68 protein-coding genes are annotated in these 47,345 nt (G+C 63.2%); 44 read left to right on the forward strand and 24 right to left on the reverse strand.

What is annotated here, in order from left to right; genetic code table 11:
* Window positions 1-306: 306 nt before the first annotated feature.
* Complete coding sequence (locus AC1DKD_RS08070; RefSeq protein WP_477111029.1) at window positions 307-939, forward strand: hypothetical protein; 633 nt, start codon at window positions 307-309, stop codon at window positions 937-939.
* 18 nt (window positions 940-957) lie between these two features.
* Here the strand turns inward: AC1DKD_RS08070 and AC1DKD_RS08075 are convergent, their stop codons facing one another.
* The 3 genes from AC1DKD_RS08075 to AC1DKD_RS08085 all read right to left on the reverse strand — a co-directional run bounded on the left by AC1DKD_RS08075 (window position 958) and on the right by AC1DKD_RS08085 (window position 2,963).
* Window positions 958-2,073: a tyrosine-type recombinase/integrase gene (locus tag AC1DKD_RS08075; protein WP_477111028.1), complete on the reverse strand. Its 1,116-nt coding sequence runs from the start codon at window positions 2,071-2,073 to the stop codon at window positions 958-960.
* On the reverse strand, window positions 2,070-2,315 hold the full coding sequence (locus AC1DKD_RS08080; RefSeq protein WP_477111027.1) for a DUF4224 domain-containing protein: 246 nt from the start codon (window positions 2,313-2,315) through the stop codon (window positions 2,070-2,072). Before AC1DKD_RS08080 ends, AC1DKD_RS08075 begins: the two co-directional genes overlap by 4 nt.
* Before the next feature lie 123 nt (window positions 2,316-2,438).
* Window positions 2,439-2,963, reverse strand: a complete 525-nt coding sequence (locus tag AC1DKD_RS08085; protein WP_477111026.1) for a DUF1643 domain-containing protein — start codon at window positions 2,961-2,963, stop codon at window positions 2,439-2,441.
* A 30-nt stretch (window positions 2,964-2,993) separates the two neighbouring features.
* Between AC1DKD_RS08085 and AC1DKD_RS08090 the strand changes: the two genes are divergently transcribed.
* Window positions 2,994-3,197 carry a hypothetical protein gene (locus AC1DKD_RS08090; RefSeq protein ID WP_477111025.1) on the forward strand — a complete coding sequence of 68 codons (204 nt, stop codon included), beginning with the start codon at window positions 2,994-2,996 and terminating at the stop codon, window positions 3,195-3,197.
* Between the two features lie 115 nt (window positions 3,198-3,312).
* Window positions 3,313-3,528: a hypothetical protein gene (locus AC1DKD_RS08095; RefSeq protein WP_477111024.1), complete on the forward strand. Its 216-nt coding sequence runs from the start codon at window positions 3,313-3,315 to the stop codon at window positions 3,526-3,528.
* 17 nt (window positions 3,529-3,545) lie between these two features.
* Here the strand turns inward: AC1DKD_RS08095 and AC1DKD_RS08100 are convergent, their stop codons facing one another.
* On the reverse strand, window positions 3,546-4,568 hold the full coding sequence (locus AC1DKD_RS08100; RefSeq protein ID WP_477111023.1) for a phage Gp37/Gp68 family protein: 1,023 nt from the start codon (window positions 4,566-4,568) through the stop codon (window positions 3,546-3,548).
* Between the two features lie 41 nt (window positions 4,569-4,609).
* Between AC1DKD_RS08100 and AC1DKD_RS08105 the strand changes: the two genes are divergently transcribed.
* Window positions 4,610-4,813, forward strand: a complete 204-nt coding sequence (locus AC1DKD_RS08105) for a hypothetical protein (protein WP_477111022.1) — start codon at window positions 4,610-4,612, stop codon at window positions 4,811-4,813.
* 14 nt (window positions 4,814-4,827) lie between these two features.
* Here AC1DKD_RS08105 and AC1DKD_RS08110 read toward each other — a convergent pair whose 3' ends face one another.
* The 13 genes from AC1DKD_RS08110 to AC1DKD_RS08170 form a co-directional block, all read right to left on the reverse strand.
* Window positions 4,828-6,621 carry a DNA cytosine methyltransferase gene (locus tag AC1DKD_RS08110; RefSeq protein ID WP_477111021.1) on the reverse strand — a complete coding sequence of 598 codons (1,794 nt, stop codon included), beginning with the start codon at window positions 6,619-6,621 and terminating at the stop codon, window positions 4,828-4,830.
* A gap of 351 nt (window positions 6,622-6,972) precedes the next feature.
* Window positions 6,973-7,290, reverse strand: coding sequence for a hypothetical protein (locus AC1DKD_RS08115; protein WP_477111020.1), 318 nt, complete (start codon window positions 7,288-7,290; stop codon window positions 6,973-6,975).
* Complete coding sequence (locus AC1DKD_RS08120) at window positions 7,287-7,727, reverse strand: hypothetical protein (protein WP_477111019.1); 441 nt, start codon at window positions 7,725-7,727, stop codon at window positions 7,287-7,289. Before AC1DKD_RS08120 ends, AC1DKD_RS08115 begins: the two co-directional genes overlap by 4 nt.
* Window positions 7,728-7,926: 199 nt before the next feature.
* Window positions 7,927-8,430: a hypothetical protein gene (locus AC1DKD_RS08125; protein ID WP_477111018.1), complete on the reverse strand. Its 504-nt coding sequence runs from the start codon at window positions 8,428-8,430 to the stop codon at window positions 7,927-7,929.
* 34 nt (window positions 8,431-8,464) lie between these two features.
* Window positions 8,465-9,286 (reverse strand): hypothetical protein, encoded by an 822-nt coding sequence (locus AC1DKD_RS08130; protein ID WP_477111017.1) that lies wholly within the window; start codon window positions 9,284-9,286, stop codon window positions 8,465-8,467.
* A 23-nt stretch (window positions 9,287-9,309) separates the two neighbouring features.
* Window positions 9,310-9,894, reverse strand: coding sequence for a PD-(D/E)XK nuclease family protein (locus AC1DKD_RS08135; RefSeq protein WP_477111016.1), 585 nt, complete (start codon window positions 9,892-9,894; stop codon window positions 9,310-9,312).
* The gene (bet, locus tag AC1DKD_RS08140; protein ID WP_477111015.1) at window positions 9,894-10,835 is read right to left on the reverse strand and encodes a phage recombination protein Bet; all 942 of its coding nucleotides are present in this window, start codon (window positions 10,833-10,835) and stop codon (window positions 9,894-9,896) included. Before bet ends, AC1DKD_RS08135 begins: the two co-directional genes overlap by 1 nt.
* A gap of 34 nt (window positions 10,836-10,869) precedes the next feature.
* Window positions 10,870-11,172, reverse strand: a complete 303-nt coding sequence (locus AC1DKD_RS08145; RefSeq protein WP_477111014.1) for a KTSC domain-containing protein — start codon at window positions 11,170-11,172, stop codon at window positions 10,870-10,872.
* Between the two features lie 26 nt (window positions 11,173-11,198).
* Window positions 11,199-11,339, reverse strand: coding sequence for a hypothetical protein (locus AC1DKD_RS08150; RefSeq protein ID WP_477111013.1), 141 nt, complete (start codon window positions 11,337-11,339; stop codon window positions 11,199-11,201).
* 100 nt (window positions 11,340-11,439) lie between these two features.
* Complete coding sequence (locus tag AC1DKD_RS08155) at window positions 11,440-11,643, reverse strand: hypothetical protein (protein WP_477111012.1); 204 nt, start codon at window positions 11,641-11,643, stop codon at window positions 11,440-11,442.
* On the reverse strand, window positions 11,640-11,867 hold the full coding sequence (locus AC1DKD_RS08160; protein WP_477111011.1) for a hypothetical protein: 228 nt from the start codon (window positions 11,865-11,867) through the stop codon (window positions 11,640-11,642). The genes AC1DKD_RS08155 and AC1DKD_RS08160 overlap by 4 nt, the downstream gene beginning before the upstream one ends.
* A complete protein-coding gene (locus tag AC1DKD_RS08165) occupies window positions 11,864-12,139 on the reverse strand; it encodes a hypothetical protein (protein ID WP_477111010.1) in 276 nt (91 codons plus the stop codon). The genes AC1DKD_RS08160 and AC1DKD_RS08165 overlap by 4 nt, the downstream gene beginning before the upstream one ends.
* A 9-nt stretch (window positions 12,140-12,148) precedes the next feature.
* A complete protein-coding gene (locus AC1DKD_RS08170; protein ID WP_477111009.1) occupies window positions 12,149-12,364 on the reverse strand; it encodes a hypothetical protein in 216 nt (71 codons plus the stop codon).
* A 136-nt stretch (window positions 12,365-12,500) separates the two neighbouring features.
* Between AC1DKD_RS08170 and AC1DKD_RS08175 the strand changes: the two genes are divergently transcribed.
* A complete protein-coding gene (locus AC1DKD_RS08175) occupies window positions 12,501-12,701 on the forward strand; it encodes a hypothetical protein (RefSeq protein WP_477111008.1) in 201 nt (66 codons plus the stop codon).
* Between the two features lie 52 nt (window positions 12,702-12,753).
* Here the strand turns inward: AC1DKD_RS08175 and AC1DKD_RS08180 are convergent, their stop codons facing one another.
* From AC1DKD_RS08180 to AC1DKD_RS08190, 3 genes are read right to left on the reverse strand one after another with little or no spacing between them, the layout of a single operon-like run.
* Window positions 12,754-13,107, reverse strand: coding sequence for a hypothetical protein (locus AC1DKD_RS08180; RefSeq protein WP_477111007.1), 354 nt, complete (start codon window positions 13,105-13,107; stop codon window positions 12,754-12,756).
* A gap of 8 nt (window positions 13,108-13,115) precedes the next feature.
* Window positions 13,116-13,385: a hypothetical protein gene (locus tag AC1DKD_RS08185; RefSeq protein ID WP_477111006.1), complete on the reverse strand. Its 270-nt coding sequence runs from the start codon at window positions 13,383-13,385 to the stop codon at window positions 13,116-13,118.
* A 13-nt stretch (window positions 13,386-13,398) separates the two neighbouring features.
* Window positions 13,399-14,175: a LexA family transcriptional regulator gene (locus AC1DKD_RS08190; protein WP_477111005.1), complete on the reverse strand. Its 777-nt coding sequence runs from the start codon at window positions 14,173-14,175 to the stop codon at window positions 13,399-13,401.
* On the opposite strand from AC1DKD_RS08190, the gene AC1DKD_RS08195 reads away from it, so the two are divergent.
* Entirely contained in the window at window positions 14,174-14,554 is a 381-nt protein-coding gene (locus AC1DKD_RS08195; protein WP_477111004.1) for a hypothetical protein, read from the forward strand. The two genes, AC1DKD_RS08190 and AC1DKD_RS08195, sit on opposite strands and share 2 nt — an antisense overlap.
* A gap of 293 nt (window positions 14,555-14,847) precedes the next feature.
* On the opposite strand, the gene AC1DKD_RS08200 is transcribed toward AC1DKD_RS08195, so the two are convergent.
* The gene (locus AC1DKD_RS08200) at window positions 14,848-15,165 is read right to left on the reverse strand and encodes a hypothetical protein (protein ID WP_477111003.1); all 318 of its coding nucleotides are present in this window, start codon (window positions 15,163-15,165) and stop codon (window positions 14,848-14,850) included.
* Window positions 15,166-15,354: 189 nt separating this feature from the next.
* On the opposite strand from AC1DKD_RS08200, the gene AC1DKD_RS08205 reads away from it, so the two are divergent.
* From AC1DKD_RS08205 to AC1DKD_RS08260, 12 genes are all read left to right on the forward strand, one after another.
* On the forward strand, window positions 15,355-15,699 hold the full coding sequence (locus AC1DKD_RS08205; protein ID WP_477111002.1) for an XRE family transcriptional regulator: 345 nt from the start codon (window positions 15,355-15,357) through the stop codon (window positions 15,697-15,699).
* Window positions 15,696-15,842: a hypothetical protein gene (locus AC1DKD_RS08210; protein WP_428179446.1), complete on the forward strand. Its 147-nt coding sequence runs from the start codon at window positions 15,696-15,698 to the stop codon at window positions 15,840-15,842. The genes AC1DKD_RS08205 and AC1DKD_RS08210 overlap by 4 nt, the downstream gene beginning before the upstream one ends.
* Window positions 15,843-15,859: 17 nt before the next feature.
* Window positions 15,860-16,753: a hypothetical protein gene (locus tag AC1DKD_RS08215; protein ID WP_477111001.1), complete on the forward strand. Its 894-nt coding sequence runs from the start codon at window positions 15,860-15,862 to the stop codon at window positions 16,751-16,753.
* Window positions 16,750-18,144, forward strand: coding sequence for a replicative DNA helicase (gene dnaB / locus AC1DKD_RS08220; RefSeq protein WP_477111000.1), 1,395 nt, complete (start codon window positions 16,750-16,752; stop codon window positions 18,142-18,144). The genes AC1DKD_RS08215 and dnaB overlap by 4 nt, the downstream gene beginning before the upstream one ends.
* A 7-nt stretch (window positions 18,145-18,151) precedes the next feature.
* On the forward strand, window positions 18,152-18,619 hold the full coding sequence (locus tag AC1DKD_RS08225; RefSeq protein WP_477110999.1) for a RusA family crossover junction endodeoxyribonuclease: 468 nt from the start codon (window positions 18,152-18,154) through the stop codon (window positions 18,617-18,619).
* On the forward strand, window positions 18,619-19,020 hold the full coding sequence (locus AC1DKD_RS08230; RefSeq protein WP_477110998.1) for a hypothetical protein: 402 nt from the start codon (window positions 18,619-18,621) through the stop codon (window positions 19,018-19,020). The genes AC1DKD_RS08225 and AC1DKD_RS08230 overlap by 1 nt, the downstream gene beginning before the upstream one ends.
* Window positions 19,021-19,099: 79 nt before the next feature.
* The gene (locus tag AC1DKD_RS08235) at window positions 19,100-19,339 is read left to right on the forward strand and encodes a hypothetical protein (RefSeq protein ID WP_477110997.1); all 240 of its coding nucleotides are present in this window, start codon (window positions 19,100-19,102) and stop codon (window positions 19,337-19,339) included.
* A 79-nt stretch (window positions 19,340-19,418) separates the two neighbouring features.
* On the forward strand, window positions 19,419-19,613 hold the full coding sequence (locus AC1DKD_RS08240; protein ID WP_477110996.1) for a hypothetical protein: 195 nt from the start codon (window positions 19,419-19,421) through the stop codon (window positions 19,611-19,613).
* Window positions 19,613-20,035, forward strand: a complete 423-nt coding sequence (locus tag AC1DKD_RS08245) for a recombination protein NinB (RefSeq protein WP_477110995.1) — start codon at window positions 19,613-19,615, stop codon at window positions 20,033-20,035. The genes AC1DKD_RS08240 and AC1DKD_RS08245 overlap by 1 nt, the downstream gene beginning before the upstream one ends.
* Window positions 20,032-20,163, forward strand: coding sequence for a hypothetical protein (locus AC1DKD_RS08250; RefSeq protein ID WP_477110994.1), 132 nt, complete (start codon window positions 20,032-20,034; stop codon window positions 20,161-20,163). Before AC1DKD_RS08245 ends, AC1DKD_RS08250 begins: the two co-directional genes overlap by 4 nt.
* A gap of 190 nt (window positions 20,164-20,353) precedes the next feature.
* Window positions 20,354-20,815 carry a hypothetical protein gene (locus AC1DKD_RS08255; protein WP_477110993.1) on the forward strand — a complete coding sequence of 154 codons (462 nt, stop codon included), beginning with the start codon at window positions 20,354-20,356 and terminating at the stop codon, window positions 20,813-20,815.
* Between the two features lie 11 nt (window positions 20,816-20,826).
* The gene (locus tag AC1DKD_RS08260; RefSeq protein WP_477143170.1) at window positions 20,827-21,438 is read left to right on the forward strand and encodes a hypothetical protein; all 612 of its coding nucleotides are present in this window, start codon (window positions 20,827-20,829) and stop codon (window positions 21,436-21,438) included.
* 231 nt (window positions 21,439-21,669) lie between these two features.
* Here AC1DKD_RS08260 and AC1DKD_RS08265 read toward each other — a convergent pair whose 3' ends face one another.
* Together AC1DKD_RS08265 and AC1DKD_RS08270 are read right to left on the reverse strand one after the other, a co-directional pair.
* Window positions 21,670-22,464, reverse strand: a complete 795-nt coding sequence (locus AC1DKD_RS08265; protein WP_477110991.1) for a hypothetical protein — start codon at window positions 22,462-22,464, stop codon at window positions 21,670-21,672.
* 648 nt (window positions 22,465-23,112) lie between these two features.
* Window positions 23,113-23,487, reverse strand: a complete 375-nt coding sequence (locus AC1DKD_RS08270; RefSeq protein WP_477110990.1) for a DUF4124 domain-containing protein — start codon at window positions 23,485-23,487, stop codon at window positions 23,113-23,115.
* Window positions 23,488-23,582: 95 nt separating this feature from the next.
* Between AC1DKD_RS08270 and AC1DKD_RS08275 the strand changes: the two genes are divergently transcribed.
* The 26 genes from AC1DKD_RS08275 to AC1DKD_RS08400 all read left to right on the forward strand — a co-directional run bounded on the left by AC1DKD_RS08275 (window position 23,583) and on the right by AC1DKD_RS08400 (window position 47,008).
* Window positions 23,583-24,038, forward strand: coding sequence for a terminase (locus AC1DKD_RS08275; RefSeq protein ID WP_477110989.1), 456 nt, complete (start codon window positions 23,583-23,585; stop codon window positions 24,036-24,038).
* Window positions 24,038-25,312 (forward strand): terminase large subunit domain-containing protein, encoded by a 1,275-nt coding sequence (locus tag AC1DKD_RS08280; RefSeq protein WP_477110988.1) that lies wholly within the window; start codon window positions 24,038-24,040, stop codon window positions 25,310-25,312. The genes AC1DKD_RS08275 and AC1DKD_RS08280 overlap by 1 nt, the downstream gene beginning before the upstream one ends.
* A 56-nt stretch (window positions 25,313-25,368) precedes the next feature.
* Window positions 25,369-26,697, forward strand: coding sequence for a DUF4055 domain-containing protein (locus AC1DKD_RS08285; protein ID WP_477143171.1), 1,329 nt, complete (start codon window positions 25,369-25,371; stop codon window positions 26,695-26,697).
* Between the two features lie 3 nt (window positions 26,698-26,700).
* Window positions 26,701-27,765, forward strand: coding sequence for a hypothetical protein (locus AC1DKD_RS08290; RefSeq protein ID WP_477110986.1), 1,065 nt, complete (start codon window positions 26,701-26,703; stop codon window positions 27,763-27,765).
* Window positions 27,766-27,796: 31 nt separating this feature from the next.
* Window positions 27,797-28,702, forward strand: coding sequence for a DUF4238 domain-containing protein (locus AC1DKD_RS08295; protein ID WP_477110985.1), 906 nt, complete (start codon window positions 27,797-27,799; stop codon window positions 28,700-28,702).
* Between the two features lie 137 nt (window positions 28,703-28,839).
* Complete coding sequence (locus tag AC1DKD_RS08300; protein WP_477110984.1) at window positions 28,840-29,622, forward strand: DUF6651 domain-containing protein; 783 nt, start codon at window positions 28,840-28,842, stop codon at window positions 29,620-29,622.
* Between the two features lie 59 nt (window positions 29,623-29,681).
* Window positions 29,682-31,004, forward strand: a complete 1,323-nt coding sequence (locus AC1DKD_RS08305) for a major capsid protein (RefSeq protein WP_477110983.1) — start codon at window positions 29,682-29,684, stop codon at window positions 31,002-31,004.
* A gap of 48 nt (window positions 31,005-31,052) precedes the next feature.
* On the forward strand, window positions 31,053-31,481 hold the full coding sequence (locus tag AC1DKD_RS08310) for a hypothetical protein (protein WP_477110982.1): 429 nt from the start codon (window positions 31,053-31,055) through the stop codon (window positions 31,479-31,481).
* Window positions 31,478-31,726, forward strand: coding sequence for a spike base protein, RCAP_Rcc01079 family (locus AC1DKD_RS08315; protein WP_477110981.1), 249 nt, complete (start codon window positions 31,478-31,480; stop codon window positions 31,724-31,726). The genes AC1DKD_RS08310 and AC1DKD_RS08315 overlap by 4 nt, the downstream gene beginning before the upstream one ends.
* A 30-nt stretch (window positions 31,727-31,756) precedes the next feature.
* Window positions 31,757-32,251: a DnaT-like ssDNA-binding protein gene (locus AC1DKD_RS08320; RefSeq protein WP_477110980.1), complete on the forward strand. Its 495-nt coding sequence runs from the start codon at window positions 31,757-31,759 to the stop codon at window positions 32,249-32,251.
* A gap of 1 nt (window position 32,252) precedes the next feature.
* A complete protein-coding gene (locus AC1DKD_RS08325) occupies window positions 32,253-32,627 on the forward strand; it encodes a hypothetical protein (RefSeq protein WP_477110979.1) in 375 nt (124 codons plus the stop codon).
* Between the two features lie 49 nt (window positions 32,628-32,676).
* On the forward strand, window positions 32,677-33,363 hold the full coding sequence (locus tag AC1DKD_RS08330) for a hypothetical protein (protein WP_477110978.1): 687 nt from the start codon (window positions 32,677-32,679) through the stop codon (window positions 33,361-33,363).
* A 24-nt stretch (window positions 33,364-33,387) separates the two neighbouring features.
* On the forward strand, window positions 33,388-33,795 hold the full coding sequence (locus AC1DKD_RS08335) for an HK97 gp10 family phage protein (protein WP_477110977.1): 408 nt from the start codon (window positions 33,388-33,390) through the stop codon (window positions 33,793-33,795).
* Complete coding sequence (locus AC1DKD_RS08340; RefSeq protein ID WP_477110976.1) at window positions 33,792-34,253, forward strand: phage tail terminator-like protein; 462 nt, start codon at window positions 33,792-33,794, stop codon at window positions 34,251-34,253. Before AC1DKD_RS08335 ends, AC1DKD_RS08340 begins: the two co-directional genes overlap by 4 nt.
* A 60-nt stretch (window positions 34,254-34,313) precedes the next feature.
* On the forward strand, window positions 34,314-35,540 hold the full coding sequence (locus AC1DKD_RS08345) for a phage tail tube protein (RefSeq protein WP_477110975.1): 1,227 nt from the start codon (window positions 34,314-34,316) through the stop codon (window positions 35,538-35,540).
* A gap of 88 nt (window positions 35,541-35,628) precedes the next feature.
* Window positions 35,629-36,045, forward strand: coding sequence for a hypothetical protein (locus tag AC1DKD_RS08350; RefSeq protein ID WP_477110974.1), 417 nt, complete (start codon window positions 35,629-35,631; stop codon window positions 36,043-36,045).
* Between the two features lie 50 nt (window positions 36,046-36,095).
* Window positions 36,096-36,392, forward strand: coding sequence for a phage tail assembly chaperone (locus AC1DKD_RS08355; RefSeq protein ID WP_477110973.1), 297 nt, complete (start codon window positions 36,096-36,098; stop codon window positions 36,390-36,392).
* A gap of 3 nt (window positions 36,393-36,395) precedes the next feature.
* Window positions 36,396-39,302 carry a phage tail tape measure protein gene (locus AC1DKD_RS08360; RefSeq protein ID WP_477110972.1) on the forward strand — a complete coding sequence of 969 codons (2,907 nt, stop codon included), beginning with the start codon at window positions 36,396-36,398 and terminating at the stop codon, window positions 39,300-39,302.
* Window positions 39,303-39,304: 2 nt separating this feature from the next.
* Complete coding sequence (locus tag AC1DKD_RS08365; protein WP_477110971.1) at window positions 39,305-39,961, forward strand: hypothetical protein; 657 nt, start codon at window positions 39,305-39,307, stop codon at window positions 39,959-39,961.
* Window positions 39,958-40,509: a hypothetical protein gene (locus tag AC1DKD_RS08370; protein ID WP_477143172.1), complete on the forward strand. Its 552-nt coding sequence runs from the start codon at window positions 39,958-39,960 to the stop codon at window positions 40,507-40,509. Before AC1DKD_RS08365 ends, AC1DKD_RS08370 begins: the two co-directional genes overlap by 4 nt.
* Window positions 40,509-40,910 carry a DUF6950 family protein gene (locus AC1DKD_RS08375; protein WP_477110969.1) on the forward strand — a complete coding sequence of 134 codons (402 nt, stop codon included), beginning with the start codon at window positions 40,509-40,511 and terminating at the stop codon, window positions 40,908-40,910. The genes AC1DKD_RS08370 and AC1DKD_RS08375 overlap by 1 nt, the downstream gene beginning before the upstream one ends.
* 1 nt (window position 40,911) lies before the next feature.
* Window positions 40,912-44,070 (forward strand): phage tail protein, encoded by a 3,159-nt coding sequence (locus AC1DKD_RS08380; protein WP_477110968.1) that lies wholly within the window; start codon window positions 40,912-40,914, stop codon window positions 44,068-44,070.
* A 15-nt stretch (window positions 44,071-44,085) separates the two neighbouring features.
* A complete protein-coding gene (locus AC1DKD_RS08385) occupies window positions 44,086-44,724 on the forward strand; it encodes a phage tail protein (protein ID WP_477110967.1) in 639 nt (212 codons plus the stop codon).
* Between the two features lie 8 nt (window positions 44,725-44,732).
* Window positions 44,733-45,341, forward strand: coding sequence for a tail fiber assembly protein (locus tag AC1DKD_RS08390; protein WP_477110966.1), 609 nt, complete (start codon window positions 44,733-44,735; stop codon window positions 45,339-45,341).
* A 208-nt stretch (window positions 45,342-45,549) separates the two neighbouring features.
* Complete coding sequence (locus AC1DKD_RS08395; protein WP_477110965.1) at window positions 45,550-46,677, forward strand: phage head spike fiber domain-containing protein; 1,128 nt, start codon at window positions 45,550-45,552, stop codon at window positions 46,675-46,677.
* 1 nt (window position 46,678) lies between these two features.
* A complete protein-coding gene (locus tag AC1DKD_RS08400) occupies window positions 46,679-47,008 on the forward strand; it encodes a hypothetical protein (protein ID WP_477110964.1) in 330 nt (109 codons plus the stop codon).
* Between the two features lie 16 nt (window positions 47,009-47,024).
* On the opposite strand, the gene AC1DKD_RS08405 is transcribed toward AC1DKD_RS08400, so the two are convergent.
* On the reverse strand, window positions 47,025-47,345 hold a 321-nt coding region (locus tag AC1DKD_RS08405; protein ID WP_477143173.1), incomplete at its 5' end, for a lecithin retinol acyltransferase family protein.

Raw genomic sequence — 47,345 nt, forward strand, 5'->3', positions numbered from 1 at the left:
TTCATCGTGCGACGATTCTCGGACTTCGCCTCATTCCATCTCACGCTACGCCGGAGTTGCTCTGCGCCTCCGGCAACCCGCGACGATTGCCGACGTCTCACCTCGAATAGCTCGCGACGCCGCTCCTCAAATAGCCCGGGACGTAACAGGTATATCTCAGCGTGAACGCGCGGGTGCTCCGAGGCCAGATCACAACAGCAAAAATCCTCTCCGCGACGCAACAGCCGCTGCTGAAGTAGCACACTAGCTTTCTGAAGTCTCTATTGCGTTTTGCAATGTCCTGTCGTTCGATGCGAGTGAGATGCTATGAGCGAACTTGTGGCTCTGAAGAGTGCTTATCAGCTTTTACAGGACTACTGGCTGCTGACGGTCTTTGTTCTGGCATGGTTCCTCCGCCATGCGGTACAGAAATGGGTCGAAGCAAAGCTTAATGTTGCCGTGACAAAGGAAGCGGAGGCGATCAAGCACCAGTTTCTGGCCGAGATGGAGGCGTTAAAGCTCACCTATTCCTCGCAGCTTGAGGAAACGAAGCTCAAGATTGAAATCCGAAAGGCGGCCGCCATTGAGGTTGCGAAGCAGCGGATTGAGGCATATCAGAAGATTGAGCGGTTGTTGGGTGCCGCAGGACGAAGCGCTCATATTTTTCTCACCCTTGAGCCTCAACGACGCGCCGATCTTATGCCTCGCACCGAGGTAATAACAAATCTGCATGCTGCATCTGAGGCGGTCAGTGAGAAGCAACTACTCGTACCGGATGAGGATGTAAAGGCATTTCACGCGCTTATCTCGGACATGAATGACCTCTGTGCAGCGCACGAGCAAGCGAACACGACGTTGACCGAGACGGATGCAGCCATAGACGACATGGCGAAACGAGTCCGTGCTTTCAAACAGCGTCTCAGAGAATTGCTAGCTTCTGTGGCAGCTGAGATTCAATAGACCATGCAAGCCCGCTAGCTACATTGGCAGGCTCAGGCGAACGACCGATATAGGTACTTCACGCTGCTTGATGTACCCCTCGGTCGTCGCCCGGTCTGTATGCGCGCCTGCCACCTGCAGGGCGTCGATGTCATAGCCTGCCTTCTTCGCATCCGTGAGCGCCTTGGCCCGGATGTCCTTCACCGTGTAGTCCACATCGCCGATCTCGGCGCGCGCGATCGCATCGCGCCAGGCATCCCGGCACGCTGCCGCGGTCTTCGCCTTTCCCTTCTTGTTGATCACCACGAAGTCGTCAGTCAGTGCCTGCACCTTCACGTCTTGCCGGAGCGCTTTGGCGCGGCGCAGCACTTCGCGAATCTCCGGGGTGATGGGCCAGTCGACAGCCTCGCCACTACTGTCCTCGGTCTTGGACGGGACGAAGTGGATCAGCCCTGCTTCGCGGTCCACCTGGCTCCAGCGCAGCTGCCGTATATCGGTTGAACGCTGGCATGTCAGGTAGCACAGGTCGACGAAGACCTGCATTTCCGGGCCGGTCGGCACCTTTGCCACAATAGTTTGCTCCTTGCCGCCGATCTTCTTCTTGTACTTGTACTCGGCCAGCGCCGCGCGGATGGCCAGGAAGTGGCCATGCGGGATGTACGTCGTCCGGACCTTCGGCTTCTTCAGTTCGATCTCGCGGCAGGGATTCAGCGGCACATGCCGGCGGCGCACGGCCCAGCTAAAGAACTTGGACAGCCAGCCCTTCATGGCGGTCTGGGTCGGCAGCTTGTCTGGCCAGTTCTGCAGCAGGAAATCCTCCACCGCGCCCGGGTCAACCTCTTCGATGTTGTGCCGCTTGAAAGCCTTACGGACATCCTCCCCGCGCCGGCGCCACTCGGCCCGGAACGAATCGGCATACTCCTTTTCCGTCTTCTCCATGTAGACGGCCACGAGCCGGGACATGCTCCCTTCGTCGCCGTCGACCTCCGTCTTCCGCTTCTCCTCGGCCAGCCGCTCATACATCCGGGTCTGGCCCTCGTCGAAGCGGCACAGCTTGATCCACTTCTGGTCGGTGTTCCTGACCCAGTGATAGCTGCCAAAGCGGACATAGACCCGGCTGGGCAGCCCGTCTGCCTTCTTCCTGCGCCCGGTCATGCCGCCTTCCTGAGGGGGATCAGGGCGGGGCGGTTAGCTGCCGGGGTGCCCGCGCCAGGCAGGACCCCCGCGCGCTTCGCCTGCAGCGCCTCGAATGCTGCCCAGGTCAGGATGATCCTGCCGTCGGCGCGCTGCACTGGCGTCAACCCAAAGTGCAGCTTGAACCATGCTGCTTGCGCGCTGTGTCGCTTCTTGCCGGTGACGTCCCGCAGGTCCTGCTCGCTCATCAATCTTGTGTCCATCTGGCTCTCCCAGTCCTGCCGTCCTGCCGGGTTGTTTCAATCATACGTTTTGCTGCTGCTTTCACTTCTACTCACTACGTTGGTAAATGCCGAATACGCACCATATGGGTATCCGCAAGGTGCTCAAGGTGCGAAGAGCTTCGGCCGTACCTTGGCCGCGATGTACAGGGGATGCTTCGGGCTGCCGTCCTGGTTCAGGCCCAAGTGATGCAGCAGGGCGCCACGGCCGCACATCCTCACGATGCGCAACACCTCCGCCGCACGCGCCGGTGCCGCCTTGTGTGCGCCCCATGCGCAGATCACCAGCGAGCAGCGATCCAGCGCGTCCATGATTGAGCAGTTGGCCGTGTCCTCGCGACCCAGCGGCGCCGGGTGCGCCAGCAGGCCGTCTGGATCGGTGGAGCGCAGGGGGAACAGGTTCACCACCTCCAGGCGGCCATAGCGGCGGCCGGCCAGCGCGCGCTGCAGGCATCGGGTGATCGTCGGGTCGTTGACCTGGTGGTCGGCGGTCGACGGGTTGAGCATGATGAAGCCCAGGGCCGGCAGGCTGCGGTCCCACTGGCGCCAGAGGCGATAGCGGTACTGTTCGCAGTCGGAGAGGATGGCGCCGGCCTCTCCGTCAAGTGTCTGGGAGGTCATGTGCTTCATGCTACGATTCTCCAAAACAGGGGGGCTACCATGGGCATTGAGAGCTACAAGGACTACACAGTTCGTGGCTTTGCGAAGCAACTGTCGGATGGTTCGTTCGAAGCATTTGGCACCGTGCAGCAGGACCATCTCGTTCTGGAGGCGTCTGAGCCTCTGGGCTACTACGCAACGTTCGACTTTGCCGTCGCGGCAGGCATCGAATGGGCGAAAGCATGGGTAGATGATCAACGCTGATCCCTCCGAAATTCCACCGCACAGATCCTGAAGAGGGTGGGGCGTTCTTTGAACATGCTACGGTCCATGAACCTGCAAGCAAGGTGCGAGCAGTTTGCCGACAGAGGGAGCTACGATGACTAAGGAAAAATTCTTCGACAAAGAGCTTGCTGACAAGGTTGGCGAAGGCAAGGCGCTCCATGCCGCTGTGTTGACTCAGGAGACACGCGAAAGCCTTGAGAGGATCAATGTCGAACGCGCATTGGTGGGCCTGGGCGCTGTTCAGGACCCGATGGACGCCCTCTTGGACTTCGATAAGATCCTGGGTCTTCCTGGCGACCCGACCAAGTAATTTAGTGGTATGGCGCGTCATGCCGCGATCTCCGGGAATCCATCGTGCTGCACGCTGTCGAGCAGGCGGCCGGCGGCCTTCTTACCGACGCGGTCCATTGCCGCAATGGGGTAGGGCTGGGTCGCGCTGTAGTGGACGAAGGTGTAGCCGCGCTCGGCCGCCTCGACCTCTGCCATCGTGCGGTTGTTCGGCGCGTGCTCGCCCCATTGCTTGAACAGAAACGGCACGCCAGCCGCCGCGCACTGGTCGCGCAGGCTGGTGACCCAGTCCGGATGCATAGGTCGCGCGACCGCGCCGCTCTCGCCGCCAACGATCACCCAGTCGATTCCATCGTCGTAGCCCGTCCAGCTTGCGGATTCCCCGCAGGCCGGGCATAGCGGCACACACTCGCCGTTGGCCGTGTAGGTTTCGACCTCATCGTCTTTGACGTACCGTGTATCGGCGCAAACATCCATGCAGTGGACGCCAGTTGGATCAAGCCAGCGCGACACGTCCACCGGCCCCAGAAGCGGCTCCATGCTCAGGAACCGCACGCGCGCCGGCTCGTCCAGCAGCTTCGGGATGTCGCGGTCGGCCTCGGCCTGGTTGCAGATCGTCGCGCCGAGCCAGACGTTCGATGGCAACCGGCCCGGCATTCCTGGCCCGACGAGCATGCCCTGCACATTGCCGATCCGCTTTGTCAGCAGCAACCAGTCGAGGTTCGGCGTGGCCATGATCAGGTCGAACAGATCGGTACGCCAGGCCGGATCCACCGCGTTATCGAACACGTCGGCCAGGCTGGCGCAGAAGACGCGCTGCCGGCGGCCATGCTCGGCGAAAAAGGCATCATGGTTGGCGTTCCAGGCCAACGGCTTGCGCCAGTTCGCGGGGCTCGTGAGCCGGCGCGGCGCGCCCGGGCCCCAATTGACCGCCTGCCCGCCAGCGAAGCGCGCATTGCGAGTCTCTGCGTAGCAGTGGTCGCAGCGGGGCCCGACCTTCTGGCAGCCTTCCCAGGGATTGAAGGTGTGATCTGTCCACTCGATTTTGCTGTTCTCGCTCATAGGGGCCTCAAGGTTTGCTTCCCAGCGCCGATAAGTCGGGCATGGACGATTATGAAAAATTCCTCAAAGAGACGGCCGAGCTGCACGGCGACGAAGTTGCCAAACTCCACGCTGAATTGGGCCGCGCTGTCTATGAGCAACGGGTGCGTGATCGCGAGCGGTACAGGGAGATGGTCGAAGAGACTTTCGCGTTTGAGCACCACGCCCGTCTGAACGGCTACCTCGGTTTTCCCCCGCTTCCCTAGAGCCATTGGTTGGGTCATGCTGCCTCCGGCTGAGCCACCGACAGCGCCACGGCCACCGGCCGCACCCAGACCGGCATGGCCGACAGCATGAAGGTCTCGCCAGTCTCGGCCAGCAGCAGGGTGGTGCCCATTACCTCCGCGATCGCGCGCGCGGCGTCCGGCGGCACTGCGTTGCCGATGCGCTCGCGCCAGGCCTGATCGCTGAGCCCGTCCAACTCCAGGTATTCCTCGGGCTCGATCAGCGACTGAAGCGCGGCCAGTTCCAACGTGGTGAAAGGGCGGTGCCACGTACCGTCCAGCGCGCGGATGATCGCGACCAGCTTGTCGTTCGCCGCGGGCAGGCGCGGATCAGCGACCGACCAGCGGCCGTTGTCGTGGCCAGCAGCTGCCGACACGGCGCCACTCGACTGATCCCAGCCCACCACACCATAGTGGCCGCCGGTCAGGTAGTGGTCGCCGCGCTCGCGCCGCATACCGGGGCGCGGGTCCGCAACGGCATACGCCCCCTGGCCGGTGTCGCTGCGTGCGATGACAGTGCCGGCCGGCTCGTCGAAGCCGGTGATCCGATACTTGCCAGCACCCTCGAATCCGGTCGACGCGCGCGGATCCTGGACGCACTGTCCTGTGCCATGGGCGCTGGTGACCGCGCCGGCGGCCTGGTCCCACGGCACGATCCGGAACTCGTTGTTGTGCTTGGCCGGGCCGGCGTGGCGCGGATCGGCGACGGTGTAGTAGCCCTGGCCGGGCATCTGCTGCGCGGCGATGGTGTTTGCATGCTGGTCCCACGGCAGCACGCCGTAAGCATGGCCATCATTCCATTTCGCGCTTTTGGCGAAGCGCGGGTCGGCGATCGAGAAAGTGCCATTGGTCGGCAGCGACTCGCCGGCCACGGTGCCCGCTGGATCCTTCCAGTCGATGACGCCAAGGTGCCCGGACCTGCGTTCCGGCAGGATCAGGTAATCCCGCAGGTGCCCGTTCTCCACCGCCAGCTTGTTCAGGCTGCGCCAGTCGCTGCCGGCTTCGACGAACGCCAGGCGCACCCAGGTCTTCCACTGCAGCGAGGGAACACGGTGCATCGGACCGCCGGTCAGCTCGCCGGGCAGCGGCATGCGACCTAGCACCGTTCCGACACCCTGCAGGCGTCGCAGCTCGGGCTCGTACAGGAAGGCCGGGACCTTCTCCATGTGCCGCGCCACCAGCAGGAAGCGCTTGCGGCTCTGGGCCAGCCCGCCGAGCTCTCCGCAGTCGTGCGTGGTCTCGTTCACCGCATAGCCGTAGTGACGCAGGATCTGGTTGATCTGATCCAGCAGGTGCCGGCCGCGCGTGGCCAGCCGCGGCACGTTCTCGAAGACGATCAGCTCGACGGGGTCGTCCTTCCAGGCCTCGCACATCAGCCAGACGCAGCGCAGCGTCAGCTCGTTGAGCGCCTGGTACTTCGGCGTGCGGCTCAGGGCCTCGGACAGCAGGCCGGATGCGCCCTTGCACGGCGACGAGATGAACACGCAGTGCGGGTGCTCGTTGTTGGCGGCGCGCCGGATGTCAGCGGCCGTGGCCTCGCGCCAGCCCGCCGGCGGCTCTTTGCCGTGGAAGGCGGTGTACATGGCCCGCGTGAACAGGTCCATGACGGTGCAGGGCACGCCCACGAGCTGCTCGAAGTCGCGCGCGGCGGCCGGGTCGACGTCGATGCCGCCCAAGCAGCGCCAGGTCGCGATCATGTTGCCCACCTGGGAGGCTGCTTTCTTGAAGCCCTTGGCGCCGCCGCCCAGGCCGGAGCACATGCCGAATGTGGTGTATTCGCGGCGGATCATGCGTGTGCCTCGTTGTAGGAGAAACCCTCGCTGTAGGAGGAGGCTTCGCCTACATCCGACATGCAACCCAGCGCGTATCCTGAATGAAGGCTAAGACAGAATTGGAGAGAGCTATGAAGCCCATTCTTGTGCTGCTTGCCGCTTCCATTGCACTGCTGAGCGGCTGCGTTGTGGCACCCTATGGAGACGAGCACCGGGGCGGTGGGGGCTACTATGGCGGAGAGCCTCACGGGGATCACGATCGGTACCATGACGATCACGATCACGACCGCGGCGATCATCGGGACGATGGGGGGGATCGAGATCGCGGGCAGCCGGGGCGCTATCTGTACTGATTTCGGGGTCATCTCATTAATCCTGTTGCGGCTTCGTCAGCGAAGCCAGTAATGCGGATTCGGGCCCGAACTTCACCCAGCGCGCCAGCGGCTGCAGCGGACGTGTCTTCGCGCCATCGTTGAGCGCGCGAGCCAGGCGCTCGAGCTGCAGCAGACGGGAGGCCTGGGAGACGTTCGTCTCGCGCGCCACGGCCAGCAGCGACTTCGTCTCAGCCAGTTGTCGGCGCAGCTCGGCGTTCTGCCGCTTCAGAGCCGACGAGTCGGCGGCAAGATCCACGATGTCGGCGTTCAGCCGGTCGGCGGCGCGGACGGGGGTGCGAAGGGGCCAGTTCATGCGGTCACCTGCGCTGGGTCGGGTTCGAGGGCGGCAGGGCGGCCGGCCAGCACCAGGCGCAGGCGCGTACCGTCAATCCGCGTGGAACCGATGCTGGATTGGGCGCCGGTGCGGAACTGCGCTGCGTCGATTGCGCTGACACGCCATGCGGGCATCGGCGAGACGCCCTGCACGAATTCCACCGGGCGGCCGAGTTTCCGGAAGCACCAGTCCTGCATGAACATCTCGGCGTTCCATGCTTCAGGGCCGTAGCACTCCACCAGCGTCAGCGCCTGGAAGCCTCGGCCCTCGGTCAGGTCCGGGGAATGCGAGACTCGCCAGTAGGTGGTCAGCTTTGCGCGTGCGGCGATCTTCGCTTCGTGATCGACGCAGGCCTGCTCGGTCTCGAAGAGCTGGCCGTCGTCGGCGCGGTACATGGTCTTGTTGATGGCTTCCATGGTCAGGCTCGAAGTAGGGTGGGCGGCTGACGGCGTTCCCAACCAGGAGACGGCGTCGCACGCTATTTAGGGACTCGGCGTTGTCCTGCCGCAGCCGCCCGTTGAGGGGTGGGTTACTCGCTGCACCGGAAGGGAATCGAACCCCGCGGGCCAGGCACCTGCCCGGTACCGCCGGCATCTGCTTTCGCCCGTAAATCGGTCAGGCCGCTTCCTTCATCTGCTCCGGCTCTTGGAAGCTCAGGCTCATGTGCACTTCCTGGCCGAGCAGCTGGAGGATGCGGGCGGTGGTTTTTTCGTCCGGGTACGCCTGCACGCGGAAGTTGATGAAGACCGTGCCGCCTTCCTGAAAATCGAACGAGAGCTTGTTCACCCTGGCATCTTCGAGCAGGATGTCGTCCTTGGGCCGCACCTTGCTGAGGATCCGTAACAACTGGTGCTCCCAGTCGCCGTCCCACTTCACCGCGCCGAGGGCTGGGTTTTTCAGGTTGGGCAAATAGGCAGCGTCGCTCACCAAGTCGCCCTGCACTGATTCGTCCTTGTAGTAGAACGAGGACTTCAGCGTCGGCGAGAACTGCGCAAGCAGATCGTTCGAGACGCGTGCCTGCAGCTTCAGGTCCACGCTGAGCACGTTGTCTTCACCGTGCTTCTCGTTGCGGGTGTTGATGTGCTTGATCTTGACCAGCTGGCTTTCGAGTTCGAGCATTGCTGTGGCTCCGGTGGTGGTGGCGGTTTGGGATTTAGGCAGCGCGCGCGGACATGACTTCGTCCGGGTAGGCCTCGACGCCCTCGATGCGCATGGCGTCCTTCTGGGCCTTGGCCAGCTGGTTGAGCGCGGACTGGTTGACCTCCAGCAGGTGCTGGTGCTCGGGGTGCGCGGCCACGAAGCGGATCAGCGCCATCTTGTCGGTGCAGCGCGCTTTCCAGTTCTTGCGGGTGGACAGGCCTGACACCTTCGGCGCGGCCGATGCGATGGGCACCGGTGCGGCGGTCACCAATTCGGCTGTCATCGCGATGTCTTGCGCCTGCTGTGCGCCGGCGGCGACCGTCTCCTGCGCCTGGGCTTGCAGTTGCTCGGCCTTGGCGGCATCGCCAGCGGCAGCGGCCGCCGCGGCTTCCTTCGCGATCCGGTCGGCTTTCTCTTGCGCCACGCGCTGTGCCTCGCGCGCCTCGGCTTCGATGCGCTCGCGCTCTTTGCGGGCAACTTCCTCGGCGGCGCGGCGCGCTTCCTCGGCCTTGCGCTGCTGCTCGCGGTCATAAGTGAGCAGCGCGCCCTTCAGCTTGGACTCGGCCGATTCCAGGTATTCCTTCGGCGCGCGGAACAGCTCGTTGACGGCCTTGAGCACCTGGTTCAGCGGACCGGTGATCGAGGTGCGCTGCTCTTCGACCTGTTTCATCAGCGTCTTGACGGACTTGAGGTCGTCGCTTGCGATCTCGTACATGGTCGGGCTGTCGATCACGAAGGCCTCGGCGCTGGATAGCGCCTTCTGCGCCTTGCCAGCGAGGACAAGCGCCACGCTTGCGTCGTAGGCGACGGTGCCTTGGGTAGTTGCATTGGTCATAATCAGGATCTCCAGGGCCGCGCTCAGGCGGCGTGCTTGTTACGGAAGCGGTGCAGAGTCAGGCAAGAGAGAAAGACGGCCCAGTCGTCCGGGTCCTTCATCTCGTGCAGGCGATAGGTGCCGTCGTCGCGCAGCTGGAGGGTGTAGCGGCCAGGCACGCGCTTGCCTGTTTCCTGTTCGACGGCGTTTTTGTAGGCGGCTGTCTGCGGGCCGTAGCTCGGATACTGCTCGCCGGTCTTGATGTCGAGGATCCCGCGCGCACCGTCCATGTGTATCAGCCGGTCATAGGTGCCGGCGTAGCGGTGGGTGGGATGGAACACGCGGTGCTCCATGCCCAGGATCTCGAATTTCTTCTCAGCGCGGAACCGGATCCACCCGTTGAGGTAGGGGCGCACGACATCCGCGACCGTCGATTCGTCCAGGTCGCCCTCGTCGTAGAGCTCGGTCGCCTTGTGGACCGCGGTGCCGAGTTGGCGCTTGTACTCCAACACCTCCGGTGCCACGAATTTGAAGTCGTTCAGCGGCGCGAGGATCTGCGTCACGCTCGGGATCCGCGCGCCATCGAACGTGTAGGCGTGTTCTGCCTCGTCGAAGAGCAGGACAGACATCAGCAGTTCTCCCTGATGTAGTCCTGCAGCGCCACGAAGCCGTCGCGGGTGAGGGTGTCCAGATCGGCAAGGCCCAGAGCCTCCAGCGCATCGGGAACGGCGATGCCCGCGCCGTCGAGCTTGTTGCGCACCCATTGCTTCTCGCCATCGGTGGCCATGTCGTCGCCTGCAGCGGGCTGGCGCTGGGCTTGCGTCTGTACCTGCTGCTGGGCGGCCGGGTGCTGCTCAACTTCGGCGGGCTGCTTGATGCGCTGCATCGGCATGTCGACCGTGCGGGTGTCCTGCTGCTCGATCTGCTTGGCCTTTGCCTGCGGCATCTTCACGACCGTGCCTGCGGCGGGCCGGGACACCTCGGCCGGGCCCATGTCGCGCTCGACAATGCGCGCTGCTTCGTCCTCGTCGTAGATGCCGGCAAAGCCGTACGCGAGGCGCGCGCCTTGAATCAGCGTCTTGTGGCGCATCATCCGTGATGGGTGGCTCTTCCACGGCTGCATGGTCGCACGTACCACCTCGGCAAAGCGCTCGCGGATCTTGATCGGGCGAGCGCGGTCCTTGCGGTAGATGTGGACCTCCATCCAGACCGGAACAGTCTTGCCTTCGAAGGTGGTCGTTTCCTCCGATTCGACGAACTCGAAGCCGTCCGACTGCGGGTGCTCGTTGATGATGCGCGACCAGCCGTCGACGCCCACCACCGGCACGATGCCGCCCTTGTCGGGGAAGGCGTAGATCTCCTTCGTGAAGGGGTTCAGGCCGTACTGGTCGGCGACGATCAGAAGCGCGGCCATCTGCTCGTCGCTGATTTCCTGCTGACCGTTCTGGCGGAATGCCGTGGCCTTCAGGGTGGCCAGTAACTTGCCGGCGTCGATGCTGTACTTCGCCGCAAACTTAGCGACGAGGCTCTGGTTGTTGGCGACCGGGCGCTCAGCGACGGCAGTGGACATTTGCGATCTCCTGGATTGGGTTGGTGTGCCGGTGTTAGGCGGCCTGGGTGTCGGTTTCGGCGTCGGCCGGCTTCGCTTCGATCCGCTCGTACGGGTACTTCTCGGCGAACGGCTTGATGTGCTTGTAGAAGTGCGAGCCGATCGACTCGGCGCCGCTGAACGCCGCGAAGTCCTCAGCGCTCACGTTGCGGTAGTGGTAGAGCGAGGTCGGTTCGCCGGCCTTGTTCTTGAAGCGGACGGCGAGCATGCTGGACTCGGCGTCGTGGCCGATGCTGTAGATCTGCGACGATTCGACAGACTGCATGGCGATCGCGGTGGGTGTGATTTGCGTGTCCATGAAAATCTCCTGGGTGGGTGAAGCGTTTAGAAGCCCGCGCGGATGGCGACGGTCAGGTACCAGATGCAACCGGCGGCCAGGCCGTAGCTAATGGCGCCAGCCCACTGCCGGGCGCGCGAGCACTTCGCGGTGGCCAGCAGTTGATTCGAGGTGGGGTCGTAGTTCATGCCAGCACCTGGTGGGCGACGACGACCACGGCGTAGCCGAGGGCCAGCCAGAACAGCGCGGCCAGCACTCGGTTGTTGCGAGTGATGCGTTTTGAGGGATTCACGCCTCGTTCCCCCACAGTTGTTCGTAGGCTTCTGGTGTCTGCAATCCACTTACGAGAAAGCCTGCAGCGCGATCGAAAGGGGCATCGTCCAGGTTGCCGAAATCGCCGTCGCCGGTGAGCATGTCGTGCTCGGTGCCGAAGTCATCGGTCACGATGCTCGGTGCCGGGATGCTGTGCGTGCGGTAGTGGTTCAGTTTCACGCTGCCCTCGCAGCGGAGAGGCCAGCGCCTTCGGCTTCATTCAGCAACTGCTGCGCGTAGAGCAGGACTGCGGTCTTGTCGATCGAGCCCCACACCGTGCGCTTCGGCGCCGCGGCGATGTAGTTGCGCAGGAGCGTCGCGCGCGCCGGGCTGCGTGCCAGTTGGTTGAGGAACGCCATTTCGGCGGTGGTGCCGTAGGCGTTGTTGTCGGTAGCGGTGCTCATGCTGCCCTCGCTGTGCCGTTGAACAGAAGGTGGTTCGGCGTGGCCTGGCGCATCAAGCGGGCATCGGCGGCGCACTCGCGATCCATCTCTTGGCTCTCGCGGGCCTTTGCGACCAGCTCATCGTGCAAGTCGGTGTAGTGCCCGAGCTGGACGATGTCGTGGTCGTCGCGCGCCATTCCCGAGTAATCGAAGCTCTCGATTCGCAGGAACCTGGCCAGTGCGTCGGCACGGTCTTGCGGCGAGAGGTGGCTAAGGATTTCGGCCGGAGTCATGGCGGATCCTCAGGCGACGGTGAGCAGGCCGAGGTCGTGCAGACGCTCAGCGGCTTTCGAGCCTGCGGTGACGAATTCGCAGAACGTGCTCAGCACCTGCTCGTTGCGAACGCGCAGTGCGTAGGTGACGTCCTGATAGGACATGCCGAGCTTTTCGGCCGTGGCTTCGACGGCCTGATCTCGGATCAGGTCTGCCATCTCGGGCAGGGTGAAGGTGCGGGGCATTTCAGTCTCCATCGGGGCGGCGCTGTGTAGTGCCGATGGATGTTATTAAACACCATGTTTATGTTTCGGTCAAACACTATGTTTAGTTTTTTGCGTGGCAGCCACCTAGACTGGATCAACGCACGCAGGAGCCGCCATGACCGTAGACGACGTGATCCAGGCATTCGAGTGCCTGGGGAGTGACGAGGACGAAGATTTGCCCGCGGACCGGGCGATGGCGATCCTGGCCGATCTGATGGTCAGTCAGGCCATGGGACCGGAAGCGCTGATGGCGCTACTGGATGTAGGCGCTACGCTTTGGCGGCTCGGGCTGGCCGAGCGGATGCGGGAGGTATAGGCGTAAAAAAGCCCACCGCAACGGGGTGGGCTTAGGCGGGCATGCTTGCGCTCTAGGCCGGCTGCTCGCAGCTCTTAATCGTTGTCATCCACGCTTCCTTGAAGCCGATGGTCGAGTAGACCTTCATCTCCGTCGCTTGTGGGCCCATTCCCGAGAACATGAACGTGGCGAAGGTGCCCAAATCATGGTTCCAGGTTATTAGCGCCTCCTTGCGCGCCTTGTCGTTCGATAGCTTGATCTGGCCCGGTTGACCTGCGCGGATCTGGCGCGCCTCGATGCATTGCGCGAGTTCGAGGTAGTCCCCGCGCAGGGCTTCCGTCCGTACCGGCGTCTGCCTATCCAAATCGTGCATGGTCATGCAGCCGGCGAGGGTGGCAAGTGGAATTGCCAAGAGTAGGGATCGCATCGTTTTCCTCATTGGGGGATCAAGGCGCAGCCGCAGTGCCTGCACTTGCTCGCGTCGCGCAGCACCAGCTCGCGGCAGTCGGGGCATTTGACGTGCGTTTCCGGGGTGGGCTGGCCTAGCGCGATCGCCTGGCTCGGCAACACCAGCAGGAAGATAAAGCCAACCAGAGGGGTGAAGAAGAGCGAAATCAGGAACCACACGAACACCGACCGGCCGCGCCGGGCCGCCAGGAAGGCGCAGGCAATGCTAAGGGCAACCCAGAGGAAGATGAGCCCCATATGCTCCCTTTTGTCAAAGCAAGCTGTCAGTCCAGACGGCCCTGCCAGCAATCATTGTCCTGTCGTCCGGCGGCAGCAGTTTGTCAGGGAACGTTGCCCGGTCCGGATTGTCGCTGCGGATGATCCAGGCCATCGCACCTGAGGCCGGATGGTAGTCGTGCACCAACCGCTTCAGCACTAGGTCGCCGTCCGGCATACAGATCAAGTAGATCTTCCCGTCCTTCGGCTCGTTGTCGGCGGTATTGATGAGTACCACCCGCCCATCCTGAATAGTCGGGCGCATGCTGCCCCCGTCCGCGTAGATGATCCGGGCGGCGTGCTCTGGCACGCCAAAGTCTCTGAGGCTCGACCGCTTGAATGCCAGTCCGCCTTTTACGACTACGTGATCCTGGAAGCGCCCATCACCACAGGCGGCCTTAACGTCAAGCTGCGGAACCAAAGCGAACTCTTCTTCTGTAGGGCGCGGTAAATCCTGCTCAGCAGGGCCGAGCGAAGGATTGTAAGCGCCTGCTGAAGAACTTTCACTGTCTTGGTGCGTCGGCAACACGGGCTTGATAGTTCCGCTGTCAGATGCCGGCACAGCCATAGGGGGCTGACCTGTAAGCAGCCACGTCGCGCTGCACCCAATGAATTCCTGCGCCTTCAGCATGCCGCCCTGCGACATGCCCCTCCGTTCCCAATTGTTGACCGTCTGCTGCGACTGATTCAGGGCCTTCGCCACGTCTGTCGGCGAATTTAACCCCTTGAGTGCTTTTGCGGCCTCGTAGAGGCGAACCATGGTTTCGTGCATGGCGCACATTTTCTCATGGGTAAACGTTTTGTTGATAAACGTGGTGTTTGACGTTTTGTTAAACATCATGTTTAATACGGTCATGAACGCAAAACAGACCGCCGTCCACGACGACTGGCAACTCATCGAAAGCCTTGGAGGTGCTGCTCAGGTTGCGAAGCTCCTTGGTTATGACAGCCGTCTGGGCGGAACCCAGCGGGTTCACAACTGGAGAGCGAGGGGTATCCCTCCCTCCGTAAAGATCGCTCATCCCGATCTGTTCCTCAAGGAAATCAAATACAGCCAAGACGCCAGCGCCGACGTCCAGCCCCCGGTAGGCACATCGAAGCGCAAATCGCGCAAGCCTAGGGCTGCGGGTGCGCCGGCTCATCCGGGCTAGCTCGCTGGTTTTTCCTTCGCGATTTCGATATCGCGCTGCACCCCGCGGAGCTTGGTCTTGAACCGGGTTACCCACGGGTCCTGAAAGATGATCGCACCCCCGCATACGGGGCAGGCCGAGCCCTCGGGCAACTCCGATGGCGAGCTGCAGGTCCCGCAGTGCAGCGTGTAGTCGGCAGTTGATGATTTTGGCATGGAGAACCCTGATGAAGAAATTGTATGCCCGCCTGGTGCTATGGCTGATCCGGCCGGCGCTTGAGCAGATCGAGGCTGGCCGACCGGTGTCAGTCGGAGTTACTTCGTATCTCGTTGGCGACTCAGGGCCCACTCCGTTTCTTCCACTCTCTGCTTCACGGATGCAAAGAAGTGCTCCAGATGCTGAACAGTCTGCGCCTGAAGACTCATGAGGGACGGATCGTCGCTTGGCGCAGTTGCCTTGAAGCGGGCTGCGCCGATGTACTCCCCGGGCACCTTCTTTCGCGCATCCGGGTTGCTCATGAACCAGTTGCTGTAGAGCTGCTGCAGCAGAAAGTTCTGGGCGCTGAGCATTGAAAAGGCTCGCTCCATGTCCGATTTGAGCGCGCGAATTTGTTGCTCGGTTTGTTTTTCCATGCATCCCCCTTTCGTGGGTGGTTGAGAAGGTCAGAGTTCTCGATTGTTCCATGGGCGGGGGATGCGCCAGTTAGTAGGTTTGTGGGGTTGCGGGTGGAAGCGTCAGGGATGGCGCTTTTATTTAAGGCCTCGCCCAACCGGTAATTCAACCGGTTATTCGATGAATTTTGGCTAAGGGGAGCCATCCACATGGATGAGTTGAAGCTGTTCGGCGGCGTAGTCAATGCCCCAGCGTTTCTGCCGGGAGCAGACGTTGCAGCGTGCGCCACGTTCCGCGAAGTGGTTCGGCTCTCGTGGAGCCATCGCCGCATCAAGGCTATGACCATGCGCACCCTTGCCGAGCGCATAGGCTGCTACCCGGCACACATCTCAGATTACCTCGCCGCCGATGACAAGCCGTGCCGCCGGAACCTGTCTCCCGAAAAGCTGAATGCCTGGGCGGCGACGGTCGGTAACTGGGGTGTGCAGCAGTGGATCGCCAAGCAGTCGCATCTGACGATCATGGAAGAGGTCATTGCGCAGAGGGCCGCATGAGCCAACAAGACGACATCAACGAACTGCTGCACAAGATGACAGTGGCGGAAACCCGGGACGTGCGGCTCGCGCTGTGCGCCCAGATCAAGCGCGAACTCGCCCAGCTGCTCGACAGCGCGGCGACCGCGGGAGGCAAGCAGTAATGGCAAGGCAAGCAGTCATGGAATGGTTCCGGTGGTGGCATGGCACCGTGACCGATCCCAAATTCCAATGGGTCGCCAGGAAGAGCGGCCAGCCAGTTGGGAACGTGATTGCCGTTTGGGCTGCGCTGCTGGAGTGCGCTAGCAGTGCAACGCAAGGCAACGCAGATGCAACGCGAGGCAACGTTGCATCGTTGCATCCTGAAGATTTCGACATTCTTTTCGGCTACGAGGACGGTTCGGTCGCCGCGATCATCGCCTCGATGACCGAGAAGGGACTGATCGTCGATGGCGCTATCGCGAGGTGGAATGAGCGCCAGCCAAAACGTGAGGATGCCGGCAATCCCAATACTGGCGCGCTTTCCAGCACCGAACGTGCCCGTCTTCGTCGCGAAAGATTGAAACGCGAAGCAACGGAAAGCACCGACATGCAACGCGATGCAACGCAATGCAACGACGAGCAACGCAATGCACCGCATAGAGAAGAGAAGAGTAGAGAAGAGTTAACTACAACTACAACTACTACTAACCCTAACGGGTTAGTTGTCGACAGCGCTCCGCCTGCCGACCTGACTCTCGTTGAAGGCGGGGCAAAAGCCACCCGTCCTGATTGCCCGCATCAGGAAATCATCGCGCTCTACCACGAGTTGCTGCCCGCCTGCCCGTCCATCCGGGAGTGGAAAGGCACTCGGCAGTCGAACCTGCGTACCAGGTGGAACGAAGACCCGAAGCGCCAGAACCTGGACTACTGGCGCCGGCTGTTCGCTTATGTCGCGCAGTCCGAGTTCCTGACTGGCCGCGCCCGAACTGCCGAGGGCCGCAAGCCTTTCGTCGCCAGCCTGGACTGGATCGTCAAGCCCGAAAACTTCACCAAGATCCGCGAGGGTCGTTACCACGAGGACGCTGCCGCATGAACGCCCCCGACGACCTGCCACAGGCGCGGCCGATGTTTAGCCTGGAAGCCGAACAAGCCGTGCTTGGCGGCCTGCTGCTCGAAAACAACGCCATCGACCGCATCAGCGGCCTGGAGCCGGCGCATTTCTACCGCGAGGACCACCGGCTGGTCTATTCGCAGATCCTGCAGCTTGTGGTGGCCAACCGCCCGGCCGACGTGGTGACGGTCTTCGAGGCGCTGCAAGGGCAGGGCCGCGCGGATCGCGCCGGTGGCCTGGGCTACCTGACCGAGCTGGCTCACCGCACGCCCAGCGCCGCGAATATCGCCCGCTACGCCGAGATCGTCCGCGACCGAGCACTGCTGCGCGAGACCCTGGCCACCGCGCAGAAGATGCGCGAGCTGGTCGAGACGCCGGGGCCGCTGAAGGGCGCCGAGATCCTCGATCGCGCGCAGACCATGCTGGCCGGGCTGGCGCAGGTGGGCGTGCGCAAGGAAGCGAAGCTGCTGCGCGAGCTGCTGGCCGAGTTCTGCGATTCGGTCGACGCGCGCGCCCACGGCTCGGGCGAGATGGCGATTCCCACCGGGCTCAATTCCCTGGATACGGCGCTCAACGGCGGGCTGCGCCGCGGCAACCTGGTCATCGTGGCCGGCCGCCCGTCGATGGGCAAGACCGCGCTGACGACCGACATCGGGCTGAACATGGCCACCGACTACGGCGTGCTGCTGCTGTCGATGGAAATGTCCGACCAGGAGATCGTGGCGCGCGCGGTGGCCAGCCGCGGCAACGTCTCACTCTCGAAGCTGCTGGGCCGGCTCAACCCGAGCGACACTGCCGCCTGGACGGCGCTGACCGCATCGATCCAGCACATCGACTGCCTCAACTTCGCCGTCGACGACTCGCCCGCACTGACGTTGCTCGAGGTGCGCATGAAGGCCAAGGTCCACCAGCGCAAGCACGGTCTGGATGTGCTGATCGTCGACTACCTCGGGCTGATGACCGGCGGCGAGGAAAAAATGCGCACGCAGCAGATCGGCGCGTACTCGCGCGGCCTGAAGGCGCTGGCCAAGGAACTGAACGTGCCGGTGGTGGCGCTGGCGCAGCTCAGCCGGAAAAACGAAGACCGTCCCGACAAGAAGCCGATCCTTTCGGACCTGCGCGACTCGGGCGACATCGAGCAGGACGCCGACGTGGTGATGTTCGTGCACCGCCCGGAGATGTACGAGCCGGGCAACGCCGACCTGAAGGGCTACGCCGAGGTGCTGATCCGCAAGCAGCGTAATGGCGCGCTCAGCGACGTGCCGCTGCACTACCGCGGCGCCGTAACGAAATTCGAAGAATGGTCCGGACCGATCCCGATGCTCAGCGGCGGGCCGGCGGTGCGCAAGCGCGGCATTGCCGCAGACCTGTGAGGAACTCATGACCCAGATCATCCTGACCCTGCCGTACCCCGTCAGCGCCAACCGCTACTGGCGCACCTACATGCCCAAGGGATTCAAGACACCCGTGACCACGCTCAGCCAGGAGGCGAAAGAATACAAGGCTGCTGTGGGTTGGCTGGCCAAGGCCGCCGGCGTGCGCCAGCCGCTGGCCTGCCGCGTGGCGATCGCCTACACGCTGTTCCCGAAGCGCCCGCTGGACTGGCAGAAGCGCATGGCCAAGGACCCGATGAACTGGGATGACGGTGTGCAATGCATCGACTTGGACAACGCGCAGAAGGTGCTGATGGACGCGCTCAAGGGCGTGGTGATCCAGGACGACGGCTGGCAGGTGCGCCGGATCTCCGCACAGCGGGCCGAGCCGGATGGCGAAGCGCGCCTGGTAGTGACCATCACGCCGCTGCTGACGGACTCGCCGCAGGCAGGGCTGTTCGGGGAGGCTGCGTGATGGAAACCCCAGAACATGCCCCGACCATCGGTGAAGCCCTACGGGCCGCGCTCCTTGCTGGTGAGCCGGTCATCGCCGGTCGCTTCGCCGACCTTCACGGATTCAGCCGGCAGGGCGTTGCCGGCGCCTTGCGCACGATGGAGAAGCGTGGGCTGGTGCACAGCGAACACGTCGAGCGAGCCAATGGTGGTGGCACGCAGCTTGTCGTCTACACGTGCATCAACCACGCTGGGATGCTGGCCCGGGAGACGGTGAAGCAGAAGTTCAATCCGATGATCCAACTAGCCGCTATCGCACAGGATTTCAGCGCCTTGCTGGAGGTCTGGGGCATCCGCGTCGTGGACATCGCGCTGCCGCACGTGCAGCACCGGATGGCGGACGACCGTATGGGGGCAGCGTGATGGATGACTTGGCAATGGCTTGGGTCGCGTTGGTGATCGTGCTGATGGGCGGACTGATCCTCTGGGGGGTGACCAACAAATGAACGATGCCAGCACCTTGTGGGCAATCCACGTCGAAGGCCCGGACGACGTCATTGCGGCGCCGTCCAAGGATGCGGCCGAGCGCGAGGCCGCGCTGCTGAACCGCTACTTCGCATCCATGGCCAAGACTGAGAACGACCCGGACCTGCGCGCGGTGGTCACGGCATGGCCGTACACGGCGGAAGGGCATGTGCAGTCCTTGGGACGAGATTGGGACAAAGAGGGGAACCGGAGATGATCTGTGCAAATTGCGGCGGCGCCGGCCACACGGCGCGCACCTGCCCCTGGACCCGCGGCGTGCGGATTGCGAGGCTGGCATGAGCGCTAGCCATGGAAGTTGCTACAAGTGCCGGAAGGAAGTGCAGGTCTATGGCTCCCGGTGGTGTGCGGATTGCCACTATCCCGGCATCGAGGACGACTACGCGCGGTACCGGGATCTCCTCGAGGAGGGTTACACCCGCTACCAGGCAAAGCTGATGGTCGGCTGGGCCGACCCGCCGGAGGAAGCCTGATGAGCACGCTATATCGAGAGTTCACCCTCAAGAGCCCCGGCATCTGGCCGACGGTGCTGGCCTTCATCAAAGCCAACGCGGCCGCCTTTGCGGAGAAGGGCAAGCCCCTTCGCATCATCGTGACGGCGGAGGAGCGCCGGCGCACGACGGAGCAGAACGCCTTCTACTTCGGCCCGGTGCTGCGCGATGTCGAGGAGCAGGCCTGGATCGATGGCCAGCAGTTCAAGCGCGCCACCTGGCACGAGTACTTCGCCGACATGTTCGCGCCGAAGGTCGAGATCGCGCTGCCGGATGGGCGTCTCTTTACACGCCGGAAGTCCACCTCGGAATTCACGGTCGCAGAGTTCAGCGAGTACGTGACCAAGGTGCAGGCGCACGCGGCCAACGAGTTCGGCGTTTCCTTCGATGGGGTACACGGATGACCTTCACCCTCGACGCATGGCAGATCCTGGCGATCGTGCTGCTGGCCGGCGCGTCCGGTGCCGCTGCCACGGTGATGGCGGTCGCCTGCTACGGGGCACGCCGGCAGGAGGGGGAGGGCGCGCCTTGACCCTGCCAGCTTGGATGTTCCGCGACCCGGCCGAGGTCCACGAGCGCAACGAGGCACGCAGCTGCAAGGGCTGCATATGGGAGAAGTCGGCCCGGCTGATGGGCACGACACATACGGTGTGCACCAATCTCCTTCCCGGCGGAAAGCGTCGGGAACACGGGAAGCGGTGCAAAAACTATCTGGAGAAGGCATGACGCCACACAAGCAACTGATCGCGCACGACCCCGAACACGGCTTCTGGGGTGACTGCTGGCGGACCTGCATCGCCTGCCTGCTGGAGATCCATCCGGCGGAGGTGCCGAACTTTGCCGCCGGCGGCGACCAAGCAGCGGCTGACGTTGCGTGCCGCTCCTGGCTCAAGGCGCGCGGCTACAACCTGGTCAGGTTCTGCATGAATGCCGATTTCGATTTCGCACGCGTGGCCGCCGACTGGTTCGACGACACGCTGTACATCCTCTGCGGCGCGAGCCCGAATATCCCGGGCGTGGCGCACTGCGTGATCGGGCGCGGGGCATTCGAGGTGGTCTGGGACGTGGCCCGGAGTGGGGCAGGTCTCGCGGGCCCCTGGGAGGATGAGAACGGCAATCGGGTGTACTGGATCGAATTCATCGTGCCCAGCCGCTTGGCGGGCGAGCAACGGGAGGCGGCATGAAGGATGGCGCTATGTTCGCAGACGTCTCGCACGCACTGCATGTGTCCTACCTGGTGCTATCGATGCCACCGCGGCAGAAGGCGCCGTTCCGCAACATGCTGATCCAGCTGCTGGAGGCGATCGACGAGCCGACGGCCGCGCAGGAGAAATGGCTGGGCGAGCTGCGCGGGCCCCAAGGCGAGTTCGACCCCGACCGGCTGACGATGGACGAATACCGTGCCCAGTACGCGATGATCACCGACGCAGCAAAGACTCGGCTTCCCAGCCCGGAGTATGCCTCGGTGCTGGCTCGCTACGCCCACGGCGAACAGAAGCTGGCCGGCTGCAAGCGCCTGGCGCTGTATGCGCGCCGCGCCTMGGGTCTCACGGCGACCGCGTTGCTGCTCGACCTGGTCGTCAGGCATTACCTGCCGCGCCAGCAACGGGAGGGCTACACCCTGCGCGCCATCGCGGAGAAGCGGAAGGTGGACAAGAACCGAGTGTTCCGCGCGGCGAAGTGGATGGAGGCGAATTTCCGGGTGCTGGAGACGATGGCGCTGGCGCGGCTGGAGCCGTCATTCGCGGCCCACGGGCTGATCGAGGACCGTACAGCGTACGAGAACCCGGAACGCCTTGCTGCATAAGGGATAGGGCCGAAAATCGCCTTGCATTTTTGAGACAAACGATGTAGATTGCCCCCAGACTCGCCATCAGAGTCATCAAAGCCCGCATGGTTCGCCCAGCGGGCTTTTTCAATGGCACCGCGTGACCGAGCCAGGACAAAGGTTGACGCAGCTAGATCTGGGTGGTGGCGCTGCAGCCGGTACCACCTTGACCGCGGGTTCGAATCCCTGCCGCGGCGCCACCATGCATGATCAAGACACGCCGGTTGGCGCCGTGGTGGGGGCTTGAATATCGCTTGGGACAGTTGCAGCTTTCGTCTGTGTGTTGCTTGGCCGGCGCTCAGGGTTCTGCGTTACATCCAGTGGAGCCCCAGAGGCGAAGAGCGCCTGGTGGGCAGCTTTGAAATAGTCCTCGAGTAGGATCTCCAGCGCGCTCTCATTGTCGTCGATAACCTTGATCCATTTCGAGCGAGCCAGGGCATAGTGGATTTTGTAGTCGTACTCGAACTCTTGCCTCCCTGTTCTATGCATCAGGTCATAGAAATCGAGCATGTGCAGGTCAGAATCCGTGTAACGCCTATCATGAACGTGGCTGCCTCTCGTCGCAGTAATCTCAGCAAGGGAGTGGGAAACTCGCTTAAAAACGGGGGTCACGACAGCGTCGACGCGAGCCTTGAAGGGACCATGTCGGAAGGACTCCTTCATAAGTTTTGCGAACTCGATGAGGCGCTCCTTCAGGATGTAAATCTCATTGAAGTACACAGCAATCTGCTGCGCGAGGTAGCGCGAGCGGCTGATCCTGGTGCGGGCGAAGGGAAAGCGACCTACATAGACGCGCGTGTCGAGAATTGCCTCGTAAGACGCGGATATCTCGGTAAAGGCTTCGAAAAGGCGCATGAACCGAGTTTCTTCCTCGGTCAATTCTGGGGGTGGCACCACGCTACCGGGTGCGGCCGAGCGTGCGGCGAGCCGTGCCTCGGTATGAGGCCTCATGTAATGGGTTGCCCAGTCGGCCATGTCGCGGGTGAAGCTGTCCTGAGAAGTCATCGGCTGTCCTAATTTGTCCCTTGGGAATTATGGCAGGAAGCAAAAAACCTGACCCGCATTCACGTCTCTTGCTTACTGGATGGAGCCAGCCATGTTCGCACCGCTCGCTGCTTATCTGCTGTGGGGCGTCTGGGCGGAGACATGTTGCCCTGGCTCGATGGTTTCCCGGGGCAGCCCCGTACAGCGCGCAAGGGACGGCGACACGTCTCCGCTGGCAGGCCGAGAGAATAGCCTGCCCGATATGCCGGGGGTAGCCAGCCCCATCGCGGCCCCGGATGCCCAGAGTGCTACCCGGGCACGAAGCGGTCGATTGGCGCTCGACGCCGGACCCGTAACCGGTGCCTTCGGGCCATGGCGGTTGTCGGATGGGCGCTTTGATGCCAAGCGTCGTAGAACAGACCGGCAAGGGAAACCACAACCGCTGTGGCCTGAGGCTTAATGTGCTGCAGGAGAAACATCAGAGTATTTCTCCTGCCTAATGTGACAAAGGCGGCACGGCGCCGCGTCTCACTCAACAGCATCTCGATGACAGTCGAGGTCACGGCCAGCACCAGGTGCCGGAAAACAGGTGCAGCGCAGCACGAAATGTGGCCAGTCTCCTCCCCGCTGGGATCGCGGGTTCCTTTTGGCGACGGGGCTGCGCAATCCCTATTCGCAGCGGTGCTTCGACATTTGCGCCCCCGACTGCTGGACTGCGTTGGCGGCTCGTTGAATCTCCGCAGGATCTTTCCGCAGCATGGCGCGCTCGGACCACGCGATGTTCGACGTGTATTGCTGCTTGAGCGAAGGGCAGATGATGCTTGCAACCAGCCGATTGGCCGATTGCTCGTTCCCGGGGATAAACGGCTGCGCACGTTCTTCGGCATTCAGTTGCCCGATGGACTTGCGCGATAGCTCTGTTTTCGCATTGTCCGGGCAGGGGGAATCCTGCAGCGTGACCTTCCCGGCCGAACTCCGGCATTGATAGATGGTTTGAGCGTGCGCACTTGTGGCGAGCGACATCAGCAACAGCAACCTGAGCATGGTTTTCCTCCTCGCCGGATTGTGGTGGCGCCAAGTGGGCAGCGTCTGCCCTCCATCGGTGGGGCGGCGGCCGGCTGCCCTCTGAGACGAAACGTATGGCACGGCCATCCAAATACAAACCGGAGTTCGCCGAGCAGGCGGGCCGGCTGGCAAAGCTCGGTACCACGAACGAGGAATTGGCCAAGTTCTTCCAGGTGGGGGAGACCACTCTGGACCGGTGGATCGCCACGAACGAAGAGTTTCGGGGTGCCATACAAAGCGGGCGGCTGCTGGCCGACGCTACCGTGGCTGATCGGCTGTACCAGCGCGCCATCGGCTACGAGCACGACGACATCGACATCCGGGTGGTCGGCGGCAAGCTCCGCAAGACCAAGATCCGGAAGTACTACCCGCCGGACACCGCGGCCGCGTTCATCTGGCTGAAGAATCGCCAGCCGGCCAAGTGGCGGGACAAGACCGATCCGAAGGACGGTGATGACGTGCCCCCGCCGGTATCGGTGACGGTCAACGTGCTTGATGCCAGCCGCCCCGAGCCAGAAGACGACGCCTGATGCCATCCCTCAACGTGCCCCAGGCGCAATTCCTCGCGCTGCCGCACAAGTTCAAGGCGTTCGTGGCGGGCTTCGGCTCCGGGAAGACGTGGGTGGGCGGCGCTGGCCTCTGCCGGCATGCCTGGGAGTTCCCGCGCATCAATGCTGGCTACTTCGCCCCGACATATGGCCAGATCCGGGACATCTTCTTTCCTACGATCGAGGAAGTCGCCTACGACTGGGGGCTGGTGGCCCGGGTGAACGCTTCCAACAAGGAAGTGCACCTGTACAGCGGGCGCCGGTACCGCACGACGATCATCTGCAGGTCGATGGACGACCCGGGCAAGATCGTGGGCTTCAAGATCGGCAAGGGCCTGGTCGACGAGCTGGACGTGATGCGCAAGACCGAGGCGCAGACGGCCTGGCGCAAGATCATCGCGCGGATGCGCCAGGTTGCGCCCGGCCTGCTGAACGGCATCGACGTGACAACGACGCCCGAGGGCTTTAAGTTCGTCTACGAGCAATTCGTGAAGGCGGTGCGGGAGAAGCCCGAGCTGGCCAGCCTCTATGGCCTGGTGCAAGCCAGCACCTACCAGAACGCGGCTAACCTGCCGCCGGACTATATCGATTCGCTGCGTGCCAGCTACCCGGCGCAGCTGATCTCGGCCTACCTGCGTGGGAAGTTCGTCAACCTGACGTCCGGCAGCGTGTACGCAGCCTTCGACCGGGTGAAGAACCACACCGACGACGCGATGCGGGAGGGCGAGCCCCTGCACGTGGGCATGGACTTCAACGTGCTCAAGATGGCCGCGGTGATCTACGTGGTGCGCGATGGCACGCCGCGCGCCGTGGGTGAGCTGACCGACGTGCGCGACACGCCGGAGATGGCGCGGCTGCTGAAGGAACGCTACAAGGACAAGGGGCACCCGGTCGTGGTCTACCCGGACGCCAGTGGCAAGAACACCAGCAGCAAGAGCGCCAGCGAGTCGGACCTGTCGATCCTGAAGGGCGCCGGGTTCCAATTGCAGGTCAACCCAAGCAACCCGGCCGTGAAGGACCGCATCAACGCTGTCAACGGTCTGGTCCTGAACGACAAGGGCGAGCGCCGGCTGCTGGTGAACACCCATTTGTGCCCGGTTTATACCGAGGCGCTCGAGCAACAGCCCTACGACAAGAACGGCGAGCCGGACAAGTCGACCGGCCATGACCACGTCAACGATGCCGGCGGCTACCCGCTGGTCAAGCTGTGGCCGATCGTGAAGCGCACCGCGAAGGTGACGTCGCTGCGCGCATAACCACCCTCTGAACTATGGCAAACGACGTACGCAAAGCCTCCGCCGCTGTGACGGCAATGAGCGCGCCCCTGCCGCTCATTCGCTCGCTGCTCGGCGGTACCGCGGCCATGCGCGCGGCCGGGGAGCGCTACCTGCCCCGGTGGCCGAACGAGGAGGAGAAGAGTTACAAGGCGCGCCTGGAGGTTGCCACGCTGTTCCCGGCCTTCCGCCGCACGGTCGAGGTGCTGGCAGGCAAGCCGTTCTCGAAGCCGCTCACGCTGGGCGACGACGTGCCTACACGGCTGAATGGCTGGACCGAGGACATCGATCTGCAGGGCCGGAACCTGCACAGCTTTGCCGCCAGTCTCTGCGAGGACGCTCTGGCGGCGGGCTTCTGCGGGATTCTCGTGGATTACCCGCCGACCTCCGGCCTGCGCACGCAAGCGGACGAGAACGCCGCCGGTGTCCGCCCGTACTTCGTCCACATCAAGCTGGATGACCTGCTGGGCTGGCGCTACAAGCGCATCAACGGCGTGGCCACCCTCACGCAGTTGCGCATTCTGGAGTGCGTGACCGAGGACGATGGCGACTTCGGCGAGCGCGAAATCCAGCAGGTTCGCGTGTTGACGCCGGGGGCGTGGGCGCTCTACCGGAAGGTGCAGGACAAGGATGAGTGGGTTCTGCACGACGATGGCGCCACCACGCTGCCTGTCATCCCCTTCGTGCCGGTCTACGGCCAGCGCGCGGGGTTCATGCTTGGCACGCCGCCGCTGCTCGACCTGGCGCACATGAACGTCGAGCACTGGCAGTCGAAGAGCGACCAGCAGACCATCCTGCACGTCGCCCGGGTGCCGATCCTGYTCACCAAAATGCTGGGCGACRAGGTCGAGATCACAGTTGGGGCCAACTCGGCGGTGAAGGCGCAGGACCAGCATGCCGACATGAAATTCGTCGAGCACTCTGGCCAGGCGATCGAGGCAGGCCGGAAGTCGCTGCTGGACCTGGAAGACCAGATGCGCCAGGCCGGTGCCGAGCTCCTGGTGATCAAGCCCGGCAACGTGACCGAGGTCCAAACCGTCGCCGATAACGAGCAGGGCGCATGCGCGCTCCAGCGCATTGCCAGCGACCTGGAAGACGCCATCGACGCTGCGCTGCAGCTGATGGCCGACTGGGTGAGCGAGAAGGAAGGCGGCCACGTCACCATTTACAAGGACTTCGGCGCGGCCACGCTGGCCGAGGCCTCCGCCGAGCTGCTGCAGAAGATGAACATGGCCGGCACTCTTTCGGACGAGACGCTGTTCGAAGAGATGCAGCGCCGCGGCATTATCCGGCCCGACCTGACGTGGGGCGACGAGTCGACGCGCATCGGCACGCCCCAGCCCGGCAAGGCCCCGGTATCGGCATAACCCATGGCAAACCTGTCCGAAATGCTCGCCGCGCTTGCCGTCGAGCGCCAGTTGGACCTGAATCGGCTGATCGGTCACCAGTCGAACCTGGTCCTGTCGGTGATGGAAAGCCTGCTGGCCGACGTCGAGGCCAGAATTGGCACCAAGCCGCTGACCGACTACCAGAAAGCGCGCCTGAACCAGCTTCTTTCTGACGTGCGCGGCCTGGTGGTTGACCGTTACGAGTCGATGCAGGGTGACCTATTCAGCGATCTGAAGGATTTGGGCCAGCAGGAGTCCAAATGGGTGCTGTCGAGCACGAATAGCACGGTCGGTGTCGATCTGATGCGCGCGCTGGCGCCGTCCGCCACGCTCAAGGCGCTGGTGGACACCGGGTTGTTCCAGGGCGCGCCGCTGGGCGACTGGCTGGACCGGCAGGCGGGCGATACCGCCTTTCGCTTTGCCAACCAGATCCGCCTGGGCGTGGCCGCCGGCGAGACGAACAACCAGATCGTGCAGCGCATTGGTGGCTCGACGCGCAAAGGCCTGACTGGCGTGATCGAGACCAGCCGCCGCAACGCCGACGCGCTGGTGCGCACTGCGGTGCAGACCGTCAGCGCTCGCGCGCGGGACATCACCTGGTCGGAGAACGCCGACATCGTGAAGGGCAAGCAGCAGGTCAGCACGCTGGACGGCCGCACGTCGGATGTGTGCATCGCGTATGCCGGTGCCGCGTGGGACCTGAAGGGCAAGCCTATCAACGGCACGCATTTGCCCTACAACGGCGGCGTGCCCCGCCACTGGATGTGCCGGAGCACCGAGATACCGATCCTGAAGACCTTTCGGGAGCTTGGCCTCAACGCGGACGAGTTCACGCCGACCACGCGCGCCAGCATGGACGGGCAGGTGGCGGCGGATCTGTCCTTCGGCGACTTCCTAGCCAGTAAGGGCAAGGCGTTTCAGGACCAGGCGCTGGGCAAGGGCAGGGCGGACCTGTGGCGCGACGGCAAGATCACGCTGCCGCAGTTGCTGGACCAGCGCGGGAACCCGCTGACCCTTGACGAGCTGAGATCGAAATATGCGAGATAATCGGCACATTCCTTATCTCGCGAGATAGTCAATGGGCGACCCGATACGGCACCACTATGTGCCGCGCTTTTACCTTGCACGATTCTGCGCATCTGGCACGAACACCCTTCACCTCTTCGACAGGGAGCGCAGTCACTTTCGTTATCAGCGTCCAGAAGAGGTGGCCCACAGGCGGAACTATTATGCGTTCACCGATGAAGGGGGAAAGCTTGATTTGCGCGTCGAGCATTACTTGTCGGAAGTGGAGTCCTTGGCAAAGTTAGCCATTGAGAAGATTGATCGCGCAGAAGGTATTGAGGGCGAGGAGGCGATGAATCTTGCGGCCTTCATCGGCCTGCAATCGACTAGAACGCCCACTTTCGAAGCAAAACGGGACGCGATGCATACCGCGATCAGCGACGCCATACTGGAAAAAGCTTTCCAAGGCAATCGAGAGGAGTTTGCGAGATACCTGCAGCATGCAGACCCAGAAAAAGTCCTTGATCATTCCACCGGGTATCCGATACCGGATAAACGAAGGGCGTTGGCCGACATCGTGCCTTTCGCTAGGGAGTTTGCTGAGCACCTGGTCACAATGGACTGGTATTTCCTCCGGGCGAGGCCGAAGAAGTCGTTCGTAACTTCCGATCACCCTCTGGTGGTGTTACCTCCTGCGGGTTGGGATGCCCATGGTGTGCGAGGTTATGGATTCAAAACAGCAGGAGTGTCAATTGTCATGCCTCTATCAGCGCAGACGTGCTTGCTTGCGCAGGGGCGCGGCGACAGGATTTCTTTCACGGAGGCTGAGGATGCGTGGATTCGGGACATCAACTTGCGTTTAGCGGAAAGCTGTAACACCTTGCTGATTGCTCGGGATAGTGCGCTCTTGCACAGCTTGGTGAAAGAGACTGGCATCAATGAGAAAAAGTGGGACCACGGATTTCAGATGGGCGTGTAGATAGCTCGGCGAAATCTCTTAACGTAAAGCTACCCCCGGTTCTTGAACCGGGTTTTTTTTGCCTGCGCGGCGGATGCCAGCGGGCGCATCGCGGCGGATGCCGCTCAGCAATCAGGGCGGATGCCCAGGAAACCACCATGCCATTCAAGTACGACGCCGACGGCAACATCATTATCCAGGAAGTCAACGGCCAGAAGCTCCCCGTGTTCGTCAATGCCGAGGGCAAGGAAGCGCCCTTCGACGGGGACAGCACGGTAGCGACCATCTCCCGCCTCAATTTCGAGGCAATGAATCACCGGGAGCGTGCGGAAAAGGCCGAAGGCAGCCTGAAGGCCTTCGAAGGCATCACCGACCCAGCAGCGGCCCTCAAGGCGCTGAACACGGTGAAGAACCTGGACGACAAGAAGCTGGTGGATGCCGGCGAAGTCGAAAAGGTGAAGGCCGAGGCAATCAAGTCGGTCGAGGAAAAGTACGCCCCCATCGCGAAGAAGGCCGGCGATCTTGAGGCGCAGTTGAACACCCACCTCGTCGGTGGTGCGTTCTCGCGTTCCAAGTTCATCGCCGAGAAGTTTGCCGCCGAGGGCCCGGCCGGCGTGGAGATCGCGCAAGCGCTCTTCGCAAACCGGTTCAAGGTCGAGGAAGGCAAGGTCGTGGCCTACGACGCGCAGGGCGGCAAGATCTATTCGCGCACGCGGCACGGCGAACTGGCCGATGCCGAGGAAGCGATCGAGATCATGGTCGACACCTATCCGCACAAGACTCACATCCTGAAAGGGTCCGGTGCATCCGGAGGTGGTTCGCAGGGCGGCAATGGCGGTGGCGGTGGCAAGAAGACGATCACGCGTGCTCAGTTCTCGCAGCTCGATCCTGCTGCTCAGGCGGCAACGGCTCGGGACGCGAACACCGTAATCACGGACTAGCAGTATCCCAAGCAACCTCTGGCCGCTGATTGCGGCCTTTTTCATTTGAGGCATCCAACATGCGAAACACCTTCTCCAAACTGCGCTTCCTGGCGCTCGCTACGGTGGCATCGGTCGCCGCGGCGTACCCGATGGCCACCGTAGCTGCCGTCGCGGCGCGCCTGTACGACATGCTCAACGAGGCGGTGACCCGACCGACTCCGCGCGGCATGGTCGCTGGCGCGAACACGCTGACCGGCCTGATCCCGACGCTCTACAATGCGCTGGATGTCATCTCCCGTGAGCTGGTGGGCTTCATCCCCGCCGTCAGCTCGGATATGACATTCGCGCGGGCCGCTGTAGGCCAGACCGTCATGTCGCCGGTTGTGCCGGCCGCAACGGCCACCGACATCACGCCTGCCGTGACGCCGCCCAACGATGGGGACCAGAACATCGGCAACGTTCCGATGACGATCACCAAGGCGCGTCGCACGCCGATTCGCTGGAACGGCGAGGAGAAGCTCGGCATCGACAACAACGGCGCCAGCTACAACGTGATCCTGTCGAACCAGTTCCAGCAAGGCATGCGCACGCTGGTGAACGAGGTGGAAGCCGATCTTGCGGCACTGCACGTGTTCGCGTCGCGGGCTTACGGCACGGCCGGCACCGCGCCGTTCGGTACTGCGAACGATCTGACCGACACCGCCGGCGCGCTGCGCATCCTGGAAGAGAACGGCGCACAAGGCCTGGACTTTCAGTTGGTGCTGGGCACCGCAGCCATGTTCAACCTGCGCGGCAAGCAATCGGGCCTGTTCAAGGTCAACGAGGCTGGCCGCGAGGACATGCTGCGCAACGGCATCACTGACCGCCTGCAGAACCTGGCCTTGCGCCAGTCCGCTGGCGTGAAGCGTCCGGCGTCTGGCACTGCCGTGGGCTCGACGACCAACAACGCTGGCTATGCTGTTGGCGCCACGGTGATCACGCTGGCTGCCGCTGGCACCGGCACGATCCTGGCCGGCGACGTGGTGTCGTTTGCGGGTGACGCCAACAAGTACGTGGTGGCGTCGGGTGACACCGATGTGTCCAACGGCGGCACGATCACGCTCCAGGCTCCCGGCTTGCAGCAGGCGATCCCTGGGTCGGCCACGGCGATTACGGTTGCCGCGATCAGCAATCGCAACATGTTCTTCGCGCGTTCGGCCATTTCGCTGGCTACCCGCGCGCCCGCACTGCCGCCGCAGGGCGATTCGGCGGTGGATCGCATGATCATCACCGACGCGCTGACCGGGCTGTCGTTCGAGGTCTCGATGTACGCCCAATACCGCCAGATGCAGTATGAAGTTGCGCTGGCCTGGGGCTGCGCCGCGGTCAAGAAGGAACACATCGGCCTGCTGCTGGGCTAATCAAGCGGTGCCGGGGCTTCGGCCCTGGCCCAGCAACCGGAGAAGAGCATGAAGACCATCAATGTGAAGCCCTGGTCCGAGGATCAAGGTGCCTTCGTCGTCATCAATGAGGCCGATTTCGATCCCAAGGTGCACAAGCTGTACGACCCGGAAGGTGACGCCGCGCGTGAGCGTGAAGCCGAAGCACAGCGCCAGGCCGAAATTGCAAAGGCTGCCGAGGAAGCGGAGCGCCTGAAGAAGCTGGAAGCCCAACGCGCGGCCGATTTGGCGGCGCAGCAAGCTGCTGAAGCCGCCGAGGCCCAGCGTTTGCGCAAAGAAGCAGAAGCCAAGGTAACTGCGGGGCAGGGCGGCACGCCGGACGTCGCCAGCATGACCAATGACCAACTGCGCGCCGAGCTGGATGCACGCGGCATCAAGTACCCGGCCGCTGCCAACAAGGCTGAGCTGCAGGCGCTGCTTGTCGGTGACGCGAAATGACGTTCAAGGACGCAAGCAGCCCGGCGGTGAAGGCCGCCGCCGTGACCCCCAACGACAGCGTTGTTTTCGATCCGCCGACGAAGTCGCTTTACGTGGGCGTCGGCGGTGACCTGATGGTGCTGCTGGCCGATGACACCGTGCCTGTCTTGTTCCAGGCGGTGCAGGGCGGCCTTCCGTATCCCCTCATGGTCAAGAAGGTGATGCTCTCGGGCACGACGGCAACCGGCATCGTTGCGCTCTACTAAGCGCGCGACGCATCAACCAGACGGTAATCCATGGCTATCGATACCACCCCGGGCAGCCCGACGGCCGACAGCTACGTCTCGGTGGCCGAGGCCGATGCCTATCACGCGAAACGCGGAAACACGGCCTGGGCTGCCGCAGATGTGCCCGGAAAAGAGGGGCCGCTCGTGCGTGCCACCGGCTATGTCGATGCCGAGTACGGGTGGAAGGGCATCCGCGCCACTTCCACCCAAGCGCTGGGCTGGCCGCGTTACAACGTCGAGGTCGACGGCTACCCAGTGCCGACCACTGTCATCCCGCAGAAGGTCAAGGACGCCGTCTGCGAGCTGGCGCTGAAGGCGCTGGCCGGCGATATCGCACCGGACGTGCTGCCGGACGTCGTGACCGAGACAACCGTCGGTCCCATCACCAAGAAGTACGCACCGACCAAGCAGAACGGCGGCCAGAAGCGCTACGCCTACGTGGATTCGTTGCTGGGCGCGCTGGTTTCCGGTGGCAGCGGCATGATCAAGCTGACGCGGGGCTGAGATGAGCGCCTTCTACGACGATATGGCGGCCACCGCCGACGAGCTGCTGCGCGAATACGGTAAGCCGCTGGTCCTGCGCCGCGTGACGCCTGGTGCCTACGATCCCAGCAGTGGCGCGGCAGCCGAGACAACCGTCGATTTCCCCGGCACCGGCACGATGTTCGACTTCGCGCTGCAGTCGGCCGGCCAGGCCTTCGCCGGTGCGACGATGATCGAGACCGGCGACAAGCAGTGCTACCTGTCGCCGGTGGGCGCGCCTCTGCCGATGGCCGGTGACTTGGTGGTCGACGGCGCTGACGCGTGGCAGGTCAAGAACGTCAAGGCCGTGAACCCGGCGGGGACGCCGGTGCTGTACGAACTGCACTTGCGTAGGTAGGTAGTTCAGGGTCCATTACTATGTAGCCGACGAGCTAACGGGAGCTGATATGGAATGGGCAGCAGTGCTGGATACAGCAAAGAACGTCGCAGCGCTGAGTGCGGCGGTGATGGCGGTAGTTGGCATTGGGACATGGCGGCGTGACTTCAGCGGGAAGCGGAATATCGAATTGGCAGAGGAAACGCTTGTGCTGTTCTATCGGGCGCGAGATGCAGTTCGGGCCATGAGAAGTCCCGGAGCCTTCGAGCACGAGTTCGATCATGTGGTCCAAAAGGATGGCGAATCGCTCATCGTCTTTCAGGCTCGCAAGACAATCGCGCCGTTATTGAAGCGTCATGAGCACTATTCGGAACTGTTCGCATCTCTTCAAGCTACCCGCTATCGCTACATGGCGAGGTTTGGCAACGACGCCGGAGCGCCCTTTGAAGAATTGCGGCTCCTAGTGATAAATGTGTTGTTGACTGCTCGCCATTACGTGATGATGTCAGGGCAATATGATCCTAACGAGAAATCCCCGGCCAGCGAGCGACAAAGGGAGCGCCTCAACGAAGCCGAGAGCATCTTCTGGGAGATGGGTAACGACGATGAGATCAACCGGAAATTGGCGCGGATAGTGGAAACAGTGGAGTCGCAGTGCCGAGGAATTATTGAGTCACAGTTCCATCCGCGGGCATGGTATCGACGGTGGGTGAAGCCGCTCATATCGCGGCGAGCGGAAAAGTCGGTCGGGAACTGAGACAAGAAAGTGCGGAAGAACTGAATGGCCACGAACGATGATTTCCGGCGCAAGTTTGCCGCCTTCGTCGAGCGCGCGAAGGGCAATCAGGAACAGGTCGTGCGCAAGGTCGCGCTTGATCTCATGCGCAGCCTCATCCTAAAGAGCCCCGTCGACACCGGCCGCTTCCGTGGCAATTGGCAGGTGCAGTACACCCTGCAGCCGCGCACCCTGGGCGTCGTCGACCGTGCCGGAACGACAACGATTGCCACAGCCACCCAGGACCTGTCGTACCTGCGGCTGGGTGAGACGATCTACCTGGTCAATCACCTGCCCTACGCCGTGCCGTTTGAATACGGCCATTCCAAGCAGGCGCCGGTCGGCATGGTGCGCCTCACGGTGACCGAGTTCGACCAGTTCCTGACCCGCGCAGTGGGAGACCTGAAGCAATGAGCAATGCACTGGTGAGAAGGGCCCTGGAGACGCGGCTGAACGCCATGGCGTCGGGCCTGGCCACCGCGTGGCAGAACGCGAGCTTCACCCCAGCGGCGGGTGTGCCCTACCAACAGGTGCACCTGATGTTCGCCCCGCCGGAGAACCCCGCCTACGGCACCTACTACCGCGAGGTCGGCGTCTTCCAGGTGTCGCTGATGTATCCCCAGGGCACTGGCCCGGCCGCCGCCGATGCGCGTGCCCAGGCCATTCGGGACTGGTTCGCGCGGGGCACGACGATTCATGCCTTTCCGGCGGGCCCATCCGTGGTGCTCGACTTCCTGACGCAGACTTACCAGGTCGACCCGGGCATCGACGTCATCATCCAGCGCACGCCTGCCATAGCTGACGGCTACCCCGACGGCGACCGATGGCGCGTGCCGATTAGCATCCCATTCTTCGCCAGCGTCAACGCCTGACGCCGGCCAGCAACATCAACGCCTCGCCTTGCGCGGGGCTTTTCTTTTTGGAGCAAGAAAATGCCCAACGCAAAAGGGTTGTTCAAGCAGCTGCGCTACAAGCTGCAAACCGGGCAGGGGGTAGCGGCCGGCGCGTCTGGCGGCCAGATCCTGCGGCGCGTCACTTCCGACATCTCGCTGAACAAGGACACCTACCAGTCCAACGAGATTCGGTCGGACCAGCAGATCGCGGACTATCGCCACGGTGTGCGCCGCGTCGCCGGCACGATCAACGGGGAAATCTCCCCCGGGACCTATGCCGACATCTTCGCGGCCATCCTGCGCCGAGACTTTGCCGCGGTATCGCCCATTGCGGGCGCCAGTATCACCGTCGCCCTGGGCGCGGTACTGGGCACGATCCAGACTTTCACCGTCACGCGCGCCGCAGGCTCGTACCTGACCGATGGGATCAAGGCGGGCGACGTGGTGCGGCTGACCGCCGGCGGCTTCAATGCCGCCAACCTGAACAAGAACCTGTTGGTGCTGTCGCTGACCGCGCTGGCGCTGACGGTGATCCCGCTGAATGGTGTGGCGCTGGTCGCGGAAGGGCCGATTGCCACCGCCACGGTGTCGGTTCCGGGCAAGAAGACCTTCGTGCCCACCTCCGGCCACACCGATAAGTACATCACCTTCGAGCATTGGTTCTCTGACATCGCGCAATCCGAGCGCTTCACGGACTGCAAGCTCGGGCAGATGGACATCAACCTGCCGGCCACCGGCATGGCCACGCTGGCCGCCCAGATTCAGGGCCTGGACATGGTGTCGGGCACGTCCGCTTACTTCACCGCGCCCGCGGTCGAAACGACGTCCGGCATCGTGGCCGCCGTCAACGGCGTGCTGCTGGCGGCTGGTGCGCCGGTTGGCCTGGTGACCGGAATGAGTGCCTCAATCAACGCGAACCTGACTGGTGATCCGGTCGTCGGCCAGAACACGCTGCCCGACCTGTTTCCCGGTCGGGTCGTCGTCACCGGGCAGTTCACGGCGTACTTCCAGGACGCTGTGCTGCGCGATGCTTTCGTGAACGAGGCTGAAATCGGCATCGGCGCGGCGCTCACCACCAGCGGTGCGGCGGCGGCGGACTTCCTTGCCCTGACCATGGCGCGCGTGAAGCTGGGCAGCGCTGGCAAGGACGACGGCGAGAAGGGGCTGATCCAGACCTTCAGCTACCAGGCGCTGCTGAACGTGAACGGCGGCGCCGGCACGGCAAACGAGAAAACCACGATTTCTGTGCAGGACTCGCTCGCATAAGACGAGCCCCCACGGGACAGCGCTCCCACCCTAGGGATCTTCGCGGGCCGGCAACGATGTCGGCCCGCATCTTTTTGGAGCAAGGCATATGGAACAGAACAAGGCAGCGCCGACGCGCTCGATCGCATCCCTCAACCTGGTGAAAGCCAGCGAGACGGGCTTTGAATTCGAAGTCAAGGACTCGTCCGGCGTTGGCCTGGGCGTCTTCATCAGTGTGCGGGGCGAGCATTCCGACACGGTCAAGGCGGTCAACCGTAAGCGGCTCAACGAGCGCCGCGAGCGCGCCTATGTTGCCGCGAAGAAGGGCGAGAACCTCTTGCCCGACTCGATCGAGGACGAAGAGGCAATGGCCATCGAGGGCGCGGTGCTGCGCACGATCGGCTGGCGCGGCCTGGACGAAACCTTCTCTCCGGACAACGCGCGGCTGCTCTACACCGTCAACCCGGAGGTTCGCGCGCAGGTCTACACGGCTGCCGCTGAGTCGGGAAATTTTTTGAAGGTCTGACGGCCGAGATTGTCGAGTATGCAGAGCATCAGGCGGCGCTGGATGAGCGCATGCCTGATGGCTCGACCGTCAGGCAGAACCTCGAATCAGTCGCGCGGCAGACCGGGCGCCGGCCGGACGGGCTGGATGGTCCCGAGCTACCGCCAGCCGGGTACCAGCTCTGGGAATGGTTCATGGAGCTGAACGCCACTCGGCAGGCCGGAATGGGCCTGTCCCCCATCACGTACCCAGATATTCAGGCGTTCTTCACTATGATCGGCGAGGAGCCGGCGCGCTGGCAGATCAGCGCTATCCGCCGACTCGACTTGGTGGTGCTGGCCGCCGCAAGCAAACGCAACAAGGTGTAAGAGATGGATATTGCCTCGCTCGGCATTGCGATGGATACCTCCGGGCTGAAGCGGGGGGAAGATGCGCTCAATCGCGCCACGCAGTCTGCGGGGCGCACAGCCGATGCCATGGACAAGGTCGGCGCCAGTGGCGGCAAGGCATCCGAAGGCATCGGCAGTACTGGCTCTGCCGCCGACGGTGCGCGAGCCTCGTTGGAGCGTTACGACCAGTCGGCGCGCCAGGCGAGCCAGTCGATGGACGATCTGGGCAAGCAGTCCCGGTCCTTCACCGACTCGTTCAAGGACTTCGCGATTGGCGCAACCGCGGTGAACGCCGTCACGCAGTCGGTGCGTGGGCTGTTGGACGGCCTCATGGAGATCCCGGAGGGGGTCTACGATTCGATTCGGTCCATGGCTGAGCTCCAGGCTCAGGTGGACAAGATCACCGTTGGCCTGAAGTTCTCCAACGGTGGCGACGCCAGCGCCGGCGCGCGCGACCTGTCATTCCTGCGCGACGAGGCCAACCGGCTCGGCCTGGACCTCACCGTCGCGGCGAATTCATTCGTGAAGCTCTCGGCAGCTGCGCGCGAGACCACGCTGGAAGGGAAGGGCGCGCGCGACATCTTCCTGGCGATCAGCGAGGCGTCCGCGGTGATGCACCTGTCGGCAGCCGAGTCCGAAGGGGCGCTGCTGGCCATCAGCCAGATGATCAGCAAGGGCACGGTGCAGTCCGAAGAGCTGCGCGGCCAGCTTGGCGAGCGCCTGCCGGGCGCATTCCAGACCGCCGCGCGGGCCATGGGCGTGACCACGGCCGAACTGAGCAAGATGCTCGAGCAAGGCGAGGTGATCTCGTCGGACTTCCTGCCGAAGTTCGCGGCCCAGCTGCGCAAGGAACTGGCCGGCTCAGTCGAGGAGGCCGCCAACAGCACACAGGCCGCGCTCGGCCGCATCGACAGCGCCTGGACGGACCTGAAACGCACGGTTGCAGATTCCGGGCTTGGCCAGGCCGCCGCCGGGCAGTTGAGCATCCTGACGGACGCCATGAACGATGTGGCGGGGTCGATCCGGCGCGCCAAGTCGGAAGGGGCTGGCTTTTGGGGGCAGCTCGGTGCGGGTGCCGGCGCGGCGGGCCGGTTCCTCAATCCGGTCAATGCGTTCGGGTATGACCCCCAGTCCTTGAAGGGCATGCAGCAGCAGCGGGACCAGTTGTCCGCGGAACTGAAAGACCCGAGCCTGGACGTGTTCCAGCGCGGGCAGAAAGCCTACAACCTGCAGCAGCTGCAAAAGCGGATGGCCGAGGCCGAAGCGGTTGCGGCGCAGCAGAAGGTCGTCAACACGCCGAACCTGTCCGACGTGATGGGCCTGGGCATGGATCAGCGCAAGCGCGACGAGGCCGAGGCGCGCGCACGGAAGTTCCTGACCGATGGCAAGAACCTCACGAAGGCTGAGAACCGCGACAAGGACCTGAAGGAGATCGACGACGGCTTCAAGGCCGCCACCGCGGGCATCGAGAAGGGCAGCGACCTTTACAACAAGGCGCTGGGGGTGGTCGCCGCGCGCAAGCAGGAAGTTTGGGACAAGTTCAACAAGGCCGGTGCGGCTGGCGCCAGCAAGGCGGCCGCCTATCAGCAGAACGTCATGGGCGGGGAGATCGCCCAGTTGGAGGGCATGGCCAAGCAGCGCGAAGCTATCCTGAAGGGCGAGTTGCTGGACTTGGAGACCCAGCGCAACCAAGGCCTGTTGTCCGAGCGCGAGTACATCGAAAAGAGCTTCGACGCCAAGCAGCGCGGGCTGATCGACGAGCAGGTGATCGCCGAGATGCAGGCCGACGTGGCGGCTGGCCGCAAGCAGATCGCCGAACGCGAGCGCTACGCAGCCAAGATCCAGGAGATCGAGGAAAAGCTCGGCAACAGCGAAAAGGAGCGCGCCAAGGCGTTGAGCGAGGTCTACAAGAAGCTGGACGACGCTCGCCAGGAGGTGATGCTCAACGTCGGCGCCTATACGGCTTCTCGTGACAGGGAGGCTGGCCGTGAGCTTGGCAGCCTGGGCATGGGCGACAACGCCAGGGAACTGAACCAGATCCTTGCCCGCACGGAAGACGAGTTCCGGCGCCAGCGCGAGATCCTGACTAAACGTGCTTCGAAGTCCGGCTTGCTGGACACCCAGCAGTACAAGGACTCGTTGGCGGAGCTGGACGCCGCCATGCAGGCGCAGCTCGATCGCGAGCGCGGGTATTTCCAGCAGCGCCTGGATATGCAGGCTGACTGGACTATCGGCGCGTCGCGTGCGTGGGAGAACTACCGGGATTCGGCGGCCAACGTCGCCGGCCAGGTCGAGAGCTTGTTCTCGCGGGCATTCTCGTCGATGGAAGACGCGCTGGTGAGCTTCGCCATGACCGGGAAGCTGAATTTCAGCGACTTCGCCAAATCGGTGATCTCGGACCTGATCCGGATCCAGGCGCGCGCCGCGGTGTCCGGATTGGCGCAAATGGGGGTGAGTCTCGTGGGTAGTCTGTTTTCAGGTGTTGGCGCGGGTGCGCCCGATGCTGCCGGTGGCGCATGGGGTGGGTTCAACCTTGGCGGAGCCGGCTATTCGCCGACGGTGGACACCTCGGGAGCCTCGGGCATCTTCGCGACCCGGGCTGGCGGCGGCGACGTGCAGGCGGGCTTGCCGTATCTAGTCGGCGAGCAGGGCCCGGAGGTCGTCGTACCTACATCTTCCGGAAATGTCGTTCCTAATCATGTGCTTGCAAATCAGGGTGTGCAGCAGCCGGTGGCGCCGGTGATCGAGTTCCACAACACCTACAACATCGACAGCCGTACGGACCGAGCCGACGTGATCGCTGCCATCCAGCAGAGCCAGCAGCAGACGAAGGCCCAGATCCTGGACAGCATCAATCGTGGCGGCACGTTCTCGCCGAAACGTGGGTAACCATGCCAACATTGACCTTCCCGACGGACATCCTGCCGTCCAGCGCCATGTTTGGCCTGCAGTCCAACACGGAGAGCTTCACCTCCCCGCTGAACCGGGCCACGCAGACCGTGGAGCGGCCGGGCGCGCTGTGGAAGGCGCGCCTGACCTTCACTACCATGAGCCTGCAGCAGCAGCGACGCCTGAAGGCGTTGCTGTCTGCGCTGAACGGCATGGCCGGTCGGATCTACCTTTGGCCGCACGACGCGCCCATCGCCGATATCGCGGCCGTGCCGGTGGATGCGACGATGGTGCTCGACTTCCTCAATCAGAGCTATCAGGGGGTTGGCAACCCGGTCGTGAATGGCACGATCACCGACTTCAAGGTGCTCCCGACGAAGTACTGGCCGGCGAGCACGCTGGTGCTGCGCGCGGGCGAGTACATCGAGGCCGGCGGTGAGCTGAAGATGGTGACGGCTGATGTGACCAGCGACGCCGCGGGGCTGGCGTCGATTCCGGTCGCGCCGCCATTCCGTGTGGCGCCGGCTAACCTGGCCGTCGTCACGCTGGACAAGCCGAAGGCATTCATGCGGCTGGCCAGCGACGTCTGGGAGTTCGTCAGCACGCCGGCTTGGCGGCATGAGGCATTTTCCGTTGACTTCATCGAGGTGCCCCTATGACGCGCGCGCTCGATGGCGGGACAGTCGCCGCGGTCACTGGCGGGCACGTTCCGTATCTGTTCTTCGTGCAGCTCGACTTCTCCCAGCCGCTGAGGGTGTGCAGCGCTGGCTACAACATCGATTGGAATGGCTCGACGTGGCTTGGCATCGGCGCGCTGGGGAACATTGAGCCGATTCAGGAGCAGGCAAGCCTGGAGGCCACAGGGGTGCGCTTGACGCTGTCCGGCGTGCCGTCCGAGTACGTGGCAATAATGCTGGCCGAGCAGTACCAGRGCAGGCCATGCCAGATCTGGTTCGCACCGCTGCGTGAGGACCTGCAGGTGGCGGTGCAGCCCAGCCGCCTGTTCTCCGGGCGTATGGACGTACCAAGCATCGAAGTGGGCGACACCGCCACTATCACCGTCTCTGCGGAGTCGCGCATGGTCACATGGGATCGAGCAAAGGTGCGTCGCTACAACAACGAGGACCAGCAGAGTCGATACCCGGGCGACCGGGGCTTCGAGTTCACGCCTCAGATGGTGGAGAAAACTTTGCAGTGGGGGAGATAGTGCAGAGATTAGAGGACTGGCCAACGCGCCTTGCAGAGTTCATCGAAGCCCGCCGCGAGCGGGCTTTTTCATGGGGTGAGAGCGACTGCTGCCTTTTCGTCTGCGATGCGATCGAGGCGATGACGGGCTCGGATCCGGGCGTGCGCTGGCGCGGTCTCTACACGACGGAGAAGGGTGCTCGCCGCGTGCTGCGTGACAACGGCGGCGTGGACGGCATTGCGACGATGGTGCTGGGCCCGGCGATGCCGCCTGCGCTCGCTGGGCGAGGCGATGTGTCGCTGATTGATACGCCGAGCGGCGAAGCGCTCGCGCTTTGCCTGGGGGGGCTGATAGCAGCTCAATGCCAGGCTGGCCTCGAGTTCATCCCGATGACTGCGGCGAAAGCCGCATGGAAAGTGTGATATGCCCGTCGCGATTATTCCTGCGATTGCCGCCGCCCTAGAGATTGCCGCCGGTACGCTTGCCTACTACGCGCTATCCGCTGTCGTTACGCTGGCCTTCACAGCTATCACCGGTGCCCTGATGGGCGCAATTTTCAAGCCGCGCACAAACAACAGCTTCAGCGCCGAGGCCCAAGGCCGCACACAGGTAGTCCGCTCCAACGTCCAGCCACGCAACATGATCTATGGCCGGGCAATGACGTCCGGCCCGCTCGTGTTCGCGGCCAGCACCAACGGAAGCGACAAGGCCAACCAGTTCATGCACCTGGTGATCGCGCTGGCCGACCACGAGTGCGATGCCATCGAGGAGGTGTATCTCGGCGAGGACGCTGTTGGCGGTCTGGACGGGTTCGGCTACGCAACAGGCGGCAAGTTCAGTAAGTCTTGGGGGGAATCGAGAACCAAGGGCTTCCCCGTTGATCCTCATGCGACATCGATGACGGTGTCAGTCGGGGAGGCAGTCCGCAGCATATCGTCGGTCGTGGTTGGGGTATCGAATGGGGAGTACGAGAACCAGTACACGGTCAATGACGTGTCGTGGAGCCAGGGCAGCGACGTCGTGACCGTGCGCGGTCTACCGGACGGTGCAACGGGTATCTCGATCACATTTGAGGCGCTGCGATCGAGGGCCTATGTCCGGATCAAGAAGCATCTCGGTGCGACCAATCAGGATGCCGATAGCGACCTGGTGAACGAGGTGCCCGGTTGGACCTATCACCATCGCCTTCTTGGGGTCTGCTACCTCTATGTGCGGCTGGAGTATGACGCCGACATGTTCCCCAATGGTTTGCCGAACATTAAGGCCGTAGTGCGCGGCAAGCGCGTGCTGGACCCGCGGGATGGCACGGTGTCCTGGTCGAATAACTGGGCGTTATGCGTCTACGACTACTTGCGGGACGAGCGTGGCTTTGGCTGCACGGATGCAGACATCGATGTGGCATCGGTGATCACCGCAGTTGGCGTCAGCAACGAGAGCGTGGCGGTCGCCGGCGGGTACCAGTTACGGTACCGCTGCGATGGCATTGTGATGAGCGACAAGTCTCCGCGCGACAACCTGACCGAGATGACGACGGCGGGCGCTGGCGCGGTGGTGATTTCCGGCGGGGTGTTCCGTGTGTTCGCTGGCGCATACGACATCCCGACGGTCACGCTGACGGAATCGGACCTGCGCGGCTCGATCAAGGTGCAGCCGCGCATCTCGCGCAAGGACCTCTTCAATCGGGTCAAGGGAACCTTCGTGGACCCGTCGAAATACTGGCAGCCGGGCGACTTCCCGGCTGTGGGCAATTCGTTGTATTCGGCGCAAGACGGCGAGGTGATCGATCGCGACATCGAGCTGCCATACACCACCGACAGCGTCGCGGCCCAGCGGCTGGCGAAGATCATCCTGGAGCGATCTCGTCAGGGGATCGTGGTCGAGTTCCCGGCCAAGTTGACAGCCTTCCAGCTCACGGCCTACAGCACAGTCAAGCTGACGCTCGCGAAGTTCGGCTGGGCCAACAAGGTCTTCCGGGTGATGTCCTGGAAGATGAGCGCCGACGGCGGCATCGACCTGGTGCTGAACGAGGAAGCTGCGGCAGTCTATGACTGGAACATGGGTAACGCCACGACGGTCGACCCAGCGCCGGATACCAACCTGCCGAACCCGTTTCTCGTGGAGAACCTCGGTCAGATCCGCATGGATTCGGGCGAGGAACAGTTGATCGTCAGCCAGAGCGGTGTGGTGACGTCGCGCATCCTGGTGTCGTGGCCGGCTGTGCAGGAGGCGTCGCTGGCGCAGTCCGGCCGCATCGAGTTGCAGTACAAGCGCGCAGACCAAGCCGACTGGACGATGCTGGCCCCGCTGACGGCGGATACCACCAGTACTTACCTTTCGCCGGTCGAGGACGGCATGCCATACCAGGTGCGAGGCCGGCTGGTCTCGGCGATCGGCGTACGCAGCAAGGATTGGGCGTACTCGCCAGTGCATACGGTAGTCGGCAAGCTGGCACCGCCGGCGGATCTGACCGGCTTGTCGCTGACTGTGCTGAACGGTTTTGCCAATCTGACGTGGGACGTGGCGCCCAACCTGGACGTCCGCAACGGGGGGCAGGCGCGGATCCGGCACACCACGGACCTGGTGCAGACGAGTTGGGCCAGCGCGATCGACATTGGTGGCTACATCTCCGGCGCGGCGAACTCTGCGCAACTGCCCCTGCTGGAAGGGGTCTATCTCGCCAAGTGGATCGATTCCACCGGTCATGAGTCGCCGACAGCGGCTGCTGTGATCACCACCGCGCCGTCGCTGCTTGACTTGAACGTGGTGGCGACCATCGCGGAGCACCCGGCGTTCTCGGGGGCGAAGAGCGGGGTGGTATTCGACCCGGCGGCGAATGGCATCAAGTTGGTCGGGCTCGGGCTTATCGACGATCAGGGGCTGATTGACGCCAGCGGGCTGTGGGACACGCAACCCGTGATTGATGGGCTTGGCCTGATCGACGACGTAGTCGGAAACGGGGGGTGGGGGCTGATCGACTCGCTGGGGGGTATCGCGGACAGCGGCACCTATACGTTCGCGGGATCGCTGGATCTCGGTGTTGTCGAGAAATCCCGGCTTACGGCCACCATCGATTCGGTGTCCTTCGATACGGATGATCAGATCGACTCACGGCTGGACCTGATCGACACATGGGGATCCGTGGATGGGAATCGCATCAACGATACCGCGGTCTCGCTGTATGTGCGGACCACGTCCGACGACCCGGGCGGGTCGCCGATCTGGTCCGAGTGGCAGCGCTTCTCCATGGGCGACTACGAGGCCCGGGCGTTCCAGTGGAAAGTGATTCTGGAAAGCCAGTCGTCTACGCACAACGTGGCTGTCACAGGCCTGACGGTTGGCGTCGACATGCCGGACCGCATCGAGCATCAGCATGACGTGATTTCAGCAGCTGGGCCGCACGCGATCGTATTCAGCAAGCCGTTCCGGATCGTGCCGTCCCTTGGCATCACCGCGCAGAACGGCGTGCAGGGCGACTACTTCACCATCACCAGCAAGTCCGAAGCGGGCTTCACCGTCAACTTCTTCACTAGCGCGGGCACGCCAGTCTCCAGGCGGTTCGACTGGGATGCCAAAGCCTATTAACTCAGAGAGGTAAGCATGTCTCAACACGACCTGGTTCTCGACAACCAGACGGGGGCGCTTTTTCGCGCGGACCTGAACGCCGCACTGAAGGCGATTGCGGAAAACCAGTCCGGCTCCGTAGCGCCGACCACGACCTATGCGTATCAGTTCTGGGCTGACACGGGGGCGGGCCTGCTCCGGATGCGGAATGGTGCCAATACCGCATGGGTGACTATCGGGCTGCTGGGTGTGCCGAACTTTGGCCACATCCTGCCCGGCGCAATCTTTTATCACGGCAAGAGCGCGGCGCCATCGGGCTACCTGAAGTGCAATGGCGCGGCAGTCTCGCGCACGACGTATGCGGACTTGTATGCGGAGATCGGCACCACCTTCGGCGCTGGGGATGGATCGACGACGTTCAATCTTCCCGAGCTGCGGGGCGAGTTCCCGCGCGGTTGGGACGATAGCCGCGGCGTCGACTCCGCTCGGGTGTTCGGCAGTGCACAGGCGCAGGGTGAGCGCGCTCACTACCACACGATCCAATACGGCGTGTACGGGCTCGGGGCCGGTGGCTCGAACATCACCGTCGTGAACACGAACACGGACGGCGCCACGATTACCGGCGGAGAAACGCGACCCCGTAACGTCGCGCTGCTGGCCGTCATCAAATATTGAGGATCAGCATGGACATCCATAACTATCACCCGATTTCCGGCGAGTACCTTGGCGACGGGCAGGCCGACGAAAACCCGCTCAAGCCCGAGGATCCCATCGTGCCGGGCTACGCCACGCCCACCGCGCCGCCGGCCGCCGGCGCGCGCGGCGTCGCGCTGTACCTGGGCGCCGACCGGCGCCCACCGCAGAACTGGCCGGACGGAGCCTGGACGCTTGCGCCCGACTATCGGGCCGAGCCGCTCTTCCGCATCGCCGACGGATCGCCGTTCGTGCTGGGCGCCGAGTACTCCGGCCTGGGAGATCTGCCCGCGTTCCTGACCGACGAGCCGCGCCCGTCGTCAGCGCACAAGTGGGTCGACGAGGAATGGACGTTGGACGTGGCGCTGGAGACCGAGCAGCTCGCTGCTGCCGCGCGTGCGAAGCGTGATGCGTTGCTGGCTGAGGCCGACCGGCTGATCGCGCCGCTGATGGACGCGCAGGTGCTCGAAGAGATCACGGCCGAGGAACTGGTCCAGCTGAAGGCCATGAGCCAGTACCGCAAGGCGCTTCGCGCGGTCACCGCCCAAGCCGGCTTTCCCCGCACCATCAACTGGCCGGTGAAGCCGGTAGGCGCATGAGGCTCGGACTGGGACTTTCCGTCACAGGCCTCCGGCGCGGCAGATACGACGCTGACGACCTGTCAAAGGGAACGCTGCTGCTGGACTTCACGGCAACGAATGAGCCGACAGCGCAACTCGATTTCGCCGCCAACACGTACCGCGCATGGGTCGATGACCCGACGTGGCCATACGGAATCGTCGGCGTATTCAAAGGGAAGGCATAGCTATGCTGGTGAGCAAGAATTTTGGTGACATCGTCACCTTCGCGCGGGCGTCGGCCGGATGGAGTTATAGCACCGGCGGCGTGCTCGTGCAGGCGGCGGCCAACGTGCCGCGGCTGGACTATGATCCGATCACGCTGGCGGCGAGAGGGCTGCTGGTGGAGGAAGCGAGAACGAATCTATTTACCAACTCAGACGGCACTGTCGCTCAGTTGGGATTGTCGAGCGGTGTGTCGGATGCTGTTAGCCCTATCGCATCGTACTTCTCCAAATCCATCCAGTTTCCTGGAGCGCCCGGCGCTACCGCGTACGCGTACAAGACCGCGACCACCACGTCGTCAGTACAGTATTGCCTCTCCTACTTCGTGCTCATGGATGACGGCAACGGACCCGTGATCGGGACCACCAGTAATACCGGTGACTTCTCTATGGTCTGCAACGGGGTCATCGCGTCGTCTGGTGTCGTGTCGGTGAACTGTGGTGGTGGCATCTATCGAGTCTCCACGCCATACACCGTAGGTACTGGCGCGGGCATGAACTTCGGGGTCGCCAAGTACACAACCCAATCAGCGCGCGGCTTCCGCGTTACTGGCTACCAGTTGGAGGTGGGGGCCGCTGCGAGTAGCTACATCCAGACCACCGCGGCCCAGGCGACTCGCGCCGCCGACAACGCGACCATCACCGACCTGAGCAAGATCGCCTACAACCAGACTGAAGGCACGTTCATATCGAAGTTCATTGTTCCGCAGGCGGCGAGCACCGCGCAAGGCATTTTCAATGTGAACGATGGGACGATCGCGAACCGATTCATTGCCTACGTGCTCTCCGGTGGATTGCGCATCATGTCGGCAGTCAGCAACGTGCCATTGACTATTAATGCCGGGGCACTCCCTGCTTCCGGCTCTGCGGCGAAGATCGCCATGGCGTATAAGGCGAATGATTTCGCCGTCTCTGTCAACGGCGGGGCGGTTACGATGGGTTCGACACTTGGACTTGCATCAGGAATGTCCATGCTCCGACTCGGCGGGACAAACCATGCTGCAGGATCTGAGGCTTTTAACTCCTGTCTTCAACGTTTGGATTACATCCCGGTGCGCAAGACGAACGCCGAACTGCAAACTCTTTCCGCGTGAGGTGACTATGTTCCATGACTACTACCTGCGCGGCCCCGACCGCGACACCACGCGCGCGGCGCTGCTGGCCGCCGGCCTGACGGTCGAATACACCGAGGACGGCGAGCCGGTGCGTATGCCCGCCGAGGGCGTCAACCTCTCGACCATCGGCACGATCTACGAGGGCGGCACGTGGGATGCCGATGGCAACGTGATCACGCCGCCGACGGCCGTGCCCGGGTGGCACGTGAACTTGCGGCTGGAACGCCCGCTGACCGCCGGCGAGGCGGCAACACTGGGCAGCATTGTCGTCGCGCCGGAGCCGGGCACGCCGTATCGGGTGTGGGCGTAAGTTTTGGCGGACGCGATTATCGATAGATGCTTGGGACGTTCCAAACTCGCCAGTTGTCGACGCCCAGCCTCGTTTCACACTCGTGCTTTAGCATCCAGAGGAAATTGATTTGCCTATCCGGTTCTCCGCTGATGCATGAGGCGGCGAATTGGTGGCAGTTGTCGATGATGACGTTGTAATTACGAGTGCCGCCGATGCGTTTCTTAGCCCGCGCTGCGGTTTCGCGGCTACCAACGGGAGACTTCCCCCGGCAGCCAACGTATATGCTGAGTCCCGTTCCGCCAGCGATAAATTCCTTTGGCGATACAACCTCAATGGACCCCTTGCCGTTCAATTG

The sequence above is a fragment of the Cupriavidus sp. 05T313 genome (assembly GCF_056396665.1).

Coding starts and splice junctions, on each gene's coding strand:
- AC1DKD_RS08070 (WP_477111029.1), top strand. CDS start 307: ATGAGCGAACTTGTGGCTCTGAAGAGTGCTTATCAGCTTTTACAGGAC.
- AC1DKD_RS08075 (WP_477111028.1), bottom strand. CDS start 2,073: ATGACCGGGCGCAGGAAGAAGGCAGACGGGCTGCCCAGCCGGGTCTAT.
- AC1DKD_RS08080 (WP_477111027.1), bottom strand. CDS start 2,315: ATGGACACAAGATTGATGAGCGAGCAGGACCTGCGGGACGTCACCGGC.
- AC1DKD_RS08085 (WP_477111026.1), bottom strand. CDS start 2,963: ATGAAGCACATGACCTCCCAGACACTTGACGGAGAGGCCGGCGCCATC.
- AC1DKD_RS08090 (WP_477111025.1), top strand. CDS start 2,994: ATGGGCATTGAGAGCTACAAGGACTACACAGTTCGTGGCTTTGCGAAG.
- AC1DKD_RS08095 (WP_477111024.1), top strand. CDS start 3,313: ATGACTAAGGAAAAATTCTTCGACAAAGAGCTTGCTGACAAGGTTGGC.
- AC1DKD_RS08100 (WP_477111023.1), bottom strand. CDS start 4,568: ATGAGCGAGAACAGCAAAATCGAGTGGACAGATCACACCTTCAATCCC.
- AC1DKD_RS08105 (WP_477111022.1), top strand. CDS start 4,610: ATGGACGATTATGAAAAATTCCTCAAAGAGACGGCCGAGCTGCACGGC.
- AC1DKD_RS08110 (WP_477111021.1), bottom strand. CDS start 6,621: ATGATCCGCCGCGAATACACCACATTCGGCATGTGCTCCGGCCTGGGC.
- AC1DKD_RS08115 (WP_477111020.1), bottom strand. CDS start 7,290: ATGAACTGGCCCCTTCGCACCCCCGTCCGCGCCGCCGACCGGCTGAAC.
- AC1DKD_RS08120 (WP_477111019.1), bottom strand. CDS start 7,727: ATGGAAGCCATCAACAAGACCATGTACCGCGCCGACGACGGCCAGCTC.
- AC1DKD_RS08125 (WP_477111018.1), bottom strand. CDS start 8,430: ATGCTCGAACTCGAAAGCCAGCTGGTCAAGATCAAGCACATCAACACC.
- AC1DKD_RS08130 (WP_477111017.1), bottom strand. CDS start 9,286: ATGACCAATGCAACTACCCAAGGCACCGTCGCCTACGACGCAAGCGTG.
- AC1DKD_RS08135 (WP_477111016.1), bottom strand. CDS start 9,894: ATGTCTGTCCTGCTCTTCGACGAGGCAGAACACGCCTACACGTTCGAT.
- bet (WP_477111015.1), bottom strand. CDS start 10,835: ATGTCCACTGCCGTCGCTGAGCGCCCGGTCGCCAACAACCAGAGCCTC.
- AC1DKD_RS08145 (WP_477111014.1), bottom strand. CDS start 11,172: ATGGACACGCAAATCACACCCACCGCGATCGCCATGCAGTCTGTCGAA.
- AC1DKD_RS08150 (WP_477111013.1), bottom strand. CDS start 11,339: ATGAACTACGACCCCACCTCGAATCAACTGCTGGCCACCGCGAAGTGC.
- AC1DKD_RS08160 (WP_477111011.1), bottom strand. CDS start 11,867: ATGAGCACCGCTACCGACAACAACGCCTACGGCACCACCGCCGAAATG.
- AC1DKD_RS08165 (WP_477111010.1), bottom strand. CDS start 12,139: ATGACTCCGGCCGAAATCCTTAGCCACCTCTCGCCGCAAGACCGTGCC.
- AC1DKD_RS08170 (WP_477111009.1), bottom strand. CDS start 12,364: ATGCCCCGCACCTTCACCCTGCCCGAGATGGCAGACCTGATCCGAGAT.
- AC1DKD_RS08175 (WP_477111008.1), top strand. CDS start 12,501: ATGACCGTAGACGACGTGATCCAGGCATTCGAGTGCCTGGGGAGTGAC.
- AC1DKD_RS08180 (WP_477111007.1), bottom strand. CDS start 13,107: ATGCGATCCCTACTCTTGGCAATTCCACTTGCCACCCTCGCCGGCTGC.
- AC1DKD_RS08185 (WP_477111006.1), bottom strand. CDS start 13,385: ATGGGGCTCATCTTCCTCTGGGTTGCCCTTAGCATTGCCTGCGCCTTC.
- AC1DKD_RS08195 (WP_477111004.1), top strand. CDS start 14,174: ATGGCGCACATTTTCTCATGGGTAAACGTTTTGTTGATAAACGTGGTG.
- AC1DKD_RS08190 (WP_477111005.1), bottom strand. CDS start 14,175: ATGCACGAAACCATGGTTCGCCTCTACGAGGCCGCAAAAGCACTCAAG.
- AC1DKD_RS08200 (WP_477111003.1), bottom strand. CDS start 15,165: ATGGAAAAACAAACCGAGCAACAAATTCGCGCGCTCAAATCGGACATG.
- AC1DKD_RS08205 (WP_477111002.1), top strand. CDS start 15,355: ATGGATGAGTTGAAGCTGTTCGGCGGCGTAGTCAATGCCCCAGCGTTT.
- AC1DKD_RS08210 (WP_428179446.1), top strand. CDS start 15,696: ATGAGCCAACAAGACGACATCAACGAACTGCTGCACAAGATGACAGTG.
- AC1DKD_RS08215 (WP_477111001.1), top strand. CDS start 15,860: ATGGAATGGTTCCGGTGGTGGCATGGCACCGTGACCGATCCCAAATTC.
- dnaB (WP_477111000.1), top strand. CDS start 16,750: ATGAACGCCCCCGACGACCTGCCACAGGCGCGGCCGATGTTTAGCCTG.
- AC1DKD_RS08225 (WP_477110999.1), top strand. CDS start 18,152: ATGACCCAGATCATCCTGACCCTGCCGTACCCCGTCAGCGCCAACCGC.
- AC1DKD_RS08230 (WP_477110998.1), top strand. CDS start 18,619: ATGGAAACCCCAGAACATGCCCCGACCATCGGTGAAGCCCTACGGGCC.
- AC1DKD_RS08235 (WP_477110997.1), top strand. CDS start 19,100: ATGAACGATGCCAGCACCTTGTGGGCAATCCACGTCGAAGGCCCGGAC.
- AC1DKD_RS08240 (WP_477110996.1), top strand. CDS start 19,419: ATGAGCGCTAGCCATGGAAGTTGCTACAAGTGCCGGAAGGAAGTGCAG.
- AC1DKD_RS08245 (WP_477110995.1), top strand. CDS start 19,613: ATGAGCACGCTATATCGAGAGTTCACCCTCAAGAGCCCCGGCATCTGG.
- AC1DKD_RS08250 (WP_477110994.1), top strand. CDS start 20,032: ATGACCTTCACCCTCGACGCATGGCAGATCCTGGCGATCGTGCTGCTG.
- AC1DKD_RS08255 (WP_477110993.1), top strand. CDS start 20,354: ATGACGCCACACAAGCAACTGATCGCGCACGACCCCGAACACGGCTTC.
- AC1DKD_RS08265 (WP_477110991.1), bottom strand. CDS start 22,464: ATGACTTCTCAGGACAGCTTCACCCGCGACATGGCCGACTGGGCAACC.
- AC1DKD_RS08270 (WP_477110990.1), bottom strand. CDS start 23,487: ATGCTCAGGTTGCTGTTGCTGATGTCGCTCGCCACAAGTGCGCACGCT.
- AC1DKD_RS08275 (WP_477110989.1), top strand. CDS start 23,583: ATGGCACGGCCATCCAAATACAAACCGGAGTTCGCCGAGCAGGCGGGC.
- AC1DKD_RS08280 (WP_477110988.1), top strand. CDS start 24,038: ATGCCATCCCTCAACGTGCCCCAGGCGCAATTCCTCGCGCTGCCGCAC.
- AC1DKD_RS08290 (WP_477110986.1), top strand. CDS start 26,701: ATGGCAAACCTGTCCGAAATGCTCGCCGCGCTTGCCGTCGAGCGCCAG.
- AC1DKD_RS08295 (WP_477110985.1), top strand. CDS start 27,797: ATGGGCGACCCGATACGGCACCACTATGTGCCGCGCTTTTACCTTGCA.
- AC1DKD_RS08300 (WP_477110984.1), top strand. CDS start 28,840: ATGCCATTCAAGTACGACGCCGACGGCAACATCATTATCCAGGAAGTC.
- AC1DKD_RS08305 (WP_477110983.1), top strand. CDS start 29,682: ATGCGAAACACCTTCTCCAAACTGCGCTTCCTGGCGCTCGCTACGGTG.
- AC1DKD_RS08310 (WP_477110982.1), top strand. CDS start 31,053: ATGAAGACCATCAATGTGAAGCCCTGGTCCGAGGATCAAGGTGCCTTC.
- AC1DKD_RS08315 (WP_477110981.1), top strand. CDS start 31,478: ATGACGTTCAAGGACGCAAGCAGCCCGGCGGTGAAGGCCGCCGCCGTG.
- AC1DKD_RS08320 (WP_477110980.1), top strand. CDS start 31,757: ATGGCTATCGATACCACCCCGGGCAGCCCGACGGCCGACAGCTACGTC.
- AC1DKD_RS08325 (WP_477110979.1), top strand. CDS start 32,253: ATGAGCGCCTTCTACGACGATATGGCGGCCACCGCCGACGAGCTGCTG.
- AC1DKD_RS08330 (WP_477110978.1), top strand. CDS start 32,677: ATGGAATGGGCAGCAGTGCTGGATACAGCAAAGAACGTCGCAGCGCTG.
- AC1DKD_RS08335 (WP_477110977.1), top strand. CDS start 33,388: ATGGCCACGAACGATGATTTCCGGCGCAAGTTTGCCGCCTTCGTCGAG.
- AC1DKD_RS08340 (WP_477110976.1), top strand. CDS start 33,792: ATGAGCAATGCACTGGTGAGAAGGGCCCTGGAGACGCGGCTGAACGCC.
- AC1DKD_RS08345 (WP_477110975.1), top strand. CDS start 34,314: ATGCCCAACGCAAAAGGGTTGTTCAAGCAGCTGCGCTACAAGCTGCAA.
- AC1DKD_RS08350 (WP_477110974.1), top strand. CDS start 35,629: ATGGAACAGAACAAGGCAGCGCCGACGCGCTCGATCGCATCCCTCAAC.
- AC1DKD_RS08355 (WP_477110973.1), top strand. CDS start 36,096: ATGCCTGATGGCTCGACCGTCAGGCAGAACCTCGAATCAGTCGCGCGG.
- AC1DKD_RS08360 (WP_477110972.1), top strand. CDS start 36,396: ATGGATATTGCCTCGCTCGGCATTGCGATGGATACCTCCGGGCTGAAG.
- AC1DKD_RS08365 (WP_477110971.1), top strand. CDS start 39,305: ATGCCAACATTGACCTTCCCGACGGACATCCTGCCGTCCAGCGCCATG.
- AC1DKD_RS08380 (WP_477110968.1), top strand. CDS start 40,912: ATGCCCGTCGCGATTATTCCTGCGATTGCCGCCGCCCTAGAGATTGCC.
- AC1DKD_RS08385 (WP_477110967.1), top strand. CDS start 44,086: ATGTCTCAACACGACCTGGTTCTCGACAACCAGACGGGGGCGCTTTTT.
- AC1DKD_RS08390 (WP_477110966.1), top strand. CDS start 44,733: ATGGACATCCATAACTATCACCCGATTTCCGGCGAGTACCTTGGCGAC.
- AC1DKD_RS08395 (WP_477110965.1), top strand. CDS start 45,550: ATGCTGGTGAGCAAGAATTTTGGTGACATCGTCACCTTCGCGCGGGCG.